Origin of the sequence: Kitasatospora sp. NPDC098652 (assembly GCF_044760155.1) — a bacterium.
Lineage (GTDB): Bacteria > Actinomycetota > Actinomycetes > Streptomycetales > Streptomycetaceae > Kitasatospora.
In genome coordinates, this window is sequence record NZ_JBIWAQ010000016.1 from 113,189 (window position 1) to 170,859 (window position 57,671).

The following is a 57,671-nucleotide window of genomic DNA, read 5'->3' on the forward strand; positions in this document are numbered from 1 at the left end:
GATCGGCTCCGCGATCCAGTTCGCGCTGATCCCGCTGTTCGGGGCGCTGTCCGACCGGGTCGGGCGCAAGCCGGTGTACCTGGTGGGCGCGGCCGGGGTCGGGGCCTGGGCGTTCGTGTTCTTCGGGCTGGTGGACACCCGCTCGTTCGGGCAGCTGGTCGTCGCGGTGACGGTCGGCCTGGTGTTCCACAGCGCGATGTACGCCCCGCAGGCGGCCTTCTTCTCCGAGCTGTTCGCGACCCGGCTGCGCTACTCCGGGGCCTCGATCGGCGCCCAGTTCGCCTCGGTGGCGGCCGGTGCACCGGCACCGCTGATCGCGACCGCGCTGCTCAAGGACTACGGCAGCGCCACCCCCGTCTCGGTGTACGTGGCGATCGCGGCGGCGGTCACCGTGCTGGCGGTGCTGTGCGGGCGGGAGACCAGGGGGCAGGACCTGGCGGAGGTCGCGCAGGAGCCGTCGACGGACGGTACGGCGGTCGGAAAGCCCGCCGTGGCCTGAACGTCGAGCCGATAGCATCGCGATTCCTCGGCACCGACGGACCCGACGCCGATTGGCGGCCCGCACCATGAACCACCCCGGATGAACCGCCCCGACGAGAGCGCCGCGCCCGCGCTGCGACGGCTGCTCGACCTGCTAGCCTCCGGCTCCGCCACCGAGGACTTCGCCGAGGTGCTGGCCGACGCCCGCCGCCGCGGGGCGCCGGCCGGCGTCCTCGCCGAGATCGACGAAGCCACCTGGCAGGCCCTGCGGGTGCACCGCACCCTGCGCCAACACCGGCGCCGGGAAGCCGAGTTGACGGCGCTGTTCGACACCGCCGGGGACCTCGCCGCCTCCCGGGACCTGGACACCGTGCTGCAGGCCATCGTCCGCCGGGCCCGGATGCTGCTCGGCACCGACACCGCGTACCTGACCCTGCCGGACGAGGCCGCCGGCGACACCTACATGCGGGTCACCGACGGCTCGGTCTCCGTCCTGTTCCAGACCCTGCGGCTCAGCCTCGGCGACGGCCTGGGCGGGCTGGTCGCCCAGACCGCCCGCCCCTACGCCACCCCCGACTACCGCACCGACGGGCGCTTCCGCCACACCGGCACGATCGACGCGGGGGTGCTGGACGAGGGCCTGGTGGCGATCATCGGCGTACCGCTGCTGCTCGGCGGCGAGGTCATCGGCGTCCTGTTCGCCGCCGACCGCTCGCCGCGCGCCTTCTCCCCCGACGAGGTCGCGCTGCTCTGCACCCTGGCCGCGCACGCCGCGATCGCCCTGGACACCGCCGGAGCGCTGGCCGACACCCGGGCCGCGCTGGCCGAACTCAACGCCGCCAACGAACTGGTCCGGGCCCACTCCGCCGCCGTCCAGCGCGCCGAGCAGGCCCACGACCGGCTGACCGACCTGGTGCTGCGCGGCGCCGAGGTGTCGGACGTGGCCGCCGCCGTCGCCCACCTGCTGGGCGGCGAGACGACCGTCCTGGACGCCGAGGGCGAGCCGCTGGCCGGACCGCCCGCCGCCGCGGCCGAACTCGCCGACGCGGTGGCCGCCTCCCGGGCCGAGGGCCGGTCCGTACGGCACGACGGGCTCTGGGTGTGCGCGGTGCTGGCCGGGCACGACGTGCTCGGCACCCTGGTGCTGCGCGGCCGGCCCGACCTGGACGACCCCGACCGGCGGCTGTTCGAACGGGCCGGCGTGGTGACCGCGCTGGCCCTGCTGCTGCGCCGCTCGGTCGCGGAGACCGAGAACCGGATCCGCGGCGAACTGCTCACCGACCTGCTCACCGCCCCCGACCGCGACCCGGCCGGGCTCACCGCCCGCGGCCGCCGGCTCGGGGTCGACCTCGCCCGGCCGCACCTGGCACTGGCCGCCGAACCCGCCGACCGCGACGGCGGCGACCGGGGGCGGCTGGCCGGCGCGGCCCGGCGGTACCTGTTCGGCTCCCGGGGCCTCAGCGCCGAGCACGGCGAGGCGGTCGCGCTGCTGGTGCCCATCGCCCCGGGCCGCGCCGAGGACCCGGAGCAGACCGCCCGGCGGGCCGCCGAACGGCTGGCCCGGCTGGCGGGCTTCGCCGTCACCGTCGGCGCCGGGCGCCCCGCCGCCGGGCCGGTCGCCCTGGCCGCCTCGTACGCCGAGGGCCTGCGCTGCGTACGGGCCCTGCGGGTGCTCGGCCGCGCCGGGGAGGGCGCCTCGGCCGGCGCGCTCGGCTTCCTCGGGGTGCTGCTCGGCGACGGCCACGACGTGGACGGCTTCGTCGGCGCCACGCTCGGCCCGCTGCTCGCCTACGATGCCCGGCGCGGCACCGAGCTGGTCCGCACCCTGCGCGCCTACTTCGACTGCGGCGGCAGCCTGACCAGGGCCAAGGACGAGCTGCACGTCCACGTGAACACGGTGGTCCAGCGGCTGGACCGGGTCGAGGCACTGCTGGGCGGGGACTGGAACCGGCCGGAGCGGTCGCTGGAGCTGCAACTGGCGCTGCGCCTGCAACTGCTGGCCGGGGGCGGGGCGGGGTCCGGATCGGGAGCGGGGGCGGGAGCGGCATCGGGATCGGGATCGGGGATGGCTGACGGAGAGGCGGGACGGGACGGCTGAACGGGTGACGCGCGCGTGGGCGTACAGTGGCGAGGTTGGTCTCGAACGCCTGGCAAGGAGCGGCAGCGGTGAGCGAGAACGTACGTTTCGTCCGAATGGGCATAGGCGAGCACGTCGTCCCGTACGAGGAGGCGTGGGCGGAACAGCAGCGACTGCACGCGCTGCGGGTCGCGGACGAGATCCCCGACACCGTGCTGCTGCTGGAGCACCCGCCCGTCTACACCATGGGCAAGCGCACCAACCCCGCCGACCTGCCGCTGGACGGCACCCCGGTGGTCGAGGTCAACCGGGGCGGCGAGATCACCTGGCACGGCCCCGGCCAGCTGGTCGGCTACCCGATCATCAAGCTGCCCGACCCGATCGACGTGATCGCCTACGTCCGCCGGCTGGAGGAGGCGCTGATCCGCGCCGCCGCCGACTTCGGCGTCGGGACCACCCGGGTCGAGGGCCGCAGCGGGGTCTGGGTGCTCGGCGAGAACCTCCCGGACGCCGTGGTGGACCCGGCCGAGGTGGTCGACATCGGCAAGCTGACCCTGCGGATGGGCCTGCCGCTGGGCATCGACCCGCGGCTGGCCGGGCCCGAGTACGCGCCGTCCAACGCCGGGCAGCGCGGCGGCGACCGCAAGCTCGCCGCGATCGGCGTGCGGGTCGCCCGCGGGGTGACCATGCACGGCTTCGCGCTCAACTGCGATCCGGAGATGACGTACTTCGACAAGATCGTGCCGTGCGGCATCCGGGACGCGGGCGTCGCCTCGCTGGCCGGCGAGCTGGGCCGGGACTTCCCGGTGAGCGAGGCGCTGCCGTCGGTCGAACGGCACCTCAAGGACGTCTTCGCCGAGCTGCCGGAGCCCGCGCTCAGTCGCTCGCTCAGCAGCTGAAGTCTTCCCGGAGCACGCTGGAATCCCGCCAGCCACTGGGAATCTACTGGCCGGTAGCCGTGTTGCCCTGCGATTGCAGGGTGGCAGGCCCGACGAAGGCCGCACAACCACAGGCGTACCCTGGGGGTACCCCGTCTAGTTCTAGGAGTCGCACGTGTCCGCTGTCGCGCCCGACGGCAGGAAGCTGCTCCGCCTGGAGGTCCGCAACAGCGAGACCCCCATCGAGCGGAAGCCCGAGTGGATCAAGACCCGCGCGAAGATGGGCCCGGAGTACAACGCCCTCCAGTCGCTGGTGAAGAAGGAGGGACTGCACACGGTCTGCCAGGAGGCCGGCTGTCCCAACATCTTCGAGTGCTGGGAGGACCGCGAGGCGACCTTCCTCATCGGCGGTGACCAGTGCACCCGCCGCTGCGACTTCTGCCAGATCGACACCGGCAAGCCCGCCGAGTTCGACCGCGACGAGCCCCGCCGGGTCGCCGAGTCCATCGTCACCATGGACCTCAACTACGCCACCATCACCGGCGTCGCCCGCGACGACCTGGAGGACGGCGGCGCCTGGCTGTACGCCGAGACCGTCCGCCAGGTGCACGCGATGACCGCCGAGCGCGCGGCCGGCCGCACCGGCGTCGAGCTGCTCATCCCCGACTTCAACGCGGTGCCCGAGCAGCTGGCCGAGGTCTTCTCCTCGCGCCCCGAGGTGCTCGCCCACAACGTCGAGACCGTGCCGCGCATCTTCAAGCGGATCCGCCCGGCCTTCCGCTACGAGCGCTCCCTGGACGTCATCACCCAGGCCCGCGCCGCCGGACTGGTCACCAAGTCCAACCTGATCCTGGGCATGGGCGAGACCCGCGAGGAGGTCAGCCAGGCGCTGGCCGACCTGGTCGGGGCCGGCTGCGAGCTGATCACCATCACCCAGTACCTGCGGCCCTCGCTGCGCCACCACCCGGTGGAGCGCTGGGTCAAGCCCCAGGAGTTCGTCGAGCTCCAGGAGGAGGCCGAGGAGCTGGGCTTCGCCGGTGTCATGTCGGGCCCGCTGGTGCGCTCCTCGTACCGGGCCGGGCGGCTGTACCGGCAGGCGCTGGAGAAGCGCGAGCAGGCTGCGGTCTGACCTGGCCGTCGGACCCGGGGGCCGTTCGAGCCGTTCGGGCTGTTCGGGCTGTTCGGGCTGTTCGGGTCCATTGAGCTGTTGAACTGTTGAGCTGTTTGAGCCATTGGAAGGGCGGAGCCGCGGCTCCGCCCTTCCGGGTTTCATCACGCTTTGACCGCCTGGTCACGGGCTGGTAACACGGGGTGGGGACGATGGACGCCTGGTGGGCGTTCGATTCTTCTCAGCCACGAGAGGAGCTGTTCGGCATGCGGATGCGGATCCGGTCGGTGGGGGCGGCGCTGCGGTTCGCCGAGAGCGTCCTGCTGGCCCCCGGCCAGCAGCACGCCCGGCGCAACGCCTGGGCGGCGGTGTGCGAGGACCGACGGCACGCGGCGGACCGCCGGCACGACGGCCCGGTCGGGGCGGTCGGGGCGGTCGGCCCGACGGGGGCGCGCGGCGCGGGACGGTGAGGTCCGCCGTCGCCGTGCGCGACGAGACCCGCCGTCGCTGTGCGCGACGGTGTGCGGGCGGACGGGTCACGGTTCGGGCGAACGGGTACCCGGGCTTGGATATCCCGTACCCGTGCCACGTACCATGAGCGTTATGGCGAGGGAAACATCCGAGAACCCCGGACGGCTGAAGCAGATCCGTCTGGCGTACACCATGACCAAGAAGGTCGACACCAAGATCGGCCTGATCATCGCCGGCGTCGGCCTGCTGACCTTCGGCGTGTTCCTCGCCATCGGCTTCGCGATCGACCACCCCATCTATCTGGGCATCCTGGGCTTCATCGTGGCCGTCCTGGCCATGGCGATCGTCTTCGGGCGCCGGGCCGAACGCGCCGCGTTCGGGCAGATGGAGGGGCAGCCGGGCGCCGTAGCTGCGGTGCTGAACAACATCCGGCGCGGCTGGAGTTCCAACTCCACCCCGGTCGCGGTCACCCGCAACCAGGACGCGGTCTACCGCGCCGTCGGCCGGGCCGGTATCGCGCTGATCGGCGAGGGCAACCCCAACCGGGTGCGCCAGCTGCTGGCCTCCGAGAAGAAGAAGATGGCCCGGGTGGTCGGTGACATCCCGGTGCACGACATCGTGGTGGGCACCGGCGAGGGCGAGGTCCCGCTCAAGAAGCTGCAGATCCACCTGATGCGCCTGCCCCGCGCGATCACCGCCGCCCAGGTCACCGAGACCAACGACCGGCTGCGCGCGCTGGGCGACCTGCTGTCCAAGGCGCCGATCCCCAAGGGCCCGATGCCCAAGGGTGCCCGGATGCCCAAGGGCGGCCAGGTCCGCTGACCCTCCCCCTCCGCTGACAACACTGAACGGCCCCGCCCCGGAAGCTCCGGGGCGGGGCCGTTCGACGTTTTCGGGTTCCTGGGCTCCGGGGCCGGGCTCCGCTAGATCCGGACCTCGACGGTGCCGACGGCCTTGTCGTGCAGGCCCCTGGTGTCGCGGTCCCAGACCAGCGGCGGCACCACCAGGCACAGCAGCACGGTGCGCAGCAGGACCTGCGGGATGGTGGCGCGGCGCCCGTCCAGGCGGATCACCCGGAGGCCGAACAGCCGCTTGCCGAGGGTCGTGCCGGTGGTGGAGAGCAGCAGGACCGCGACCAGGAAGAAGAGCGGGAGGGTCCACAGGTTGGCCTCGGCCGTGTCGCCCTTGGCCAGCAGACCGAAGGCGATCAGCGAGACCAGCCAGCCGTCCACGAACAGGGCACCGATCCGTCGGCCGGGGCCGGCGATCGAGCCGGGGCCCTCCTTGGGCAGTCCGAGGCGCTCGCCGCGGTAGCCGAAGTCGGCACCCATCTTCTCGGCGGCCGCCTTGGGGCCGTCGATCCACGATCCCAACGCTTCTCTGGTGTCCACGAATCCACACTAACCGGGCTCACGCCGCGGACCGGCACCGGCTCCCCTCCCGGCGGGGCGCGGCTCCGGGCCCGGGACGCCCTCGGACCGGGCCGGAGCCGGGCCGGGACCGGGCCGGGACCGGGTTAGGACCGGGCCGGGGCCGGGTCGGCTCCACGACCGGGTGAATCCCGCTCACCAGGCTTACCTGTGGTCCAGACCATTTCTCGGAGGACCCCCAGGTCCGCGGGGCGATTTGCCCCGTCCCGTAGGCCTTTGCCGCCCATTCGGCGGTCGCGGTTAACATCTAGGAAACGAGCGGGTCACCGGCCGGAAACGACCCATTCCTAGGGTGAGCCCAATTCGCGAGCCGAGGAGGATGGATGTTCAACAACGCCGCCGAAGTGAAGCAGTTCATCCAGGACAACGACGTGAAATTCGTCGATGTCCGCTTCTGTGATCTGCCGGGCGTCATGCAGCACTTCTCCGTACCCGCGGCGACCTTCGATCCGTCCGAGACCCTGATGTTCGACGGTTCGTCGATCCGCGGCTTCCAGGCCATCCACGAGTCCGACATGGCCCTGGTCCCGGACCTCGCCACCGCACGCCTCGACCCCTTCCGGGCCGAGAAGCACCTCAACATCAACTTCTTCATCCAGGACCCGGTCACCGGCGAGGCCTACAGCCGCGACCCGCGCAACGTCGCCAAGAAGGCCGAGGCCTACCTCGCCTCCTCCGGCATCGCCGACACCGCGTACTTCGGGCCCGAGGCCGAGTTCTACGTCTTCGACTCGGTGCGCTTCGACACCAGCGCCAACGCGTCCTTCTACCACATCGACTCGGAGGCCGGCGCCTGGAACACCGGCGCCGCCGAGGGCGACGTGCGCGGCTACAAGGTCAAGTACAAGGGCGGCTACTTCCCCACCCCGCCGGTCGACCACTTCGCCGACCTGCGCGCCGAGATGTCCCTGGAGCTGGCCAAGTCCGGCCTGCAGGTCGAGCGCCAGCACCACGAGGTCGGCACCGCCGGCCAGGCGGAGATCAACTACAAGTTCAACACCCTGCTGCACGCGGCCGACGACCTGATGCTGTTCAAGTACATCATCAAGAACGTCGCCTGGCGGAACGGCAAGACGGCCACCTTCATGCCGAAGCCGATCTTCGGCGACAACGGCTCGGGCATGCACGTCCACCAGTCGCTGTGGACCGAGGGCTCCCCGCTCTTCTACGACGAGCAGGGCTACGCCGGGCTCTCCGACACCGCCCGCTACTACATCGGCGGCCTGCTCCGGCACGCCCCCTCGCTGCTGGCCTTCACCAACCCGTCGGTGAACTCCTACCACCGCCTGGTCCCCGGCTTCGAGGCGCCCGTCAACCTGGTCTACTCCCAGCGCAACCGCTCGGCCGCGATCCGCATCCCGATCACCGGCTCCAACGCCAAGGCCAAGCGCATCGAGTTCCGCGCCCCGGACCCGTCCTCCAACCCGTACCTGGCCTTCTCCGCCATGCTGATGGCCGGCCTCGACGGCATCCGCAACAAGATCGAGCCGCTGGAGCCGGTCGACAAGGACCTCTACGAGCTCGCCCCCGAGGAGCACGCCAACGTCCCCCAGGTGCCCTCCTCCCTCCCCGCCGTCCTGGAGGCCCTCGAGGCCGACCACGAGTACCTCCTGGCCGGCAACGTCTTCACCCCGGACCTGATCGAGACCTGGATCGACTTCAAGCGCACCAACGAGATCGCCCCGATCGCCCTCCGGCCCCACCCGCACGAGTTCGAGCTGTACTACGACCTGTAGGAGTGCCTCTGACCTGCGGAAATGCAGTTTGATCTCTCATCGTTTCCGCAGGTCGACAACGCTCTGACCTGCGGAAACGCGAGGTCTCCGGCTCGCCTGGATTGCTCTCCGGCTCGCGATGTGAAATGAGAGTGCACTGGGTTCGATCTCGCCGTGAGTTCTGTGTAGTGCCTGGCTGCGGGCTCTCGAAGGCCCACCTCGTCCCGAGAGCCTCCTCGGCTCGTGCGGTCAGCCGCCTCGCGTCTCGCCCTCTCGCGGCGCGCCGGATCGAGCTGGTTCACGGCCCTCAGCGATGCGACTTGTGCGCCATCACGTGGCACCAGTGACAGGCCGCGTAGCCGCCTGGGTGACGCGAGCCTTCGACGCTCAGACTCGGCGAAGCCCTGGAACGTCGCGGCCACGGATCGGCTTGGTTCTCGGTAGGCTGCGGGCGGCGGCGTGCGCCTGTCGGGCCCTTCTGGTCCGGAGGCTGGATCCCCAGTAGGGCCCAGATGGTCTCCAAGCGCTCCGCAGACCATGGGGGCGACAAAGCGAGCTGCTCCTCCACCCAGGCATCGATCAGCTCCTCCAAGTCACCGCCAAGTGTGCTCATGCGGCGACTCTACGAGATCATGCGAGCCTTCCGCGTGATTGGGCCCACGGATGCCTTGAAGCACTGGCACGATGTCGTCCTGGCTGAGGATCACGGTCCAACACTGTTCTGACCAAGAGGGTTCGGCTGGGAGACGCCAGGGGCACTCAGACGTCTCCGAGCCTGCCGCGAGCGAGGGCTCCCGAGATGCGCTGCGGCTGGCCGCCGGACAGCTCGGTCGGGCGGTGCTTGAGGCGGTCGGTCAGGCCGACGGTGCAAGCGCCCTCTCCACCCATGCCTGGTCGGGCTTGCGGTCGGCGCTGTCCATCGGCGGCGTGATGTTCTCCAGCACCGTCAGGGTGGGCAGCAGGTTGAACACCTGCACCTCTTCGCCGCCCGACTGTTGCCTCAAAAGTCGTTGATCGGCAGACGAGTTGGCGGATGTAAGTCCATTCTGAGCGCATGACCTTGCCCATTGCCTCTCCGGCTGCACCCGCGTCGGCAAAGATCACCGCAGTGACGCGGCGTGACATCTTTGACTACCTGCGCGGAACCGGCGCCCCGTGGTGGGGGCGACTCGACGACGAGATGGCGTTCCTGGAGCGGCTCTACAAGCTCGACGAGTTGCCGTCGACCGACAGCCGATTCGCCACTGCGCGCGGCGACATCGTCCAGCACCGGTTCAACAACGAGGACTGGGATGATGACTGGATCTTCATGGATGCGCGCTTGGGGCTCCGCTCCGGGCCGGACGAGGTGCTTCTCGCCTTCCTCGTGGAGGCCCTGCACCCGGAGGTGCTCTCCGACGTCGACCAAGCCTCACGGCACGTCGATCAACTGAACCGCCTCTTGGAACCCGATGGCTGGGCTCTTCGCCCTTGCCAGTTCCTGTCAGGCCGGCCGATCTACTCACCGGTCCGGGTACATGCTGCCGGCCCGCTGGTGTCGTTGCCCTTGAACGACGATGACGCGGGCAAGCTCGACCTCGTTCTCGGCCAGGTCTACAGCCTCCTCGACTGCGACGGGCAGGAGGCCGCCCGCGACCTCCTGCGCAAGGCCACACTCACGTTGCGCCGCGACGGCGGCTTCTTCCACCCCATGCCGGGCGACGATTGGACTGCCAGCACGTACGAAGCCGTCCTCACCGTCGACCGCCCGCTCCTCCCGGCGTTCACGCCAGCGGTGGCCGGTGCGACCTGGCACCATTTGGAAGCAGTACTCGCACGGCTCGGACGCGAAGACGTGCAGTCGCTCGTGGTCGAAGGCGATATGGGGCCGATGCCCTACATCCCGCACGACTGGAGAGGCCGAGCGGTCACACCGGCCTCCCCCGTGATCCGCGGCGCCCGCATCAACTTCGCTTCCACCGACTTCGACGTTGTGCGCCAGGACTTCTCCGACCTTGAGATCCGCTCCGCTGCGGACAGCGGCTTCCATTACCTCTACGACATTCGGGCGAACCGGCCGGTCACCGACTTCGTGCTCGACGACCGACCCCAAGTAGCGACGCTGTGCAACGTCACCATCATCAGGAAGGGCGATACCTACTCCCCCCGAATCAAGCTGTGGAAGAAGGACAAGACCAAAGCCGAGAAGACAGCGGCCATGGAGGTCATTCCGGGCACCGAGAGCACACAGCTCATCAAGGCGGTCGTCGACACCAGCGACGCCCACGAGAACTTCTGGAAGGTCATCAACTTCCTCCAAGGTTGCGCCGGGCTCCACACCCCGGGCAGTCGTGCCGGTCTCGCTGTCAGCGATGCCGATCAGCTCGCCGAAGTTCTGACCGGCCAGGACCGGACGATGCTCCTGCAAGCACTCAAGACCGCAATCGGCGGTTCGCTCACCGAAGAAGACATCCGGCTCATCAGCAACCGCAAGACCCAGCTCCAGCGCTTCGGCCGGCTGCTGAACGACCCCGAATATTTTCAGGAGGAGAAGGACCGAACCGCTAAGTCCAGCGAAGCGCTCTGGCAGGACTACTTCGAAGGAAACTCCTGGATCTTCGGTTACGGCCTCAACCTCGTCGCCTGCGAGGCCCTCGATGACGGCAAGCTGGAACGCATCACCACCGGGGCCAACATCTTCACCGGAGCTGGCAAGCGGATCGACGCGATCATGCGCTCCAAAGGCTTCATCAGCAGCATGCTGTTCTGCGAGATCAAGACCCACGAGACCCCACTACTCGCCAAGACTCTCTACCGCACCCCGGACGTCTACCAGGTCTCGACGGAACTCGGAGGCGGAGTCGCCCAAGTCCAGAAGACCGTCCATAAAGCCCAACGGCTGATCTCCAAGGAACTGACCCGGCTCTACCAGGCCGACGGAACCCCGACCGGAACCGAACTCTCCACCACCAAACCCCGCCAGGTCCTCGTGATCGGCAGCCTGGCCGAATTCAAACACAACGGCGAGGTCAACCCAGAAAAGCTCAGCTCCTTCGAACTCTACCGATCCTCCGTCCAGGGCATCGAGGTCATTACGTTCGACGAACTCTACGACCGAGCATGCTTCATCGTGGCGGACCAGTAGGACTCTGTCGCCTCCCTCGTGGCCAGGGACAGGATCGTACTTCGGTGGCTCTCCGTAGACCGCGCACCCAGCAGGCGGCGCGACCTCTCGGCATCGCCCGGCACTTTCCGGCGCCTCTCATCCGTTGAGGCCGCCGCATGTGCACTGGTTGTGAAATGATCTTCCTTGAAGGCCATGTTTCCGCAGGTCAGAGGTATGTTCGATCAGAACTACGACCTGTAGGAGTGCCTCTGACCTGCGGAAACGCAGGTTGATCTCTCATCGTTTCCGCAGGTCAGACACCCTTCTGACCTGCGGAAACGCTGTCTTCGGACCCGCCGTCGATGGCCTGACGGCTCGCGATGTGAAATGAGAGTGAAACGGAGAACGGGCCCACAGAGCCTCACAGCTTCGCCTGGACGTGGACGACAGGCGGCCCCATAGGACCGGAAGCTACTCCGAGGATCTTGTGGCACAGGCCAAGTTCGAGCTCTACCCTCAAGCGGTAGTGCTGGCAGCAGCGATCTTCTACTGCTGAGCGGGCGAGCGACTCAGGAATCGGCGTTGGGGGCTTGGCGCGGCGCACGGATGAGGCAGCCGACGGCGGCGGCGAGCACAATGACGGCGACGACGACGAGGGAAGCCGACAGTCCGCTGATGAACGCGTCCTGGACGGCCTGCGCCACGGCGGTGCCCTGTGCGCCGGCGTGTTGGGCCACCTGCAGGCCCGCGGCCGCGGAGTCGCGGACGGAATCGGCTGCCTGGGGCGGGAGCTGATCGATGCTCACAGGGAGGGCGTCGCGGTAGTGGCTCCCGTAGACCGATCCCATGAGGGCGATGCCGATGGCGGAGCCGACTTCGCGGGTGGTGTCGTTCATCGCGGAGGCCACGCCCTGCTGGCCGCGGCCGAGGGAGCCGGTGATAGCGGCGGTTCCCGCGGCTCCGGTCAGTCCGATCCCGAGGCCGCACAGGACCAGCCCGCCGAGGAAGGGCAGGTAGCCGGAGTCGGCGTGGACCCAGGAGATCGCGAACAGACCGCCGCCGAGCAGGGTCAGGCCCGCGACCATCACGGCTTTCATGCCCAGCCGGGTGACGAGGTGGGGGGTGACGTGGGAGGTGGGCAGGACGACGACGGCGACGGGGACGAGGGCGACGGCGGCCTTCAGAGGGCTGTAGCCGAGGATGAGCTGGAGGTACTGCAGGCCGACGAAGAAGAACCCGAAGACGGCCATGAACTGCACCAGCACGGTGACGGCGCCGGCGCGGAAACCGGGGATGCCGAACAGGTGCGGGTCGAGGAGTGGTTGGTCGTTGCGCAGCCCGAAGAAGGCGTAGGCGGCGAAGCCGACGACGGTGACGGCGAGGGCGGCGATGACGGGGGGTTCGGTCCAGCCCTGTTCGTTGCCCTCGACGATGGCGAACACCAGGCAGCCGATGGCGACGGCTGTGCAGGTGGCGCCGATGACGTCGGGCCGGTGGGGATGGGGGTCCTTGGTGTTGGGGGCCAGTGTGGCTGCGGCAGCGCCTGCGACCAGGGCGGTGATGGCGCTGGCGACGAAGATGGAGCGCCAGGAGAACTGCTCCAGCAGGGCGCCCGCGGCGAGCATGCCGATGATCGCACCGGCTGCGGCGAAGCCGGACCACACCGCGACGCCCTTGGCGCGCTGCTCGGCCGGGAAGGCGGCGGTGATCGTGGACAGGGTGCCGGGCATGATCATGGCCGCGCCGATGCCCATGACGATCCGCCACACGATCAGGTGGGTGGTGGTGTCGGAGAAGGATGCCGCGAGGGAGGCGGCGCCGAAGACGACGGTGCCTGCGACCAGGACGTGGCGTCGGCCGATGCGGTCGCCGATCGCGCCGAGGGGCAGGACCAGGGCGGCCAGGGCGACGGTGTAGGCGTCGGCGATCCAGGTGAGCGAGGCGTTGGTGGCGGACAGGTCCACGGCGAGGTCGGGCAGGGCCAGGTTGAGGGCCGAGACCGAGGCGACCACCAGGACGAGGGCCAGGCACATGGAGAACAGGACGCCGCGGTGGCCGGCCCGGCCTCCGGCGGCCTCCTCGGAGACCAGGCGGGGAGTGCTGGGAGAGGTCGTCATGGTGGGTCACGTCCCTGGAAGGGTGGCCGGTCGGTGGTGAGGCGGCGAGCCTCGATTTCCGATGACAGCATCAACTTCGATGGAGTCGGGCAAGATGGGACGTGTCCTGGTCGACTGTCACCGTTTCGGGGGTCCGCGGAACCCGTGGGGTTCGGGCCTGGGGCCGTGATGGCTTCGCGACGTCATGCTCCGGCGGCGGGTGCGCCGGTACGGAAGGTGACGTTGTCGCCTGTGAGCTGGGCTTGCGGGCCGTCCGCGTTCGTCCGGAGGGCGTCGAGGTGGAGGCCCTGGGGGATGTTGTGCAGGGGGATCGGCTGGCCGAAGATCTTCGCGATCAACTGTGTGCCGGCGTCGGGCAGGGCGCCGGACACCGGGTGGAAGCGTCCGGCGACGACCTGGCTCAGGATGGGGAAACCATCGATGGTGACCTGGGGCGTCTGGGGGGTGCCGGCGGCCTGCTGGAAGGCATCGGCAGTGCGGTGCTGGGCGTACTGGGCGGCCGCGCGGTCGGCCCCCGTCGCACCGAGCGTGAGGGCCGCGAGGGTCGCGGTGGCGGCGAGGACGGGGTGGCGGCGCAGCGCCGCGAGGGGCATGACGGGCACGGGGGGCTCCTTGTTTCCGGACGCTACGGCCGGTCGGCGGTGGACGCGTTGAGCACGTCCGTGTCCCTGCGCAGGGCTGCGACCTGCTGCCCCGTGGCGGCCTCAGGCTCGGGCTCGGCGGGCCGGTGAGGCTGCGGGGCTGCGGCCTGGGCCTTCCGGCCGAGGCGCGGTGCGATCGCGGCGCAGGCGACGGCGGCGACCGCCAGAATCGCTGCGATGACTTCCATTGCGGAGGTGAAGCCGGACATGAAGGCGTCGCGGACGGCGGCGGCCAGCGCGGGCCCCTGGGCGCCGAGGTGGGCCGCGACTTCGAGCCCGCCGGCGGCGGAGTGGTGCACGGCCTCTGCGGCTTGGGCGGGCAGGCGGGACAGGTCGTCGGGCAGCGCGGAGCGGTAGTGGCTGGAGAAGACCGAGCCCATCAGCGCGATGCCGATCGCGGAGCCGACTTCGCGGGCGGTGTCGTTCATGGCCGAGGCCACTCCCTGGCTGTCGGGGCCGAGGGAGTCGACGATGGAGCTGGTGCCGGTGGCACTGGTCAGGCCGATGCCGGCCCCGGCGAGGACCAGGGCGCCGAGGAAGGGCAGGTAGCCGCTGTCGGCGTGCAGGCGGGTAAGCCAGAACATGCCGCCAGCCAGGCACAGCAGGCCCGCGGGCATGACCGCCTTGACGCCAAGGCGCTTGGCCAGGCGCGGTGTGATCACTGAGGTGGGCAGGACGACGGCCGCGACCGGTATCAGTGCGACCGCGCTGTGCAGCGGGCTGTAGCCGAGGATCAGCTGGAGGAACTGCAGACCGACGAAGAAGAACCCGAAGACGGCCATGAACTGCACCAGGATCGCCAGCGTGCCCGCGCCGAAGCCGCGCAGTCTGAACAGGCGCGGGTCCAGCAGCGGGTGGCGGCTGCGCAGGCCCAGGACCACGTAGGCGGCCAGCGCCACCACGGCGACCGCGAACGCGGCGAGGACCTCCGGGCGGGTCCAGCCTTGGTCGTTGCCCTCGATGATCCCGTAGACCAGTGCCCCCACCGCCAGTGCCGTGGTGACCGCCCCGGGGAAGTCGAAGCGCTCCCGCACCGAGCTGCGCGTCTCCGGGGCCAGCAGCAGTGCGGCGAGCGCACACACCGTGGCGGTGGCCCCGCTGGCCCAGAAGATCGACTTCCAGGAGAACTGCTCCAGCAGGCCGCCGGCGACGAGCATGCCGATGATGGCCCCGGCCGCGGCGAAACCGGACCAGATCGCGACTCCGCGGTCCTTCCTGTCCTTGGGGAGGACCGCGGTGATCGTCGACAGCGTCCCCGGCATGATCATGGCCGCGCCGATGCCCATCACCACACGGCACACGATCAGGTGCGAGGTGGAGGAGGAGCAGGCCGCGAGGACCGCGGCTGCGCCGAAGACGACGTTCCCGGCGATCAGGACCTTGCGGCGTCCGACCCGGTCGCCGAGCGCGCCCAGCGGCAGGACCAGCGCGGCCAGGGCCACGGTGTAGCCGTCGGCGATCCAGGTCAGCGCCGAGTTGGTGGCGCCCAGTTCCACGGCGAGATTCGGCAGCGCCAGGTTCAGTGCGGAGACCGAGGCCACGACCAGGACGAGGGAGAGGCACATGGCGAAGAGCACGCCGCTCTGGCCGCCACGACCTGTTCGGACAGAGGAGTTGCTGAACTCGGGCATCTTCATGACTTCATCGTAACTGATGCTCTCATCAGTTACGACAAAATCATCAGCTGCGATGTACGTGGCGAGCCCGCAGAACCGGGGAATGCGGCAGGCCCCCGCACCGTGGAACGGTGCGGGGGCCTGGGCGGGCGTGCGGCCGGCAGGCCGGGGTCAGGGCAGCTCGGGCAGGGGACGGGTGGCGATCTCGCGGGCCTCGTCGGCGGGGAGCCCAAGCATGCGCAGGATCATCTCGGCCATGTGCTCGCCGGCCTCTGCGCCGAGATCTCGCGCCGAGTTGAGCTGGAGCAGGCCGATCAGCGCGCCGCCAACCGCGGACAGGGCCACGAGTGGGTCGGCGAAAGTGAAGCGGCCCGACGCCTTGCCGATCTCCAGGTCACGCAGGGCGCGCGGCCCGAGCCCGGTGCCGGCGTTGATGTGTGGCAGGCCGCGCAGGCGCAGGATCTGGGTGATCTCGGGGTGCGAGGCGGCCAGCCGAAGGGTGAGACGGACACTGGCGGCGAAGACCGCGGCCGGGTCGTCGATGCCTTCGGTGACGCCGTCGAGCAGCTGGCCGTACTCCTCCAGGGCATCCCCGACCGCGGCGTCGAAGAGGTCGTTCTTGGTCTCGAAGTGGTTGTAGAACGTGCCGAAACCCACGTCGGCGCGTGCGGCGATCTCCTGGATGCTGGCCGAGGTCTCGCCGGTCTCGGCCAGGATCTGCCGCGCGGCGGCGATCAGCGCCTGGCGGGTGCGCGCCCGGCGGCGCTCGAAACGGTTCGCACTCGCGGGGCCGTCGGTGATGTCGAGCTGCTTCGGCATACCGCCAGTCTAGGCACATTCAGATCTGATGACTCCATCACTTGAACCCTTGACGATTGCTTCGCCAAGACTGATGCTTCTATCAGTTCAGAGATTCTCATCAGAAGCGTGTCCGTTTGAGCCACCCCTGACGGAGCCCCGCATGACGAACGACCGAGCCCGCCCGCCCGGGCCCACCACCGCCCACCAGGACCTGCACAGCGAGCACGGGGCACTGCGCGGGGAGCATCCCGGCCGCGCCCGGCAGCCCGTGATCAAGGTGGCGGACCTGGCCTGGCTGGAGTTCGAGAAGCCCGACCTGGCCCGCGCCGAGGTGTTCGCCCGCGACTTCGGCTTCGCCGTCGCCGCGCGCACCGCCCAGGCGCTGTACCTGCGCGGCACGCTGCCGGGTTCGGCCTGCGTCGTGCTGCGCCACGGCCGTACCTCACGGTTCCTCGGACCGGCGTTCCGGGCTGCCGAGCGCGCGGACCTGGACCGGCTGGCCCGGGCCACCGGCCGTCCGGTCTGCGACCTCGGGGAGTTCGGCGGCGGGCAGGTCGTGGACCTGACCGACCCGTCCGGCTTCCCGGTCCGCGTCGTCCACGGCACCGAGCAGCTCCCGGCCCTGCCCGAACAGCCCCCGCTCCCGCTCAACTTCGGCGCTGGCCGGGCCCGGACCAACGCCACCCAGCGCCCGCCCCGCGAACCCGCCCGCATCCAGCGGCTCGGCCACGTGGTCCTGGAGACGCCGAGCTTCACCCAGGCCCTGGACTGGTACCTGGAGACCCTCGGTCTGATCGTCAGCGACTTCCTGTTCCTGGACGGCCGGCGCGACCGCGGGCCCACGATGGCGTTCATCCGCTGCGACCAGGGCGCCACCCCGGTCGACCACCACACCCTCGCGATGCACCTGGGCCCGCGCACCGGCTACGTCCACTCCGCCTACCAGGTCACCGACCTCGACGCGATCGCCGCCGGCGGGCAGTACCTCGCCGAGCGCGGCTACAAGCGCAGTTGGGGCATCGGCCGGCACATCCAGGGCAGCCAGCTCTTCGACTACTGGCGCGACCCGGACAGGCTGATGGTCGAGCACTTCGCCGACGGCGACCTGTTCTCCTGCGACCTGGAACCCGGCTGGGCCCCGATGTCCGCCGGCGGCCTGGCCCAGTGGGGCCCGCCCGCCACCCGCGACTTCCTCGGCGCCAACCCCACCCCCGCCCTGATCCGTGAGGTCGTGCGCGCCCTGCGCGCCGACAACGAGATCGACCCCGGCCGCCTGCTGGGCCTGATGAAAGCGATGAACCGATGAGCGTCAACGTCCTGCGCACCGCCGACGGCTGGTACGCCGTCCGCGAGCAGCGCGCCGTCCGGGTGCAGACCTCGGCCGCCACCACCGCCGACCTGCTGGCCGACCGGGACGCCGTCACCGCCGCCGCGCACAGCACCGACCCCGGCGTGCCGGTCGCCGACCTCGCGGTGCTCTCGCCGGTCACCCCGGGCCGCCGGGTCGTGGCCCAGATGGCGAACTTCGTCTCGCACGCGGCCGATGCGGGCCTGGACCCGAAGCGCGTCCCACTCGCGTTCTTCCGCAAGGCCTCCGGGTCGATCAGCGGCCCGTACGAGGACATCGTCAAGCCGGCCCACGTGCGGCTGCTCGACTACGAGGTGGAGATCGGCCTCGTCATCGGCGCACCGCTCCCGGTCGGCACCGAGGTCTCCGCCGCGAACCTCGCCGACCACGTCGCAGCCCTCGTGGTCACCAACGACGTCTCCGCCCGGGACCTGCAACTGCCCAAGACCCAGTTCTACGAGGCCAAGTCCTACCCCACGTTCACCCCCACCGGACCGGCGCTGGTGCTACTGGAGGAGGGCGACCTCGACCGGTTCGCCGAGCTGCGGCTGTGTCTGTGGGTCAACGGCGAGCTGCGGCAGGACATGCCCGCCTCCGACATGATCTACCGACCGCTCGAAGCCCTTCGGGCGCTCGGCGGCTTCCAGCGGCTGGACCCCGGCGACCTGCTGCTCACCGGCACCCCGGTCGGCACCGCGCTCAGCGCGCCGCCCAAGCCGGTCGAGATCCTCGGCTCGCTGCTGCCGGCCGCGACCAAGTGGCGCCTGTTCTTCAAGGCCCAGGCCAAGAACCCCAAGTACCTGCGGGACGGCGACCTGGTGGAGGCCGCCGTCGCCACCGACGACGGGGCGCTCGACCTCGGCCGCCAGCGCACGACGGTGAGGTACGCCCGGTGAGCGAACTGCTGTGGCCCCACTTCGCCGCCCCTTCCGACCTGGCCTCGATCGAGGCGGTGCCGCTCGAGGCCCGTGGCCTTCCTGCCTCCACCTACGACCTGCTGGCCCGGGCCGCGCGGCTCTGGCCCGACCGCACCGCCCTGACGGTGCTCCCTGACGCCGAGCGGTGGCGCGGGCCGCTGCGGTGCACCTTCACCGACCTGCTGGCCGGAGTACACCGCTATGCCAACGTCCTGCACCGGTTCGGGGTCCGCCGCGGCGCCCCGGTCGCGCTGATGGCGCCCAACTGCGCCGAACTCATCCCCGTGACACTCGCCGCGCAGCTCGCCGGCATCGCCGCGCCGCTCAACGGCGCGCTCGCCCCCGCGCACCTGGCCGAGCTGCTGCGGCGCTCCGGTGCCCGGGTCCTTGTCGCCGCGGGCCCGGAGCTGGCGCCGGACGTCTGGGCGAAGCTGCCCGAGCTGGCCGAAGCGCTCGACGCGGTCCTGGTGCTTCGGCCCACGGCGGCAGTTGGCGATCCCGCGCCGCTGCCGCGGATCGACGGGGTGCTGATCGCCTACCTCGCCGACCTGGCCCGGGTCGAGGACGCGTCCGCATTCACGGGAGAACCGCCCCGGCCGGGCGACCTGGCCGCGTTCTTCCACACCGGCGGCACCACCGGCACCCCGAAGCTCGCCGCCCACACCCACGAGAACGAGGTCGCCAACGCCTGGATGATCGCCGCCAACTCGATGCTGGACGGCGACGCGGTGGTCTTCGCCGCCCTGCCCCTGTTCCACGTCAACGCCCTCGTGGTGACCCTGCTCGCGCCGCTGTTCAAGGGCCAGCAGGTGGTGTGGGCGGGGCCGCTCGGCTACCGCGAACCCGCCCTGTACGGGGAGTTCTGGTCGATCGTCGAGCACTACGGCATCGCGGCCATGAGCGCCGTGCCGACCGTCTACCAGGTGCTCGCCCAGTGCCCGGTCGGCACGGCGGACATCAGCAGCCTGCGGTACGCCATGGTCGGCGCGTCGCCGCTGCCCGACGCCGTCCGCGCCGCATTCGAGGCCCACACCGGGGTGACGCTGGTCGAGGGCTACGGCCTGACCGAGGGCACCTGTGCCAGCGCCCGCAGCTTCCCTGACGCGCCGCGCCCCGGCACGGTTGGGCAGCGCTTGCCCTACCAGCGGGTGAAGGTCGTCCACCCGGATTCGGGGACGGAGCTGCCCGCCGGGCAGACCGGCCTGCTGGCGATCGCCGGCCCGACCGTGTTCGCCGGCTACGTCACCGGCCGCGACACCCAGGGCCGTCCGGTCCTCGACGGCCTCGGCAAGCTCGTGGACGGCTGGCTCGACACCGGCGACCTTGCCCGCCTCGACGCCGACGGGTTCGTCCGCCTGGCCGGCCGCGCCAAGGACCTGATCATCCGCGGCGGCCACAACATCGACCCGGCCGTCATCGAGGACGCACTGCTCGCCCACCCGCACGTCACCAACGCCGGCGCGGTCGGACGCCCGGACCCGCACGCGGGCGAGGTCCCGGTGGCGTACGTGACCCTCGCCCCGGGCGCGGACGTGACCGAGGACGAGCTCCGCCAGTGGGCCGCCGAACGCGTCCCTGAACGCGCGGCCGCACCGAAGTCCGTCACCGTCCTCGCCGCGCTGCCGGTGACCGATGTCGGCAAGCCCTACAAGATCGCCCTGCGGGCGGACGCCACCCGGCTCGTTGTTGCAGAGGCCCTGGCCGGTCAGGGCCCCGGCATCGAAGTCGACGCGGCGGTCGAGGAAGGGGCCGTCCTCGTGTCCGTCACCCCCGGTGCCGGTGACCGCGAGGCCATCAGTGCGGTCCTCGACCAGTACGCCCTGCGTTGGACATGGTCCCCGGCGACGCCCGGACCGGTGACGTCATGACCGCCCGCACCGTCCCGGTGGTCGTGATCGGCGCCGGCCCCACCGGCCTGACCGCGGCGACACTGCTGGGCCAATACGGCATCGAGACCCTCGTGCTGGACCGCTGGGAGTCGGTCTATCCACTGCCGCGGGCGGTCCACCTCGACGACGAGATCTACCGGCTGCTCGCCCGACTCGGCATCGCCGGGCAGTTCGCCTTGATCTCCCGCCCCGCCCACGGCCTGCGACTCCTGGACCGCGAGCTGCGGGTACTGGCCGAGTTCCGGCGCGGCGCCGACCTCGGGCGACACGGCCACCCCGAGGCCAACATGTTCGACCAGCCCCAACTGGAGGCACTGCTGCGCGCCAACCTCGAACGGCACCCGACCGTCACCCTGCGCGGCAACGTGGACGTCACCGCGGTCGAGCAGTCCGGCGACGGCCCGGTGCGGGTACGGCTCACCGACCGGGGCACCGGCGAGACCAGCACCGTGACGGCCGGGTACGTGCTCGGCTGCGACGGTGCGAACAGCCTGACCCGCGCGACGATCGGCTCCACCATGCACGACCTCGGGTTCGCACAGCGCTGGCTGGTCGTCGACGTCGCCACCGACGCCGACCTGCACCAGTGGGAAGGCGTGCACCAGGTCTGCGACCCGGTACGTGCGGCCACCTACATGCGCATCGGCGCACGCCGCTACCGCTGGGAGTTCCAGCTCCTACCCGGTGAAAGCACCGACAACTACCGCGACATGACCCGCCTGCACCCCCTCATCCAACCCTGGACCGGCAAGGTCCCCGCAGACGAACTGGAGATCGTCCGCACGGCCGAGTACACCTTCCGCGCCCAGATCGCCGACCACTGGCGCAAGCAGCATGTCTTCCTGCTCGGCGACGCCGCCCACCTCACCCCGCCCTTCATCGGCCAGGGCATGGGCGCCGGCCTGCGCGACGCCGCCAACCTCACCTGGAAACTCGCCGCGGTCCTCGACGGCCGCCTCCCCGAACAGGTGCTGGACAGCTACGAGGCCGAACGCAAACCCCACGCCCGCTCGATGATCACCCTCGCGAAGCTGATCGGCACCGCCATGACCGCCGGCGGGGACACCGGCAACATGCTGCGCCGCATCCTCGCACCCCACCTGCACCGCGTTCCCGGCCTGAGCAACCGCATCCTCGACAGCCAGACCCCGGCCCTGCACCGCTCAACCCTGGTCGACAGACCACGGCTCGGGTTCGGCCTCGCGGGACATCTGTGCCCCAACGCCCCGCTGCCGACCGGCCAACGCCTCGACGACCTGGCCGCCGGCCGCTACGCGCTGGTCACCTCCGCAGCCGTAATCCCCTCCCTGCACGCCGAGTTGCAAGACCGCGGCGCTGTCTTGGTCACGGCCACCCCCGGCAGCGCCCTGCACCGCTGGCTCCGTCGGGGCCAATCCACAGCCGCGCTCGTCCGCCCCGACGGCACCGTCCAGCGCACCGCACGCGACCCCAAGACCCTGTGCGAGCTCCTGCCTTCACCGACCCTCCGCAGGCTAGTCTCGTGATCAATCTTGTGACTGGTCGAGACGAATTGACGGACGCAGCATGGGAGCGGGCTGAGCCCCTACTGCCGCAGCGGACACCGTGGGGGCGTCACGTTCCTCACGGAGCGTGGCGGCCCCTTTCCCTTGCACCGGGCAGGGCGGGAATGAGGATGCTTCGATCGATACGATCGGGACATGCCACACGAGGCCCACCGAGTCGAGCCCGCCACTCCTCCCCACTCTTGTGTCGGATCCTTTCAAACTGACACAATGGAAGGTTTTCAGGCAGCAGGCAGCGGGCAGCGGGCAGCGGGCAGCGGGCAGCGGGCAGCGGGCAGCGGGCAGCGGGCAGCGGGCAGCGGGCAGCGGGCAGCGGGCAGCGGGCAGCGGGCGGTCCTGGTCCCGGTGCGGTCCGCGGGGGCGCTCCACCGGCTCCTGGACGTGCTGCCGGTGTTCCTCGGGGATCCGCGCATCAGCATCCGCTTCACGCTCGCCCCGGGTTCCGACTTCGGGGTCGAGGCCCTCGCCGCACTCGACCGGTCCGGTGCTCGGACCGTGCCGTGGGAGGAAGCCCTTCGCACCGACCACGACCTGGTGCTGGCCGCGAGCCCCAAGGGTGAGCTGCGCGAACTCGCCGGCCCCCGGGTGCTGCTCCCGCACGGGGCCGGTTTCAACAAGGCCGTCCGCGACGACGGTTCGCCGGGCGTGCCGTCGGGCATGGATCCCGCCTACCTGCTGCCGGGCGGCACCCCCTGGGCCGACCTGCACGCCCTCGCCCATGACGACCAGGTCGCCCTGCTGACCCAGCACTGCCCCTCCCTGGCGGCCCGGGCCGGCGTGGTCGGGGATCCCACCCTCGACCGGCTCCTGGCCTCCACCGGCCACCGCGCGCACTACCGCGATGCCCTGGGGACGGGACCGCGACAGCTGGTCGTGCTCACCTCCACCTGGGGGCCGGAATCCCTCCTGTCCCGACGCCCCGGCCTGCCCGGCGAACTCGTCGCCCTGCTGCCCCAGGACGCCTTCCAGGTCGCCCTGGTCCTGCATCCGAACGAGTACAGCCGGACCGGCGCGTTCGACCTGTCCCGCCGACTGGCCCCGGCCCTGGCCGCGGGGCTGGTGCTGTCCCGGCCGTACGAGGAGTGGGCCGCGCTCCTGGTCGCGGCGGACACCGTCGTCACTGATCACGGATCGACCGCCCTGTACGCGGCCGCACTCGGACGTCCGGTCGTGAACGCGTACGACGGCGGCGAGGAGTTGCTCCCCGGGAGCCCCATGGCGCGACTGCTCGCCCTGGCTCCCCGGCTCGCCGAGGCCCGGCAACTGGAGGAGATCCTTCCGGATGCCGCCGGGACGGACCCGCGTCCCGTCGCCGAGGCCGCCTTCGCGCGGCAGGGCGAGGCCCTGCCGCGACTGCAGCGAAGCCTCTACCGGATGCTCGGCCTGGACCCGGTCGCCGCGGCTCCGGAAGCCCGGGCCTTCCCCGCCCCGGACGGCGTGAACCACCGTCCGGCGGCCCACGCCGTCCGAACGGAGCTGGACGGCCTCCGGATCAGCGTGGAGCGCTTCCCCCCGCAGACCCCGCGCACGGTGCACCACCTCGCGGCCGAGCATCCGAAGGCCGGGCCGCGAGCGGTGCAGAGCGCGGCCGTGCTGTGGCGGTGTGCCCGGACGGCCACCGCGGCGGGCCCGGCCGAGCCGCGACGGGCCTCCACCACCTGGACGGCGGCCGGCTGGACGGCCGACGTCCTGGAGGAGGCGCCGCTCTGCCGTACGGTCGCCGCGGTCCTGTCCGCCGAGCGGTGCCTCCTCAGACACCGCGCGCACGGGCTCTTCAGCATCCGGGTGGAGCCCCACCGGGCCGGGGGCCGGGTGTCACGCATCGATCCGGTGGCGGCGGTCTCGGCGGTTCACGCCTGGCTCAGTGCCGCAACGCCCGCCGCCGTCGCGTCCGCCGTCCCGGTCGTCCTCACCTGCGGAGCGGGGCCGCTCACCGTACGCGTCCAGGTGTGCCCTCCCGCCCCCGAGGACCTCGACCACGAACTCTGACCACCCGCCCCGCCCTCAGCCGCCGTCCCGGAGCTGCCGGGCGGCAGCCCGGTGCTGCTCGGCCTCGGCGAGGTCGCCCCGAGCCTCCGCCAGGGCCGCCAGTTCCTCCAGCACCCGGACCTCGTCGGTACCCGAGCGCCGCTCGCGGGCCCCGTCCAAGGCGGCCCGGACCAAGGCCTCCGCCTCCTGAGTGCGCCCCGACAGCCGCAACGCCCGCCCGAGTTCGAAGCCCGACCGCGAAGTCATCCGGCCGCGTTCCTGGTCCCGCGCCATGCGATGGCTCTGCTCCAGCAACCGAACCGCGCCGTCGAGGTCCCCAGCCGCCAGGGCGGTCCGGCCGAGCAGGTAGGTCTGCAGGAGCACCCCGTACGCGTTCTCGATCTCCGCGTGCACCGCCCGGGACGCCTCGAAGTCGGCGGCGGCCCCGCTCAGGTCACCGTTCGAGGACTTCAGCAGACCGCTGAACTCCACGACCGACGCCTGCAGTCTGCGCTCCTGCGCCCGGTCGGGAAGCACTCCGTCCAACAGCAGCGAGGCCTGCCGCGCGTGATCGACGTGCCGGGCTGCCTCCTCGTGGAGCCCCTGCTCCCACAGCGGTCGGGCCAGCTGGCACCGCATCCGGACCATGGCCGGAAGGTACTCGGCCTGATCCGCGGCGGCGACCCCGAGCCGGAAGGCGTCGATCACGTCCGCGTAGTGCGGATGATCGAGGAAGTGGGTCCACAGCGGTTCGCAGAGTGCCCAGGCGTCCTCGTGGTGTCCGTCCTCGACCGCGGTCCGCACGCACCCGAACAGGGCGAGCCGCGCCGACTCCAGCCACCGGTAGGCCGCCGCCGCGTCCGGGAAGTCCACATCGGCCACCTCCGGGCCGACCGGGTCCACCAGCGGCGCGAAGGTCATCCGCCGGCCGGCCGCCGTGAGGTCCGCGCGGGCCGCCTGCCTCCGGTACCACCGCACGACGGACGACCGGGCGGCCGCCCCGGCCGTACCGTCCGGATCGCTCTGCCGGGCCCGGCGTTCGGCGTGGCCGCGCAGGAGGTCGTGCATGCGGTACCCGTCCAGCCGGTACTCCAGCAGGCCGGCGGCCTCCAGTTCCTCCAGCGCGTCCGCAGCCCGGCCGGGGGCCACGCCGAGCAGGGCGGCCGCCGGCAACTCCCCGAGGGCGGGCCCGGGATGCTGCGGCAGCAGCCGGTAGAGCCGCGCGGCGGCCGGCGCCAGCCCTTCGTACGCGGCGTCCCAGACGGCCTCGACCATGGGAATCCCCTTCCCGTGCAGCTCGGCGGTCAGCTCCTCGACCAGCCGGGACAGGCTCCGGCGGCGGTACTTGCGCACCCACTGCCCGGCCACCTGCAACGCGGCGGGAAGGCCTCCGCAGCCCCGGGCCAGTTCCGCGGCGGCCTCCGGCTCGGCCTGCAGCCGCGGGTCCTCCACGATGTTCCCGAGCAGCCGGACCGCGTCGTCCAGGGACAACGGGCCGACGGCCACCTCCACCGCGGCCGTCCCGTCGAGGTCGTACAGCGGCGAATGGCTCGCGAGGATCACCAGGCTCCGGCCCGAGGCCGGCAGGAACGCCCGGACCTCGCTGCCGAACCGCGCGTTGTCGACGAGGACGACGAGCCGTTTGTCCCGGGTCCGCGACCAGTACTGCTTCGAACGTCCGGCGGCGCTGCGCTCCAGCCGCTCGGGCGGAACCCCCAGCGCCGTCAGCATGCCGCCGACGGCGTCCGCGACGTCCACCACGCCCTCCCGGCGCAGGTCGTCGAGATCGACGTGCAGCACCCCGTCCGGGAAGCGGTCGGCGAACCGGCGCGCCAACTGGTATCCGAGGGCCGTCTTGCCGATCCCACCGATCCCGGTCAGCGCCACGAGCAGCGGACCGGCGTCCTCGGTGTGCTCCGCCACGGCCCGGACGACGCGGTCCTGCTCGGCCAGCCGGTTCTCGAACGGCCCGGTCACCGGCGGCAGTTGGAACGGCACCGAGCTCTCGGGGCCGCCACCCTGCTGATGGAAGTGCAACTCCCCGATGCTCCTGGCCTGGACGACCGTCTCCGCCCGCCCGTCCACGCTGTTGCGCGTCTCCTCAGACATGGGACCAACACTAGGGCCCGCAGGGAAGGATGACGCCGCGGTGGAGCGCGGCGGCGCAGGCCTGTCTCAGCGGCGCGCCACGTAGTAGACGTTGAGGATGTCGCCCTCGACCCGCTGGGTGTCGACCTGGCCGAAGCCGGCCTCGGCGAGCATCCGCAGAGCGGTCTGCTCGCCCCAGACGGTGCCCAGGGCCTCGCCGCCCTCGCTGAGCGAGACGCTCATGCAGTAGAAGGTCGAGAAGGTGTAGAGCGCGGGTCCGAGCGGGTGGTCGAGGTTCTCCTCCAGCCGGCTGGAGGCGGAGATGTCGCCCATCAGGAAGACGCCGTCGTCCTTCAGGGCGCCGGCGACGGCCGCGAGGGTGCGGGTGGGCCGGGCCAGGTCGTGGATGACGTCGAAGGCGGTGATCAGGTCGTAGGAGCCGGTCAGCTCGGCGCAGTCGCCGACCTGGAAGTCGGTGTTGGTCAGGCCGAGTTCGGCGGCTTCGGCGCGGGCGGCCGCGATGCCCTCCTCGGACAGGTCGAGCCCGTGGAAGCGGCTGGCGGGGAAGGCTCGGGCCAGGACGTTGACGGCGTGGCCCTGGCCGGTGCCGATGTCCAGCGCGTCGATGCCGGACCGCAGCCGCTCGGTGAGGCCGGGGACCAGCGCGACGATGCCGTCCACCAGGGCCAGGTCGTACACCTCCCTGGACTCCTCCGCCTGCAGGGCCTGGAAGCGCGGGTACGCCGAGTACGGCACCCCGGCCCCGGTGCGGAAGGCTTCCAGCACCCGCTGCTCGACCTCCCCGCACATGCCGACGTCCTGGGCGATCCGCGCCAGGTTGTCCGGCCCGGCCGCTCTGGTGAGTGCCGCGGCGTGCTCGGGCGGCAGGTGGTAGGTGGCCTGCTCGGGCTGGTAGTCGACGAAGCCGCCGACCACCATCGCGCCCAGCCACTCGCGGACGTAGCGCTCGTCCAGCCCGGCGGCCCGGGCGATCTCGGCGCTGGTGGCCGGCGCCATGGTGGACATCGTGTCGAACAGCCCGCTCTCGTGGCCCAGGCCGGTCATCAGGCACAGGCAGGCGTCGTTCAGCACCTGGACCATGCGGCCGCCGAACTCCTCCTGCTTCACCGCGTCCAGTTCTGCGACGGACATCGCTCCTCCTCTCGCCATCGGGCCGCGGCGAAGGGGACGAGACGTGCGGCCGACCACACTCGTGGCGGCGGCTCGATGAGACGGCGACGGACTCTCTTCTCCTCTGCCCACGCTACGCCGCCCAGCGCGACTCGTCGCCGCGGGCTCGGGGCTGCCGGGCGGGCGCGCGACTGCCGGGCGGGCGCGCGGCTGCCGGACGGGCGCGCGGCTGCCGAACGATTCCCGCAGGTAGCCACGTGGCAGCGGTGTGTCAACGGGCGCCGCGGGCTCGTCGGCCTCGGCGCGGGCGGGTCCGGCGGTCAGGCCGCGGCGCGGAAGACGTACGAAGTCATCGGGGCGGTGACCGGCCCCGGGCCCAGGCGGGCCGTCATCTCCTCGATGACGGTGGCCCGGACGGCCGTTCCGTCGCCGCGCTCCTCGACGGCCGCGCGCACCGGCGTCCCGGTGAGGTACCCGGTGGCGAGGTCCGCGGTCGACTCGGCCCGGCCCTGGAGCGTCAGCTCCTGCTCGTCCTCGACGGTGAACCCGGCCGCCGCCAGATCGGCGGCCACGACGGCGGGGTCGGCATAGCCGTGCGGAACCGTCGGGAAGAACCGCGGCGGGTCGAGGGGAAAGGCCCGCTCCAGCCCGGCCTGCAGCGCTGCTTGGAAGGCGTGCGTCCCGAGCGGGCCCCAGGTGTTGAACAGGAACCTGCCGCCCGGGGCCAGCACCCTGCGGGCCTCGGCGTAGGCCTCGACGCGGTCGGGGAAGAACATCACGCCGAACTGGCAGACCACCAGGTCGAAGCCGCCGTCCGGGAACGGCAGCCGCTGGGCGTCGGCCTGCCGCCACACCGCGCCCGGGGCCCGGGTCGACCCGAGCGCGACCATGGCCTCGTTCAGGTCGGTGGCCGTCACCTCGGCCGAGGGCGCCGCTGCGAGCAGGCCCGATGTCAACACGCCTGTGCCCGCCGCCAGTTCGAGGACTCTTCCCGGATGGAGTGCCGCAGCCCGCGCGGCGAGGTCCTCGGCGAAGGGCCGGAAGACCACGGGCACCAGATACTTTTCGTAGGCCGCCGGCATGGACTCTGACCACCGCCGGTCGGCATCGATTTCTGCCACCCCGTGACGGTAGCGCCACGCGGGGTGACCACCTCGGCGCCCCGCCCAGGCATCCCCGAACGACACCAGGACGCCGGGCGCCTGAGTTGGGCGGCGAGCGGAGGGCAGGCATCGCAAGGCGGAGGAGGGCGCCACTGCGGTGGGGGCACCTCCCGGCCGAAGGCTGGGGGCCATTGGCCGACGACAACGCGGCGAGGTGCGTGCCCCAACGCCGCCCCGCAGGCGGGAGTTTGAGGACGGGCCCCAGCACTGTCCACAGTCTGCGGCACCACCCGCCCTGCGGTAACCAAGCGGGCACTGGCTGCTGACCTACAGGGACTCGCCTTCTAGAGCAGGGCTCGCCCCAGCAGGCCACGAAGAACCACCGCCTGATCAGCGGTTCAGACTGGGCGAGCGCCGCCACCCGCGTGGAGGGCGCCGTTCTCCATGTCGTCGATGTGAACAATGACGTCGGGAATTTCCTTGAAGTGCATTAGCGCCTTGACGGAGACCTTGTAGCTCCGGCCAGCCCGCGCCACAGGGAACGGGAATTCTCCGGCTCGAACGAGCCGGTGCGCAGCGGATTCCGCGATCCCCATCACGGCCGCAGCCTCTCGGAGCCCGATGAAAGACGGGTACAGGTCCGATGCATAGTAATAGAGGCTCGGATCGGAGATCCGGGATCGAGATAGCCTCGAATCGCTGACCGCCCGGCCCACGCAGCCGGACCGGCGACCGGATCGAAGGTCCTCATGAAATCCGCGCACGGAATCGAAGCAGCCCATCCCTTGAAGCAGCGCCCCCAGTCGCTCGCCCCGGATCTGTTCCGCCACATCCGCATCCCGGATACACGCGAGATCAATGACCGATGACGCCTTGAGCGCTGACTCCTGAGCGGACACCTTGGACTCAAAGAACATGTCCACGTCATCCGTCAGATATTCGGGCGAGCCAATCCTTCCTCGCTGAAACGCCACCTCGAAGGCCGCCTTGACCATGCGATCCCGGACATGGCGAGGCGGAACACCCGTCGCGGTGTCGCACCAGACCTCCAGGGCCGTCGTCACCATAGCCGACCGGATCTCCTCCCGCTCGACCTGAAAATCGCGGGAGACCCGTGTGGACAATGCCCGAAAGCACGGAACGATGCAGTCGAGGATGACCATCCGCCATTTGTCGGAACCATCCAGGTCGGACAGCCTCCCCATCGTGATCATGGACTCCCACAGGCGAGAGCTCGAAGCGGACCTGACTCCGGCCGCGATCGCTTCGGATCGAAGCTTCGGATACGTCGGATGGCGCTTGATATCGCATTCCTCAACGCTTCCGACATGCACGCACACGGGCTCCCCGCCGAAGATCTTCCGCACATTCCACTCGATCCGATCGAAGACATCCGGCATTTCCCGCGACCCCCAGTTCGTTACTTGCCACCGACTGCCGATTGTGGCGGACCGGGAGATGGCTTCTGGTGCCATCAGAAAGCAACTACCCGATCGAGTGGCAAATGTTTATTTTTTGGATTCTTGAGACTCACGGGAACGCTCGAGCCGGACGTAGCACCGCCAGTGATGAAGCGGACCACCCGATCAGCTGGCCACGCCGCGGCTCCCGGGGCAGCACCGCATGGCGGACCTGCGCAGCCGGGCGGTGCCTTCCTGGAGGGGCGGTGGGCGGGAATGGGGTTGCGGGGGGCGGTTGGATGGGGGGATGGGGAAGAAGGAGCGGGTGGCGCCGACGGTGTACGTGTCGGTGGACGTGGAGGCGGACGGGCCGATTCCGGGGCCGTACTCGATGGTGAGCTTCGGGGCGGTGGTGGCCGGGTGGGACGACGGGGCGGGGTTTCGGCGGGCGGACGTCGTGGGGGCGGGGGCGGCGGGGTTCTACCGGGAGTTGCGGCCGATCAGTGCGGAGTGGGTACCGGAGGCGCTGGCGGTGTCGGGGCTGGAGCGGGCCGCGCTGGAGGCGGGCGGGGCGGAGCCCGGGGTGGCGCTGCGGGAGTTCGGGCGCTGGGTGGAGCGGGTGCGGACCGGGCCGGACGGGCTGCGGTACCGGCCGGTGATGGTGGCGTACCCGGCCGTGTACGACTGGCAGTTCCTGTACTGGTACCTGATGCGGTTCACCGGCTCCAGCCCGTTCGGGCACTCCGGCTGCCTGGACCTCAAGACGCTGTACGCGGCGCGGGCGGGAGTGCCGTTCGCCGGGATCGGGAAGCGGTCGATGCCGGCGGAGCTGCTGCCGGACCTGCCGCACACCCACCACGCGCTGGACGACGCGCGGGAGCAGGCGGTGCTGTTCGCGAACCTGTGGGAGTGGGCCGGGGCTACTCGGGGGTGAGGGCGAGCACGGCCAGGTCGTCGGCGAGCAGGCCCGCGTACTGGTGGACGTCCCGGGCGAGGAAGGACACCACCCGCTCCGGCGTCGTACTGTCCAGGGCGGCCAGGCGCGGGGCGAGCGGGTAGAAGGCCCCGGTGGCGTCGCGGGCCTCGCTGACGCCGTCGGTGTAGAGCAGGACGGTGTACCCCGGGGGCAGGGCGACGGTCGTCGGCTTGGCGGGTTCGTCCTCGGGGCGGAGGTGGCCCAGGCCGAGCGGGAGGTCGTCGGCGCAGGCCACCGGGGCGATGGTGCCCCGGCCCAGCAGCAGCGGGGTGGTGTGGCCGCGGTTGACGAACTCCACGCAGTCGGTGCCCGGGCGGTACTGGAGCAGGACGGCGGTGACGAACAGCTCGTCGTCGCCGCAGTCGGCCGCGTCGCGCAGCACCGCGCGGTCCAGCTGGTCGGCGAGCTCGACCAGGCCCGGGGTGTCGTGGGCGGCCGCCCGGAACGCGCCGAGCACGTCGGCGACGGTGCGGACCGCACCGAGGCCCTTGCCGCGGACGTCCCCGAGCAGCACCCGGACGCCGAAGCGGGTGTCGCACACCTCGTAGAGGTCCCCGCCGACCAGCACCTCGGCCTGGGCCGGGCGGTACAGCCCGGCGACCCGCAGGCCGCCGACGCGCTCCGGCACCGGTCGCAGCACCGTGCGCTGCAGGGTCTCGGCGACGGTGCGGGCCTGCAGCAGGGTGCGGTTCTGCCGGGTGCGCTGCCAGGACAGGGCGGTGCCCATCACCCCGGACAGCGCGGTGGCGATGTACACCCAGACGTGGTGCTGCTCGTTGACGTGGCCCGCGCGCAGGGCCAGCAGCAGTTGGAGGGCCAGCGCGCCGCCCGTGGTGGTGGCGGTCAGCACCGGGCCGTAGCTGAACGCGGCCACCACGGGCAGGGCGGTGAGCAGGAAACCGGCCGCCACCGCGTCCGGGACGACGGCCTCGGTGACCAGGTCCAGGAGCAGCAGGACCACCGGCAGCCAGGGCACCCAGCGCGGCACCCGGGACTGCGCGACCGCGAGCTGCGGCGGGCGGGGGGCGGACACGGCGGGGACCTCCTGCTGACCGGGCCTGGGTGATTTCGCCAGGGATGACCGGATTCGTCCCTCCATGCTCCCCCACGGACGGCCCGGTCTCGAATGGCCGAACGTCCCGGGTTCCGGCGGGTGGGCCGGGGCGGCCCGGGCCGGGAGCGAACGGTCTGCGGACGGTCAGCGGTCGGTCGGCTGTCGGTCAGCGGTCGGTCAGCCGAGGGTCACCGGACGGTCACCGGCAGCGTCTCGTAACCGCGCAGGACCAGGCGGTCACGCCGGGTCGGGACGCCGCCCTGGGCGAGCCTGGGGAAACGATCCAGCAGGGCGGGCACCGCGAGCTCGCCCTCCAGCCGGGCCAGCTGGTAGCCCAGGCAGAAGTGAGTGCCGCCGCCGAAGCTGAGCGGCTGGCTGTCCGTACGGGACGGGTCGAAGACCGTCGGCCGCTCGTACCGGGCCGGGTCGTGGTTGGCCGCGCCGATCAGCAGGGTCAGCCCGCTGCCGGCCGGGACGGGGAGGCCCTCGACCGACAGGCCCTCCTCCAGGGCGACCCGCGCGGTGGCCTGGACCGGGGAGTCGAAGCGCAGCACCTCGTCGGTGAACCCGGCCGGGGTGACCGCGCCGCTGCGCAGTCCGGCGGCCACGTCGGGGTGGTGGAACAGCAGGGCAAGGCCGTTGCCGAGCAGGTTGGTGGTGGTCTCGAAGCCGGCCACCAGCAGCAGCACCAGGTTGGCCAGCAGTTCGGCGCCGGACAGCCGCCCGCCGTCCTCCGCGGCGATCCGGGCCAGGTCGCTGACCAGGTCGTCCTGCGGGCGGGCCAGCCGTTCGGCGATCAGCGCGGTGAAGTAGTCGGACAGCTCGTCGGCGGCCCGGTCGGCGGCGTCCAGCTCGTCGAAGTCCTGGGTGACCTCCAGGGCGACGGTCAGGTCGGAGGCGAGGTCGCGGAAGCGGTAGCGGTCCTGCTCGGGCACGCCGAGCAGCTCGCAGATCACGCCGACGGGCAGCCGGAAGGCGAAGGCGTCCATGAAGTCCACCGGGGAGCCGTCGGCCCCCTGCTCGGCCATCCCGTCCAGCAGCCGGCCGATCGCCGCCTCCACCGCGGGGCGCAGGGCGGCGACCCGGCGGGCGGTGAACACCGAGGCGATCAGCGAGCGGACCCGGGGCTGGTCGGGGGCGTTGCGCTGGAGGATCGAGCGGCCGAACAGGGCGAGCGAGGAGTGCTCGGCGAACTCCGGGGCGAGGCCGGCCGTCATGTCGGCGGTCGCGACGCCGAAGGCGGGCGTGCGGAGCACCCTGCTGACCGCCGCGTAGCCGCTCACCACGAACATGCCGTCCCCGGCCGGGGCCACCGGGCCGAGCTGGTGCGCCCTGGCGTAGAGCGGGTACGGGTCGGTCCTGACCTCCGTGGTCATCAGCTGCTCGATGATCGCGGCGCCGTCCATCTGGTGCTCCCCTCCGACGTGCTGGTTCCTGGTTCGTGAACAGCGGGCGGGCACGGCGGAGTTCCCGGCGCAGGCGGGATCCGGCGGCGTCGGCGGTCCGGGGCCGGGCTGCGGCGCGGATAGGCTGGACGGTATGGAGATCTGGATCAACCCGCGTTGTGGCAAGTGCCGGACGGCGCTCAATGAGCTGACCGCCGCCGGGGCGGAGTTCACCGTGCGGCGCTACCTGGAGGACCCGCCGACCGTGGCCGAGCTGGAGCAGGTGCTGGAGCGCCTGGGCCTGGAGCCGTGGGACATCACCCGCACCGACGAGCCGGTCGCCAAGGAGCTGGGGATGAAGGGGTGGCCCCGGGAGGCCGACGAGCGGGCGCGCTGGATCGCGGCGATGGCCGAGCACCCCGTGCTGATCCAGCGGCCGATCATCACCGCGGACGACGGGCACGCCGTCGTGGCCCGGACTCCCGAGGCGCTCAAGTCGGTTCTGCCGTAGGCGTTCCGTTCTGCCGTAGGCGCTCCGGGCTGCGGTAGGCGTTCCGGGCCGATCGGTCAGTGGAGCTGGGTCCGCTCCACCGGCCGGCCCGGGTGCCAGTTGAGGACCCACAGGGCGTCGCCGTCCAGGCTGGTGTGCACCACCTGCTGGATGTCCAGCCGGAAGAGGTGGAACGGGGTGGGCGGCGGCTCCGGAAGGTCGGCCGCGAAGGCGGCGAGCTCGTTCTCGTCGGTGACCTCCACCGCGCGGCCGGAGAGCTTGGAGTCCCCGCCGGCCATGGTCTCGTCGCCCGGGTGGGCGTGCAGCGCGAACCGCGCGTCCCGCTGGAGGTCGCGCGCCTTGACCGCGCCGTACATCGACCCGAGCCAGGCGTCGGCGCCGACGAAGTCGACCTCCGACCCGCTCACCCGGGGTGAGCCGTCCTTGCGCAGCGTCGCCAGGACGTGGTGTTTGTTGGCGTCGAAACGGGCCCGTACCAGGGCCGCGAGTTCGGGTTCCTCGTGCTCGAAATCCTGCCAGGTAGCCATGGCGCCAGTCTGGCACCCGGCACTGACGACCGCCGGGTACGAACGGCGCCGCACGGCGGGGTGCGGTGGGCGGGGTGCGGTGGGCGGGGTGCGATGGGTGGGCGTTGTCGGCGGGCGGTGCCAGACTGGCGGGGTGACCAGCACAAGATCATCCGCGTCCACGAACGCGTCGGACACCTCCACCCAGTACATCGCGTTCCTGCGCGCCATCAACGTCGGCGGCCGCACGGTGAAGATGGAGCGGCTGCGGGCGCTCTTCACCGAGCTGGGGCTGGGCGACGTCCGCTCGTACATCCAGACCGGGAACGTCTTCTTCCGCACCGACGAACCCGACCGGGCCGCGCTGACCGCGCGGATCGAGGCGCACCTGGAGCAGGCGCTCGGCTACCCGGTGCCGGTGCTGCTGCGGACGGTCGACGAGGTGGCCGCGCTGCTCGCCGCCGAGCCGTTCCGGGGCGTCGAGGTCACCCCGGACGTCCGGCTGGTGATCGCCTTCCTCTCCGAGCCGCTGCCGGCCGAGCTCGCCGGGCCGCACCGCTCGCCGAAGGGCGACTTCGAGGTGCTGGGCACCGATCCGGGCGCGGCGTACGTGGTGGTCCACCTCCAGGACGGCAAGTGGGTCACCAGGGAGATGTTCGGCAAGTCGTACCGGGGCGCGGTGACCTCCCGGTTCCTGCACACCACGGAGAAGATCCTGGCCGCCGCCCGGAAGGGCTGACCGCCCGAACCGGGCGGCGGACGGACGGGCGGCGGACGGACGGGCGGCGGACGGACGGGCGGGCGGGCGGCGGACGCGACGGCCGGACGGGAAGCACCCCGGCGAAGCGGGAACCGCGCAGGTGGAGCGGGCGTCTGTCGCTCAGTGAGGTACGAACCCCGCGCCGGTACCCCGCGCGATCTGGACAGTCGAAGCCGGTCGAACCGACAATCGGGCCATGACGCAGCCTGAGCTCCCCACCGGCGCCGTCCGGCCCTCCGACGCCGAACGGGACCAGGCGCTCGGGCTGCTCCGGGACGGCGCGGGCAGCGGCCGGCTGTCGCACGACACCTTCCTCGGCCGGATGGACATCGTCCTCCAGGCCACCAGCCGCGGCGAGTTGGACGCGGCGGTGGCCGGGCTGCCCACCGGCGGGCCGGTCGAGCGCTTCGTCCTGCGGACGGTCGGCCGGGCCTCCGCCTTCGGCACCCGGCTGAACCGGGCCTGGCGCACCGAGCGGCTGCCCGGGCTGAGCCTGCCGCAGGCCGGGGCCGGACTGCTGACGATCGGCCGGATCCCCGGCTCTGGGCTGCGGCTGCACGACGCCTCGGTCTCCCGGCACCACGCCGAGTTGCGGCACGAGAACGGCGGTTGGGTGCTGTACGACCTCGGGTCGACCAACGGCACCCATGTGAACGGGCGGCGGATCGCGGGCGGGATCCCGGTACGGCCGGGCGACCAGGTGCGGTTCGGGAACCTGGAGTTCCGGCTCGCACCGCACTGAGCCGCGGCGGTACCGGGCAGCCGGCGGCCCCGGGTCAGTGCGGGAACTGCCGGGGCGGCCGCTGGCTGGGCAGCTCGTCCCGGAACTCCTCGATCAGGGTGGAGATCTGGCGGGTCACCACGGTGTGCTCCAGCCGGTCCAGGTAGCGGTTCTCGGCGGCCAGCGCCTCGACCGTGACGCCGAAGTAGAGCGTCATCAGCGGATTGACGAAGAGCTGCTCGCCCTTGGTCCGCTCGGTGAACTGCACGTCGCCGAATTCGCCGCGCAGCGCCGCCGCCACCGAGCCGTTGACGATGCTGGGGTGCTTCGGGAAGGCGGCCCGGGCGTGCTCGACGGCGTCCAGGTAGAGCGCGCCCTCCCGGCTGCCGCGCGGGATGGAGAAGGCACCGAGGTAGCCGCCGGCCCGGTCGATCGCGGCGAGGTTCTCCAGCACCAGGGCGTGGTTGACGCCGTGGTGGGCGTCGATGCCGAAGCCCAGGCAGGCGACCAGCCGTTCCGGCACCTCCGTCAGGCCCGCCACGGCGGCCAGGCTCGCCATGTCCTCCTCGGGCGTGCCGAGTCCCATCTCGTCGCCGCGCATCAGGATGTCGGTGCCGCCGTCCACCAGCAGGACCGCGTCCACGCCCAGATGGGCGACCAGTCTGCGGTAGGCGTCGCGGAGCAGTCTGACGCCCACCGTCGGGAAGGCCCACACCGTGTCGGGCATCCCGTGCAGCCGCAGCCAGCGGGCCAGCGTGCGTTCCGGGAAGTAGCCCTCGGGGGCGGGGGTGTCCGGTCCGATCCTGGCCACGTCGGGCTCGTGCCAGACCTCGCCGGGCAGCCCGTAGAGGTGGGTGAAGGAGAGGTTGGCCAGGTGCACCTCCTTGCCGGCGGCCCGCAGGGCCAGGGCGATCGGGAGTCCGGCGTAGACGTCGAAACCGCCGCCGGCGCCGGCGACCAGGATGCGCTCGGCGGCCAGCAGCCGGGTGATCAGCGGGGGTTGCAGCAGAGAGGTCACCGCCGGACGGTAGCGCACGGGTGGTGGCCTCGGTCCGGAATTGTCAGTGCCGGGTGCCAGGATGCGGACATGACCCAGGATGCGGGCATGGCCCAGGACACGGCACTCACCCCCGACGTGCTGCTCGAAGCCCGGGAGCGGGCTCGCGAGTTGATCCGGTGCGGCTTCCAGGAGCCGGACGAGATAGCCGAGTCCCTGGTCGAGGTCCTCGACGACCAGGGGCTGACGCAGGAGGAGGCGGAGCGGATCGTCGCTCCGCTGTGGGAGGAACGGCTGGCCGAGCAGGCGCACTGGCCGGAGCTCACGGACGTGGACCGACTGGCACAGGCCTTCGACCTCCTGGAGGACCAGGGCATCGTCGCGGCGATGGACTTCACCTGCTGCGCCGCCTGCGGCTACGCGGAGATCGGCGGCGAGGCGGAGGAGGACTCGCGGGGCTTCGTCTTCTTCCACCAGCAGGACACCGAAGCGGCCGCGGCCGGGCGCGGGCTGATGCTGCGCTATGGCGGCTTCCACACCGGGGAGGAGCCGGACGGGGCCGCGGAGCAGCGGACGGTGGAGACCGGCCGGGCCGTGGTGGCCGCGGTGGAGGCGGTCGGCCTTCCGGTGGAGTGGGACGGCTCGCCGCACACGGCGATCCGGGTCGCTCCGCTGGAGTGGCTCAACCGCCTGCCGGAGTAGGCGCGGCCGCGCGCCGGGGAGCGCTGCGGCGGAACGGTCAGCGGTTGACGTGGAGTTCGGCGTAGTGGTCGCCCTTGTCCGCCTTGCGCAGGGTCACCTTGACCCCGCCCACGGTCGACTCGCTGTCCTTGTCGACGGTCTTCCTGTCGCCGCCGACCGTCACGTCGGCGTTCTTGTCGGTGATGCGGCCGACGGTCATATCCAGCGGGTGGTCGCCGCCGAAGACCTTGACGGTCTTGGAGGCGTCGGCGCCGTCGGTCCGGACGGACAGGGTGCAGCTGTTGTCGTCCAGGCAGAGGGCGGCGCCGCCCTCGCAGGCGGTCAGTCCGGCGCCCAGGGTCAGGACGGCGGCCGCGGCGAGCAGGGCCGGGCGTCGGCCGCCGGGCAGCAGGCGGCCACGGGTACGGCTGCGGGTACGGGTACGGGTACGGCCACCGGTATGGGATACGGATGCGGTGGGTGCGCTGCGGGCTGAGGTCATGGCTCCGACGGTAGGGGGTGCCGGGCCGGGTGCCATCGACCGCCGGCGGTACGCCTCCCCCGGTCGGAACCCCGGGGCGGGGACCGCCTCGACCCCGAGGCTGATGGGTCGAATCCCCTAGGGGCAAAAGGAGTTGAGGAAGCTCGCCGACAACGCGCCGACCGCCGGGCAGCGGCTCGACGACAGCTCCGACGCGGCTCGGCCGGCGCGGGCATATGTCGTCGGCACGTGCCACGCGCGTAGATCGACGGCCCGCGAAAGGACCGGCGCTCAGTCGACCAGGCTCCCCAGGCCACCGCCGGCCGCGCCCTCGCCCGCCGCCCCCCACAGCGGCGCGGTGCAGCGCTGGTAGGTCGCCTGCCAGTGCGGCCAGTTGCGGGCCACGTCGTCGTCGCACTCGGCCAGCAGCCGCTCCACCAGCACCGGGTCGACCCCGTCCAGCAGCCAGGCCAGCGCGTCCGCCGTACCCGGACCGTCCGCCCCGCGCAGCAGGTCGAGCAGTTCGGCGAGGCCGCCGAGCCGGGAGCTGTCGGGCACCACCAGCTCCATCCTGGGCAGCAACTGCCGCTCCTCGATCCGCAGGTGGGTCTCCAGCCGGGCGGCCAGGTCCTCCATCGCGTAGGCGACCGGCCAGGCGCTGCCGGTGTCCCGGCTGGCGATCCGGACCAGCGTGGTGACCCTGGTGAAGGAGTGGTCCAGGTTGTGGTGGTCGGCCTCCAGCCAGTTGAGCAGCAGCCGCAGCTCGGGCGCGAAGCGCCGCACGATCGGCCAGATCCGGGTGTCCTGCTGCTCGTGGTGGCAGGTCAGCATGGCGGTCATGAAGGTCCAGTGCCGCAGCACGGCCTCGCCCTTGTCCTCCTCGTCGGGCTGGAGCAGCCGAAGCGCGTTGGGCAGTCGTGCGAGGTCCCGGCGCAGGGCGGCGTGCACCAGCCGCAGGCCGGCGAACCGGACGGTGACCGGCTCCTCGTCCGTGGCCGGCCCGTACGCGTCCCGGGGGTCGACTCCGGTCTCCCCCTGGGCGGGGACGGAGACGGCGGGCGGGGGCAGCAGGTGGATCGGCATGGCACTCTCTTCACGGCTGGTGAGGACGGAGGGGCGGCCGGTGAGGACCGCCCCATCCAAGGTGCTCGCAGTCGATCAGAAGCGAATCAATGTCCGATTGACGCGCAGGTCACGGGCCTGCGCGGGGGCCTGCGCGGGGGCCTGCGCGGGGGCGGGGGCGGCTGCTGCGACCGCCCCTCCCCAGGGCCCGGGTCACTCCGAGGCCGGGCCCTCCAGGTTGGCGCTGAGCCACTGCAGGGTGTCCGGGATCATCTTCTTGAAGTCCGAGGTCAGGTGCTTGCCGCCGGGCTGCTCGTAGTACTGGATGGTCACCGGGGCGACGGCCTTGGCCACCCAGCTCTTGACCAGGTCCTTCTCGTAGCCGTTGGCCCCGCCGGCGGTGACGTACATCTTCACGTCGGCCTTGCCCTGGGTGATGAGCAGGTTGGGGTTGTTGGCCGCCTTCTCGGCGTCGTGGCCCTTCCACAGCCCGGAGTCCGGGATGAAGTAGCCGTCGATCGGCACGGCGGCCTTGTAGACGTCCGGGTACTGGAGGGCCATCTTGGCGCTGCAGAAGCCGCCGGTGGAGGCGCCCATCACGCCCCAGCTGTCGCGGCCCTTCAAGGTGCGGAAGTTGGCGCGGACCCAGGCCGGGATGTCCTCGGCCATCCAGGTGCCCATCTTCGGCTGGCCCGGGATGTCGGAGCAGTCCAGCGCGTTCTTCTCGTCGCTGTTGAAGTTCTGCACCGGCATGATCATGATGAACGGGTGGGCCTTGCCCTGCTTGGCCAGCTGCTCGTCCACCTCCTGGATCGGCAGCTGGTTGTCGGTCCAGGTGTTGTAGCCGTTGCTCTGGCCGCCCGCGTAGAGGGTCAGCACCGGGAAGCCGGTCTTGGCGAACTTGGGGTCGTTGTACTCGGGCGGCAGCCAGACCCAGACCTGGCCGGTGACGCCGGACTTCGCGCCGGTCACCTTGGTCATCATGATCGGGCCGGCGGCGGTGTCGCGGACCTTGTTGAGGCTGGCGGCCGGGCCGGTCGGCATCAGCACCTTCCCGCCGCCCGGGGTGGGCTGGTCGGCGGCGGGCGTCCCGGGGGCGGCGCTGCCCGTGGCGCTCGGGCTGCCCGCGCCGGTGGTCGCCGCCGGGGTGCCGTCGGCCGAGGAACCGTTCCCCTTCCCGCCGTCGGACCCTCCGCAGGCCGCGAGCGAGGCGGCCAGGGTGAGCACGGCGGCGCCGGTCAGGACGGCACGGGAACGGGACGACTGCCTAAGCACGGTGAGGACTCTCCGACCGATGTCGCGCCCGGTCCGTCTGACCGGGCGGCGGCCCCCCGGTGGGGCCGGACAGGCCCGGGGGCGCGGGCGCTGTGCGGTCCCCGGAGCGGTGGTGCGCCGTCCGTCGCGGAAGGGCACCTTCCTGCGATCTTATGACGTGGCCCGGGGCGGGCCGGTTGCGAGGTGGCCACCGGAAATCCAATGTTTGTTCGCGATCAGGTAAAGGCCTTCACCGTGCCCGCCGGACGGCGGGGGCCGCACGGCGGGGAGCACGGGCACCGGCCCGTCCGGCCGTCCGGGTTTTGGATGCTTTGCCCAGTGACGACGGCCTCCACATCCGGAACGATCGCTTCGGCACGGTCTTCGACCGGCTCCGGGAAGAGTGTGACCGTACCGGTACCGAGCCACCGAGCCGCCGAACCACTGAACCGCCGAACCGCCGAGCCACCGAGGAGAGCGCCATGCTGGAGCAGATCGCCGTCGTCACCGGAGCCGGGAGCGGCGTCGGCCGGGCCGTCGCGGTGGAGCTGGCCGCGGCCGGCTGGCGGCTGGTGCTGGCCGGGCGCCGGGCCGAGCAGCTGCACGGAACGGCCGCGGCCTTCCCCGCGGGCGTACTACCCGCCGACGTGGTGCCGACCGACGTCACCGACCCGGCCGCGGTGGACGCGCTGTTCGCGACGGCCGTCGAGCACCACGGCCGGGTGGACCTGCTGTTCAACAACGCGGGGACCTTCGGCCCGGCCGTCCCGGTGGACGAGCTGGCGGTCGAGGACTGGCGGGCGGTGGTCGACCTCAACCTGACCGGCGCCTTCCTCTGCGCCCGGGCCGCCTTCCGGCAGATGCGGGCCCAGTCCCCGCAGGGCGGCCGGATCATCAACAACGGCTCGATCTCCGCGCACGTCCCGCGTCCGCAGTCGATCGCCTACACCGCGACCAAGCACGCGGTCACCGGCCTGACCAAGTCGCTCTCACTGGACGGCCGCCCGTACCGGATCGCCTGCGGCCAGATCGACATCGGCAACGCGGCGACCGACATGACCGCCGCGATGAGCGCCGGGGTACGGCAGGCGGACGGCCGGATCGTGCCCGAGCCGACCATGGACGTGGCGGACGTGGCCCGCACCGTGCGGCACATGGCGGCGCTGCCGCTGGAGGCCAATGTGCAGTTCGCCACCGTGATGGCGACGACGATGCCGTACATCGGGCGGGGCTGAGGCCCGCCCCCAGTCGCACCCTCAGGAGCGCCCGGCAGCGGTGCGCTCACTCGTCGTACGAGTAGTGGTACCGCAGCCCGCCGCCCCGCCGCTCCAACTGGTAGACGCTGGTGGTCGGCCCCGGAGGTTTGAAACGGCGCGGCCACTCACACGGGTGACCCCCGTCAGCCGTGGGCTGACGGGGGTCCCGGGCGCGGGCGAGCAGAGCGCTACGGCCGCCAGGTGTCGTTCAGGGTGACGTTCCCCGAGCCCGGCACTGTCGCCGTCCGGTTGGCGCCGGACTCCCAGGTCACCGCCCCGCTCGCGTCCTTGCGCAGGTACTTGTACTGGAAGGACGTGCCGGCCGGCAGCGAGAGCGCCAGCGACCAGACCGGGTACCCGGCCGAGGACAGCGGCAGCGCCTTGGCCGGGTCCCAGCCGCCGAGCGCCGCGGCGTCGCCGACCACGTACAGGTTCTGCCCGTACGAGGTGGTCGCGTTGACGTTGAAGGAGGCGCCGGACACCGCCGTGCCGGGCTGGACGTACAGCGCCACCGCGTCGCCCGCGCCGACCGTCGCGGTGAACTGCCCGTTGGCGCCAACCTGGTAGGTCGGACCGGTGCAGCCCCCGCCGGGCTGCGGGTCGCCGTGCTGGACGTCGCAGTACGTCCCGGCCGGCAGCCCGGTCTGGAAGGTCTGGGTGATCGCGCCGCTCTCGTGGTTGATCGCGACGTAGCCCCGGTTGCCGCGGCCGAAGCCGATCGCGTTGTTGCCGTTGGACCACCAGTCGGTCACCCCGGTGCCCGCGACGGCGTTGCGGAAGCCGACCATGTTGGCGATCTGCCGCCAGGCGTGGGTGCAGTTCCAGCCGTCCTGGTAGCAGGCGTTGACGGTGCCGCCGTTGGGCGGGCCGTCGTCGTTGCTGGTGAAGCCGTAGCCCGAGTAGACGTTGGGCGAGCCGTAGGTCGAGGCCAGCAGGAAGACGTTGGCCAGGGTGTAGGTGCTGCCGTAGGTGTAGTTGAGGGTGGAGCCGTTGCGCTCGGTGTCCCAGTTGTCGACGAAGCTGCGCGCCTGGCCGCTCGGCAGGTAGCCCCAGGAGGCGCCCCAGGTGCTGAGGTTGGCGAGCTTGTCGCCGGTGAAGACGCGCTTGAGGTCGGTGCCGACCCGGAACTCGTCGACGTCGCCGTTGCCGGTGTACTCGGTGGGCTGGACGGGCTCGCCCGCGCCGTAAATGACCTCCTGCACCCAGTAGGCGCCGGGGTTGGCCATCTTGGCCTTGATCGCGGCGAGGTCGGTGGCGGCGATGTGCTTGGCGGCGTCGATCCGGTAGCCGTCGACGCCGAGCGAGCCGAGGTCGTCCAGGTAGTGGGCGATGGTGGTCCGGACGTGGTCGCTGCCGGTGTCCAGGTCGGCGAGGTTGACCAGCTCGCAGTTCTGGACGTTACTGCGGTCCTGGTAGTTGCTGATCGGCTGGCGGCAGCTGTGGAAGTCCTGGTCCTGGTACGTGCCGGGGTAGTTGTACTTGGTGTACGCGGTGCCGCCGGTGCCGGTGCCGGAGCCGGCCGTCATGTGGTTGACGACGGCGTCGGCGATCACCTTCACCCCGGCCGCGTGGCAGGTGTCCACCATGTTCTTGAAGGACGTGCGGTCGCCGAGCCGCCCGGCGATCCGGTAGCTGACCGGCTGGTACGAGGTCCACCACTGCGGGCCCTGGATGTGCTCCTGGGGCGGCGACACCTCGACGAAGCCGTAGCCCTTCGGGCCGAGGGTGGTGGTGCAGGCCTGGGCGACCGAGTCGAAGCGCCACTCGAAGAGGGTCGCGGTGACGTCCTTGCCGTTGTTCGCGGGCGGGGCGGCCTGCGCGGCGGAGGCGCCGAGGGCGGTGCCGAGCGAGAGGGCGAGCGCCGCCGAGGCGGCGAGCGCGCCGGCCGTGCGGGCGGGCCTACGGGTGGGCCTACGGGTGGGCCTGCGGGTGGGGGTGGCGACCACGTTGTCTCCTGGGGGTGGCTGGGGTGGGGGCAGCCGGGGGCGAAACTGCAAGAAGCTTCTGTAACTTGCCGGAAACTTGCAGCGCTGAACCTAGGGCGACCGGAACAGACCGTCAAGGTCCCAGGAGATACGTTTCTGCATCAACGCGGAGCAGAGCCCGAGCAGAGCCCGAGCAAAGCCCCACCAGAGCCCCGCCAGAGCCCCGCCCCGGAGCACGACAAGGGCCCGGCAGCCGTAGCCGCCGGGCCCCTCACCTGTCCTGGTTCACCGGCCCCTCAGGAGCCGGTGCGACCTCAGCCGGTCTGGACGGAGGTGTCGTCGATCACGAAGCTCGTCTGCAGCGAGGAGTCCTCGGTGCCGGTGAACTTCACGGTGACCGTCTGGCCCGCGTAGGCCGAGAGGTCGAAGGTGCGCTGCTGGTAGCCCGCCGCGGCGTCCACGTTCGAGTAGGTCTTGAGCGTGGTGCCGTTGACCGACACGGTCAGCTTGTCGTACGCGGTGCTGCCGCTCTCGGCGGTGTCGATGTGCAGCCAGAAGCTCAGCGTCGCCTTGCAGCCGGCCGGGATGCTCACCGTCTGGGACAGCGTGTCGGTGTGGGTGCTGCCGTAGCCGTCCAGGTACGCCTTCCAGCTGCCGCCGTGGGACGGCTCCGAGGAGCCGTTGTCGATCACACCGCTGGACGCCGTCCACGGCGAGGCCGTGCCGGTCTCGAAGCCCGGGTTGCCGAGCAGCTGGGCCGGGGTGCAGGAGCCGCCGCCACCACCGGTGACCGTCCAGGTGAAGCTGGTCGTGCCGGACTTGCCGGCCGAGTCCTTCACCGTCACCGTCACGTTGGAGCTGCCCGCGGCGGTCGGCGAGCCGGTGATCACGCCGGTCGAGGCGTTGATGGCCAGGCCGGCCGGCAGCCCGCTCGCCGAGTAGGACAACGGCGCCGTCCCGCCCGAGGCCTTGATCTGCAGGTTGACCGAGCCGCCCACCGCGGTGGACTGGTTGCCCGGGTTGGTGACGCTGACGCCGCCCGGGTTGGGCAGCGAGCCGACGTTGACGGCGGCCCAGGCGGTGGCGACCGCGTTGTACTCGGCGCTGTTGGCGCCGTACAGGTCGGTGGCCGCGTTCAGGGTCGCGGTGCGGGCGGCGGCGTAGTCGGTGGTGGAGGTCATGTAGGCGGTCAGCGCCTTGTACCAGACCTGCGCCGCCTTGTCCCGGCCGATGCCGGTGACGGTGATGTTGTTGACCGTCGGGCTGTTGTAGTTGACGCCGTTGATCACCTTGGCGCCGCTGCCCTCGGCCAGCAGGTAGAAGAAGTGGTTGGCCACGCCGGACGAGTAGTGGACGTCCAGGTTGCCGACGCCAGAGTACCAGGAGTCGGCCGAGGTGCCGTCCTTGGAGGGCTTGTCCATGTAGCGCAGCGGCGTGCCGTTGCCGTTGATGTCGATCAGCTCGCCGATGAGGTAGTCCGGCACGTCCTTCTGCAGGTTCGCGTAGAACTCGACCATCGTGCCCATGATGTCGGAGGTGGCCTCGTTGAGGCCGCCGGACTCACCCGAGTAGTTCAGGTTGGCGGTGGCCGAGGTGACGCCGTGGGTCATCTCGTGGCCGGAGACGTCGAGTTCGGTCAGCGGGTGGGTGTCGCCGGAGCCGTCGCCGTAGGTCATGCAGAAGCAGCCGTCGTCCCAGAACGCGTTGACGTAGCCGGTGTCGTAGTGCACCCGGCTCATCGCGCCGACGCCGTCGTTCTTGATGCCGCTGCGGCCGAACGTGTTCTTGTAGAAGTCCCAGGTGGCGGCGGCGCCGTACTGGGCGTCGACGGCGGCCGACTCACGGTTGCTGGCCTGGCCGTTGCCCCAGGTGTCGGAGGACTTGGAGAACAGCGTGCCGTTGCCGGAGGTGCCGTTGTTCATGTCCGTGGTGTACTGGCCGCCGCGGGTGGCGTCCTTGAGCGAGTAGGTGGAGCCGCTCTGGGTGGTGGTCAGCGGGACGGTGCCGACGAAGACGCCGTTGCCGCTGCCGCGCTTGATGCCGTCCGCCTTGCTGAGCACGGCACCGGTCTTGGCGTCGGTGACGACGTGCAGCTTGCTCGGGGTGCCGTCCGACTCGCGGCCGTTGACCACGGTCTCGTAGGCGAGCTTCGGGGTGCCGTCCGCGGCCCAGACGACCAGCCGGGGCGCGCCCTCGACGGTGCCCTGCTCGGCGGCGAGCGCGGCCTCCTGGGCCTTCGGCGCGGCCAGCGCGGGGGTGGTGTCGACGCCCGCGAGGTTGGCCTCGCTGGCCTTGGTCACGCTCTTGGTGGCGCCGGCGGCGTCCTGGTGGACGATCAGGTCGCCGCCGAGGACGGGGAGCCCGGCGTAGGTGCGCTCGTAGCGCAGGTGGCGAGCGCCGTTGGCGTCCTGGACGACGTCCTTGGTGACCAGCTGCTCCTTGCCGTCCAGACCGAGCGCCTGGGCCAGGGAGGCGGTCTGCTGGTTCGCCGAGGCGATCAGCGCGGCCCGGCTGGCCTGCTGGGTGGCGACGGCGGTCGGCGCGTCCGGAGCCGCCTGCGCGATCACCGGTATGCCGGTGACCAGCAGCGCGGTGGTGGCGGCCATGACAACCGCTGCCTTCCGGACGTGGGCGTGACGTGACATGCGGACTCCTTTTCCGACCGGCAGACCGGGTGGATCGACTCGGCGTGCGCGGTGGAGAGAACCTGGGCCGCGGTTGCGGCGCAGTGGGGGCCCCCGCCGGGTGCAACGGGGGTGCGGTTGCGGTGCTTTGCATTGCATTGCGTTGCGTTTTGCGTCGGCGTTGCAGTGCCTTGCCGTGCGGTGCAGTGCCTTGCCGTGCAGTGCGGAGCGGTGCAATGCGGTACGGGAGGCGCTGCACCTGAGCTCGGGCAGCTGCACCGGGGGGTGGGGCCCCCTCGTCTGCAGCCGGAGGAATCGTGGCAGCAAACGCGCCTTTAATGACAGATGCATGCCACTGATTGGCCGATTAATTACCGAAACCGTATGCACGACGCTTAGTCAGTTGTGTTACGGCATGACCAAATCTTGAACACGGTTTTCATACCCCCGGCAAAGTTCGATCACCACCGGAGGTGACTGACCAGCGGTCAGGGCCGGCGCCCGCCCCGACCGGGGCCCGGCAGCGCCGCACCGGGGCGGCACGTCACACTTCCGGCCGTGCCACCGCCGGTTTCCGGCCATTTCCCGGCCGGAACGGAACCGGGCCCCCCATGACCCCGCCGGAACGGAACCGGGCCCCGCTCCGCCCGGACGGCGGTGCGGGGCCCGGGAGCCGGGGCCGACGGGATCAGCCCTGCACGAACACCGCCACGGTGCGACCCGGCACGGTGAACGTGCCGGTGGCCGCGTCGAAGCCGGACTGCTGCACCACCCGGTCCACCCCGCCCGCCTGGACGGGGTGCAGCGCCTGGTTCGTCCCCTTCAGGGCGGCCACGGTCTGCGCCTGCGCGGTGGGCGTGGCGTTGAAGACGACGGTGATGCCCTTCGCCGCCCCCGCCAGCCCGGTGCCGTCCAGGTGCAGGGTGATCACCCCGGGCGTCTCACCGGGCGTGCCGGAGAGCGGGTACGACAGCCGCTGCTGGACGTCGGCCAGGGTCGGCAGCGAGAACAGCGGCGAGGACTGCTTGATCCGCAGGAACTCCTGGAACTGCGCCGTGGTCGCCCGGATGTCGGCCGCCCCCACCGTCAGCCGCGGGTTGGCCAGCAGCGGCCCGGCGGTCGGCCAGAGCTCCTGGTTGTCCTTGGCCGGCGGCAGGCCGCGGCCCCAGCCGTTGCCCTGCGCGGCGTCCCAGTGGATCGCGTTGAACCAGTCCCCCGAGTCGTAGGAGTTGGAGTCCAGCGACTTGGAGCGCAGCAGGTCGGTGCCCGCCTGGGCGAAGCCCGCGCCCTGGGTGAGCGCGGTCAGCGACAGCCCGAGCGCCTGCATCCGGGCCCGGTCGGCGGGCGCGGTGGCGGTCGGCAGCTTGTACGCGAGCGCGTCGAACAGGTCGGTGTTGTCGTGGGCGTCCACGTACTCCACCGCCTCGCCCGGCTTCGCCGCGTACCCGGTCGGGGAGCCGTTGTAGTCGACCTGGGCGCCGGTGACGGCCTTCCCCGAACTGTCGGTGAAGGAGTAGCCGGCCAGGTTGCCGGTGAGCCCGACCTTCAACTGGTCCATCTGGTGCAGCAGTCGGGCCTTCTGCTCCTGCGGGCTGCCGTTCGCGGCCGAGCCGTTGGGGTCGGTGTACAGGCCCGAGGCGAAGCCCTGCTGCGGCGCGGAGCCGAGCATGAAGTTGCCGCCGCGGGCGGCGTCGCGCAGCCGGTCGTCGAAGGTGGCGATGCCGGTGCCGGCCATGTTGGCCTGGGTGGCCTGCGGGAACCGGGCGTTGTTCGCGACGGTGCCGAAGTTCCAGCCCTCGCCGTAGAGGAAGACGTTCCTGCCGTCCACGCCGTCCGACTCGGGCGTCATCTTCCGCAGCGCCGCCTGTACGTCCAGCATGGTGGACTTCGGGTCCAGGCCCATCAGGTCGAAGCGGAAGCCGTCGACCTGGTACTCCCGGGCCCACAGCGTCACCGAGTCGACCACCAGCCGGTTCATCATGGCGTGTTCGGGCGCGGTGTCGGCGCAGCAGCTGTCCGTCGTCACCTTGCCGTCGGCGTCCAGCCGCTGGTAGTAGCCGGGCACCACCTTGTCGAGCACCGAGTGGTCGGCCTGGCCGGCGGCGGCGGTGTGGTTGTAGACCACGTCCAGCACCACCCGCAGCCCGGCCGCGTGCAGCGCCTGCACCATCTGCCGGAACTGCACCGTCCGCGCCGTACCGGTCGGGTCGGTGGCGTAGGAGCCCTCCGGCACGTTGTAGTGCAGCGGGTCGTAGCCCCAGTTGTAGGCGTCGTCGGCGGCCACGGCCGCCACGCACTCCTGCTGCTTCGGGCCGTCCGGGGGAAGGGACTTGAGGTCGCAGGCGGGCAGCTTCTGGTCCGCCCGGTTCTCCCGGATGGTCGCGATGTCGAAGGTCGGCAGCAGGTGCACCGTCGTCACCCCGGCCTTGGCGAGGTCCCGCAGGTGCTGCACCCCGGCCGAGTTCGACTCGGTGAAGGCCAGGTAGGTGCCGCGCTCGGCGGCCGGGACGCTGGTGTCCTCCACCGAGAAGTCCCGGACGTGGAGTTCCTGGATCTGCTGCTGCGCGGGCGGGACGGCCTTCGGGCGGGCCTGGTCGTCCCAGCCGGCCGGCTTGAGCTCCTTGGCGTCCAGGTCGGCGACCAGGCTGCGCCGGGAGTCGGTGGAGAGCGCCACCGAGTACGGGTCGGTGACGGTGTTGACCACCAGCTGCTGCACCGAGGGCGCCCAGACCTTCACCTGGTACAGGTAGTACTTGCCGTCCAACTCCTTGCGGTCCCGGACGACTTCCCACACCCCGGTCTCGTCGTCCAGCTTCATCGGCAGCGTCCTCGGGGTGCCCCCGGTGGCGCTGTCGAAGACCTGGACGGACACCTGCTGGGCGGTCGGCGCCCAGAGCGAGAGGGCGACCTTGCCGTCGTAGTACGCCGGGCCGAAGTCCACCTTGCCGGTCCGGCGGGCGTACAGGTCGTCCAGCACGCCCGGGGTCTGCACCCCGGTGCCGGCCAGCACGGCGCCGCTGGGCAGGTGTTCGGTGAACAGCAGCTGGCTGCGCAGCGCCGCCGGGACGCGCGCGGTGTCCCGGGCGTCCACGGTGAAGGCCCGGTAGCCCGCCAGGTGTGGGTACGCGGCCTTCTGGGCGTCGGTCAGCCCGCCCGCGACGGGGGTGAGCCGGATCCACTTGCCGGGCTTGGTCAGCACGCCCTTGTCGGCACGGATGCCGCCCTCGGGGTCGTAGACCAGCTGGGCGCTGGTGCCGCCGGCCAGCGCCTGGTCGGTGGCGCCGTAGCCGGCGGGTACCACGACGGTCCGCGCGTCGATCCACTGGGCCTTGGCGCTGCCGAGGTCCAACTGCGAGGCGGCGGCCGGGTTCTGCGGCAGCAGGTAGCCCTCGCGGCCGCCGAGGATCCACACCTCCCTGCCGTTGACGGCGAAGTCCAGCGACTGGTCGGCGGGCAGGTCCTTGTCGTTGCCGTGGTGCAGGATGTAGCTGAGGCTGGTCGCCCCGGGGGCGAGCGGCACCTCGAAGACGGCGCCGAAGGCGTCGCGGCGCACCGGCAGCAGCGGCTTGCCCCAGTCGGTGGGGGCGGCGGCGCCGGTCCAGTCGTGCAGGCCCCAGCCGTCGTAGTCGCCGTCGGCCCGGTTGTAGTGGATGACGGCGGTGTCGGCGGGTGGGGTGCCGGTGGGGCCGGGGTTGGTGGTGCGGACGGTCGGGTCGCCCTGCTTCAACCACACCTCGCCGCTGCTGCCCAGGTCGAGGTGGCGGTCGGCGTCGACGTCCTTGACGCCGTTCCTCTCCACGATGAAGCCGAGGTCGGAGGCGCCGGGCTTGAGCCGCACGTAGGCGAAGGCGCCGTACGCGTCCCGCCCGGTGAAGGGGTGCCCGGCCGGCCAGCTGGTGCCCTCGCCGTCGGCGAGGTCGCCCCAGGCGTACAGGTTCCAGCCGTCGTAGTCGCCGTCCGGCCTGTTGTAGTGGACGACGGCGTACGGGCGGGCGCCGGCGGTGGGCACCGGCTTGGGCGCGGGGGTGCCGGTGGTGAAGCTCGCGGTGACGGAGCGCAGGTGGCCGCTGGAGTCCTGGAGGACGGCCTTGTAGCGCACCACCGTGCCGGGGGCGGCGGCGGCCAGGTCCTGGGTCACCGCGTACGTCCCGGTGTCGGCGGTGCCGAGGGTCTGCCAGGGCCCGTTGCCGGTCTGCGCGGCGAAGGTCACGCGGTTGAAGCCGCCGTCCGTCTTCGCCCCGATCGTCACCAGCCCGGTCGAACCGTCCGCCGGCGGCTGCACCGACAGCTGCGGCGCGGCGGCGACCGGCGCGAGCCTGGCGGCGGCCTTGAGGACGACGGAGGACAGCGCCGGAACGGTGACGGTCGCCTTGCGGTCGGCGCCGCTGGTGATCCGCGGTCCGGCGGCGGGGTAGATCGGGTCGAAGCCCATCCCCGCCGAGAAGGTGTCCAGGGCGACGGTCTTCGCCTCGGTGGCGTTGTTGACCGCCACCAGGTACTCGACCTGCTGCCCGGCGTCGATCCGGGAGAAGGCGTACACGCCCGGGCCGTCGGCGGCGTAGCGCTGGATCTGCGCGCCGTCGGCGAGCGCCGGGTTGTCGTGGCGCAGCTTCGCCAGGCCGGCGATGCCCTGGTAGAGCTCGCCGCCCTGCCCGTACCGGTCCGCCGCCCCCGAGGGGCCGCCGAGCACCCGGTCGGCGTTGTAGGAGGGCGTCTTGGAGGCGAACAGGTCCTGCCGGGCGTCCTTGTCGCCGCCCGCGCCGGTGAAGCCCTGCTCGTCGCCGTAGTAGACGACGGGCTGGCCGCGGGTGAGGAACTGCAGCTCGTTGCCGAGCCGGTCCTTCCTGAGCAGGGTGGCGTCGTCGGCGCCCGGGTTGTCGGCGAGCAGGAAGGAGCCGAAGCGGCCCATGTCGTGGTTGCCGAGGAAGGTCGGCAGCTCGTAGGCGTCGGTGTCGGCGCTGGTGTAGCGGTAGTCCTGGCCGTAGACGTCGGCGAGGTTGCGGGCCGAGCCGCCCTGGGAGACGTACGAGCGGGCCGCGCCCTGGAACGGGAAGTCCAGGGTGGCCTGGAGCCTGCCCTTGGTGACGTAGGGCGAGGTGACGGCCGGGTCGCCGGAGTAGACCTCGCCGAACATGAAGAACTTCCTGTTGCCCTGCTTGGCGGCGAAGTCCTTGAGTGCGGGCGCCCACTGCTGCCAGAAGGCCATGTCGACGTGCTTGACGGTGTCGATCCGGAAGCCGTCGACCCCGGCGTCCTTGACCCACTGCTGGTAGACCTGCTCGAAGCCCTTGACCACCTTGGGGTTCTGGGTGTCGAGGTCGTCCAGGCCGTTGAAGTCGCCCTCGGTGGCGGACTCGCCGACGAAGGTCGAGTCGCCCCGGTTGTGGTAGAGCGCCGGGTCGTTGAGCCAGGACGGGGTCTTGGCGGTGGCGTCGGCGGGCTTGCGCAGGACCGGGGTGTAGGGGAAGGAGTCCTTGGTGATCTTCGGCCAGGGGGCGCTCGCGTCGGCGGTCGCGGTCTCGTCGACCGGGTTGCCGTCCGCGTCGAGGGTCGGGTAGGCGCCGGTGGAGCGGTAGGAGTGCTGCTGTTCCGCGTAGTCGATGACGTCGGCGGTGTGGTTGGTGATGACGTCGAAGAAGACCTTGATGCCGCGCGCATGCGCCTTGGCTATCAGCTCCTTGAGCTGGTCGTTGGTGCCGAAGTGCGGGTCGACCTGGGTGAAGTCGGTGATCCAGTAGCCGTGGTAGCCGGCCGAGGCCTCGGCCCCGCTGCCCTGCACGGGCTTGTTCTTGAAGATCGGGGCCAGCCAGATCGCGGTGGTGCCGAGGTTCTGGACGTAGTCGAGCTTCTGGATCAGGCCGGCCAGGTCGCCGCCGTGGTAGAAGCCCTTGTCGGTCGGGTCGAGGCCGTTGTCCAGCCGCCCGCCCGTGATGCCGCCGGTGTCGTTGGCGGTGTCGCCGTTGGCGAAGCGGTCGGGTAGGACGAAGTAGAACTGCTCGCGGGCGAGGTCGTGCCGTCCTGCGGTGGCCGCCAGGGCGGCGTCCGAGGGCGGGGGCGGCGGGGCGGCGGCGAGGGCCGCGGGGGCGCCGCCGAGGGTGGCGGCGGTGAGCACGGCGGCCAGCAGGACAGCCGTGCGGCCGGGTCTGCGGGCGGGTCCGCGGCGGGGACTGCTCCGCCGTGGGCGGAGCGGCGTATCGGCCACTGAGGGCTCCCTGAGGGGAAGGGGCGATCGATTTCCCAGGAAGCTAGCGGCCTGCAATCTGTTTCAGCAAGATGCAGAAAGCGTTTCGTCCCGGGAAATTCCAGGCCACCGGCCCGCCCGGCCACCCCGGTTACGTTCGAACGGCCGAGCGCGTGACAATGGGACGTATGTCCGTCCCACCGGTAAGCACCAGACCCGACCGCACCCCCTACCCCGGTGGGATCCGCCCCCTACCCCTGGAGGGGGACATCCGGTGAAGAATCCACTTCCAGAGGATGAGCAGACGGCTACGAGCGGTCTGGCAGACTTCTCGTCCATGGGGGAACCGACCGAGATCCAGCGAGGCGACACCCGGCGCGCCGACACGGCCCACGGTGGTGGTTCCGAGGCGACCGAGGCCACCCCGGCCCGACTGCCCGAGGGAGCCACCCGTGCCGCCCAGTCCCGCACCGCCGCCCTGCGCGGCCGCATCCGGGACCAGCGGCGCTCGCCGGCCCGACCGCGGATCTGGTTCGAGCTCGCCCTGATCGGGATCAGCTACTGGCTCTACTCGCTGGTGCGCAACGCCGTCCCGGAGCAGGAAGCGATAGCCCAGAAGCACGCGCGCTGGATCTGGGACCTCGAGAAGGACCTCGGCATCGCGGTCGAGCGCTCGATCAACCACGCCGTGGACGGCGTCGGGTGGCTCATCACCGGGATGAACTACTACTACGCGACCCTGCACTTCATCATCACCATCGGTGTGCTGGTCTGGCTCTACCGCAGCCACCCGGGCCGCTACGTCGCCGCCCGCACGGTGCTGTTCGTCACCACCGGGATCGCCCTGGTCGGCTTCTACTTCTTCCCGCTGGCCCCGCCGCGGCTGATGACCGACGGCGGCTTCATCGACACCGTGCAGTCCCACCACACCTGGGGCTCGTTCGCCTCCGGGCCCGCCGCGCACGTCTCCAACCTGTACGCGGCGATGCCCTCGATGCACATCGGCTGGTCGATGTGGTGCGGTCTGACGATCTTCTTCCTGGCCCGCCGGACCTGGGTCCGGGTGCTCGGACTGATGTACCCGGCGGCCACCCTGGTGGTCATCATCTCGACCGCCAACCACTTCTGGATGGACGCCGTCGGCGGCGAGATCTGCCTGGCGGTCGGCTTCCTGGCCGCCCGCTGGCTCTACCACGAGTGGGTCTACCGGCTGCCGCAGGTGCCCGCCCGGGAGCAGGCGGAGGAGCCGGTCACCGTGCCGGAGCAGTGGAGCGAGCCGGCGGTCAGCAGCGCACGGCGCTAGCCGACGGCCGCGGAACGACTGACGAGGAACGACCGACGAGGAGGGGGCTCCTGCTGCGGCAGGGGCCCCCTTCGCGTACCCGGCCGGGCCCTTCCGCGCGTACCGGTCAGGCCGACCCGTAGAACAACCGGTCCACCACCGCGCGGGCCCGCCGGGTGGTGCGCCGGTAGTCGTCCACCAGCTCCCCGCTGTGCCCGGCGCCGTACCCGAGGTAGCGGGCCACCCCGGCCAGCTCCCGGGCCTCCCCGGGGAAGCTGTCCCCCGGCCGCCCGCGCACGAGCATCACCGCGGAGCGCACCCGGGAGGCCAGCACCCACGCCGCCTCCAGCACCTCCGCGTCGGCCGGCTCCACCAGAGCGGCCCCGACCGCCGCCGCCAGGGCGGCCCTGGTCCGGGTGGTGCGCAGGCCCGGCACCTCGTGCCCGTGCTGGAGCTGGAGCAGCTGCACCGTCCACTCCACGTCCGCCAGCCCACCCCGGCCGATCTTGGTGTGGGTGGTCGGGTCGGCACCGCGCGGCAGCCGCTCGGCCTCGATCCGCGCCTTGATCCGCCGGATCTCCATCAGGTCCCGCTCCGGCACCCCGGTGCCCGGGTAGCGCAGCGGGTCGATCAGCTGCCGGAACCGCGCGCCCAGCTCCTCGTCCCCGGCCACCGGCTCGGCCCGCAGCAGCGCCTGACTCTCCCAGGCGTGCGACCAGCGCCGGTAGTACGCCGCGTACGAGGCCAGGGTGCGCACCAGCGGGCCGCTGCGCCCCTCCGGCCGCAGGTCGGCGTCGACCAGCAGCGGCGGCTCGGTGGACGGTGCGGCCAGCAGGGTGCGCAGCTCGTTGCAGACCGCCTGGGCGGCCCTGGCCGCGTCCTGCTCCAGCGAGCCGAGCAGCGGCTCGTGGACGAAGAGCACGTCCGCGTCCGAGCCGTAGCCCAGCTCGTGCCCGCCGAAGCGGCCCATCGCGATCACCGCGATCCGGGTCGGCAGGTCCCCGTTTTCGGCCTCCCAGCCGGCCACGCAGGCGCTCAGCGCGCCCTGGAGGGTGGCGGCGTTGAGCGCGGTCAGCGCCTCCCCCGCGACGTCCAGCGCCTCGGCCGGGTCGTCGCCGAGCCGGCCGAGCACGTCCGCGGCGGCCGTCCGGAACAGCTCCCGGCGGCGCACCGAGCGGGCGGCGGCCACGGCGGCGGCGGCGGACCCGGCCCGGCCGCCGGCGGCCAGGATCTCGGACTGGAGCGCCGCCCGGCCGCGCGGCACCAGGCCCTGCGGGTCGCCCAGCATGGCCACCGCCTCGGGGGCGCGCAGCAGCAGGTCGGGGGCGAGCCGGCCGGCCGACAGCACCCGGGCGAGCTGCTCGGCGGCGGCGCTCTCGTCCCGCAGCAGCCGCAGGTACCAGGGGGTGCGGCCGAGCGCGTCGGAGACCTGGCGGAAGTTGAGCAGTCCGGCGTCCGGGTCGGCCGACTCGGCGAACCAGCCGAGCAGCACCGGCAGCAGGGTGCGCTGGATCGCGGCCTTGCGGCTGACCCCGGAGGCGAGCGCGCTGAGGTGCCGCAACGCGGCGGCCGGGTCGGCGTAGCCGAGCGCCTCCAGCCGGGCCCGGGCCGCGTCCGGGGTCAACCCGGCCGCGCCGGGCGGCAGTTCGGCGACGGCGTCGAGCAACGGCCGGTAGAACAGCTTCTCGTGCAGCCGCCGTACCTCCACCGCGTGCCGCTTCCACTCGCGTTGCAGCGCGGCCACCGGGTCGGAGCGGGTGTCGTCGTTGATCAGCGCGGCGAGCGAGCGGGCGAGCCGGCGCTGGTCCTCCTCGGCGGTGGGCATCAGGTGGGTGCGGCGCAGCCGGTGCAGCTGGATGCGGTGCTCCAGCGAGCGCAGGAAGCGGTAGGCGGTGTCCAGCGAGGCGGCGTCCGCCCGGCCGACGTACCCGCCGCGGGAGAGCGCGGCCAGCGCCTCCAGGGTGTTGCCGCTGCGCAGCGCCGGGTCGGTGCGGCCGTGCACCAGCTGGAGCAGCTGGACGGAGAACTCGACGTCGCGCAGTCCGCCCGGGCCGAGCTTGAGCTGGCGGTCCAGTTCGGTGGCCGGGATGGAGTCGATCACCCGGCGGCGCATCTGCTGCACGTCGGTGACGAAGTTCTCCCGGGCGGCGGCCTGCCAGACCATCGGGGCGAGCGCCTCGACGTACGCGGCGCCGAGTTCGGCGTCCCCGGCGACCGGGCGGGCCTTGAGCAGGGCCTGGAACTCCCAGGTCTTGGCCCACCGCTGGTAGTAGGCGAGGTGGCTGGCCAGGGTGCGCACCAGCGGGCCGTTGCGGCCCTCCGGGCGCAGGTTGGCGTCCACCGGCCAGATGGTGCCCTCGCCGGTGGTGTCCGAGCAGAGCCGGGTGAGTGCGGCGGCCAGCCGGGTGGCGGCCTTGACGGCCGTGTGCTCGTCCACGCCCTCGCGCGGCTCGGCGACGAAGATGACGTCCACGTCGGAGACGTAGTTGAGTTCGCGGCCGCCGCACTTGCCCATCCCGATCACCGCGAGCCGGCAGGCCGCGGCGGCCTCCGGGTCCTGCTCGGCGGCGAGGTCCAGGGCGGTCTGGAGGGTGGCGCCGGCCAGGTCGGCGAGTTCGGCGGCGGTCTGGGCGAGGTCGGTGGTGCCGGTGAGGTCGCGGGCGGCGATGGCCAGCAGGCAGCGCCGGTAGGCGATCCGCAGGGCGTTCTCCGGGCTGCCGCCGGCGCCCCGGACGCCCTCGGCGAGGGCGCGGCGGAAGTCCGCCGGGCCGGGGTGCATGTCGCGCAGTTCGAAGGTGACCAGCGCGTGCCAGTCGTGCGGGTGCCGGGCCAGGTGGTCGGCGAGCGCGGTGGAGACGCCGAGCACCCCGAGCAGCCGGTCGCGCAGCGGCTTGGAGGTGGTGAGGGTGTCCCGCAGGGTGTGCCGTTCGGCCTCGTCGGCGGCCTCCAGCAGCCGGGCCAGGCCGAGCAGCGCGAGGTCGGGGTCGGCGGTGGCGCCGAGCGCGTCCAGCAGCACCGGGTCGTCGGCCAGGCCCTCCAGCCCGGGGCCCTCCAGCAGCCGCACCGCCCTCGCGGGATCGGTGAACCCGCGCCGGACCAGCCTGATCTCGGGCCGGCTGACCCGGCTCCCGGCCCGCTGTTCCTCCACCGCCATCGGCCCCTCCATCCCGTCCGCCCCCGCAGGCAGGTTACGCGCCCCGGCGGCCCCGCGCCGGGCGTGGCCGTCGGGTGGACCGCCCCCGTGACGACGGCCCCGCCGCCGCCCGGGCGGGCGACGGCGGGGCCGGAGGGGCCGGAGGGGTTCGAACCCGCCGCTCAGAGCACCTGCTCAGAGCACCTGCTCACAGCATCTGCTCACAGCACCTGGAGGTTCTTCCGCAACTCGAACGGGGTCACCTCGGAGCGGTACTCCTCCCATTCCTGGCGCTTGTTGCGCAGGAAGAAGTCGAAGACGTGCTCGCCCAGGGTCTCGGCGACCAGCTCGCTGCGCTGCATCAGGTCGATGGCCTCGCCGAGGTTCTGCGGCATCGGCTGGATGCCGAGGGCGCGGCGCTCGGAGTCGGTCAGCGCCCACACGTCGTCGTCGGCGCCGGGCGGGAGCTCGTAGCCCTCCTCGATGCCCTTGAGGCCGGCCGCGAGGGTGACGGCGTAGGCGAGGTACGGGTTGCAGCCGGTGTCCAGGGAGCGGACCTCGATCCGGGTGGAGCCCTGCTTGCCCGGCTTGTACATCGGCACCCGGATCAGCGCCGAGCGGTTGTTGTGGCCCCAGCAGATGTACGAGGGGGCCTCGCCGCCGGCGCCGGCGGTGCGCTGGGAGCCGCCCCAGATCCGCTTGTAGGAGTTCACCCACTGGTTGGTGACGGCGGCCGTCTCGGCGGCGTGCCGCAGCAGGCCGGCGATGAACGACCGGCCGACCTTGGAGAGCTGGTACTCGGCGCCGGACTCGTGGAAGGCGTTGCGGTCGCCCTCGAACAGCGAGACGTGGGTGTGCATGCCGCTGCCGGGGTGCTCGGAGAACGGCTTGGGCATGAAGCTCGCGTGCACGCCCTGTTCCAGCGCGACCTCCTTCATGACCAGGCGGAAGGTCATGATGTTGTCGGCGGTGGACAGCGCGTCGGCGTAGCGCAGGTCGATCTCCTGCTGGCCGGGGGCGCCCTCGTGGTGCGAGAACTCGACCGAGATGCCCATCGACTCCAGCATGGTGATGG

41 protein-coding genes (2 of these 41 running past the window's edge) are annotated in these 57,671 nt (G+C 71.9%); 20 read left to right on the forward strand and 21 right to left on the reverse strand.

All coding sequences use genetic code 11. The features are described 5' to 3' along the window. The 6 genes from ACIQWA_RS29090 to ACIQWA_RS29115 form a co-directional block, all read left to right on the forward strand. Positions 1–499, forward strand: the 3' portion of a protein-coding gene (locus ACIQWA_RS29090) for an MFS transporter (RefSeq protein ID WP_402487518.1). The gene continues 857 nt to the left of window position 1, outside the view; only the last 499 of its 1,356 coding nucleotides appear in the window; the start codon falls outside the window, past its left edge; the stop codon is at positions 497–499. Positions 500–580: 81 nt separating this feature from the next. Beyond that, a complete protein-coding gene (locus tag ACIQWA_RS29095) occupies positions 581–2,578 on the forward strand; it encodes a helix-turn-helix domain-containing protein (protein ID WP_402487520.1) in 1,998 nt (665 codons plus the stop codon). A gap of 95 nt (positions 2,579–2,673) precedes the next feature. Continuing rightward, positions 2,674–3,456 (forward strand): lipoyl(octanoyl) transferase LipB, encoded by a 783-nt coding sequence (gene lipB, locus ACIQWA_RS29100; RefSeq protein ID WP_402487598.1) that lies wholly within the window; start codon positions 2,674–2,676, stop codon positions 3,454–3,456. A gap of 154 nt (positions 3,457–3,610) precedes the next feature. Then, complete coding sequence (gene lipA / locus ACIQWA_RS29105) at positions 3,611–4,564, forward strand: lipoyl synthase (RefSeq protein ID WP_350504590.1); 954 nt, start codon at positions 3,611–3,613, stop codon at positions 4,562–4,564. A gap of 245 nt (positions 4,565–4,809) precedes the next feature. Beyond that, positions 4,810–5,013, forward strand: coding sequence for a hypothetical protein (locus ACIQWA_RS29110; RefSeq protein WP_402487522.1), 204 nt, complete (start codon positions 4,810–4,812; stop codon positions 5,011–5,013). A 133-nt stretch (positions 5,014–5,146) separates the two neighbouring features. After that, positions 5,147–5,836 (forward strand): DUF4191 domain-containing protein, encoded by a 690-nt coding sequence (locus tag ACIQWA_RS29115; RefSeq protein WP_360228010.1) that lies wholly within the window; start codon positions 5,147–5,149, stop codon positions 5,834–5,836. Positions 5,837–5,937: 101 nt separating this feature from the next. Here ACIQWA_RS29115 and ACIQWA_RS29120 read toward each other — a convergent pair whose 3' ends face one another. Next, positions 5,938–6,405 carry an RDD family protein gene (locus tag ACIQWA_RS29120; protein ID WP_360228012.1) on the reverse strand — a complete coding sequence of 156 codons (468 nt, stop codon included), beginning with the start codon at positions 6,403–6,405 and terminating at the stop codon, positions 5,938–5,940. Between the two features lie 362 nt (positions 6,406–6,767). On the opposite strand from ACIQWA_RS29120, the gene glnA (ACIQWA_RS29125) reads away from it, so the two are divergent. Next, positions 6,768–8,180, forward strand: coding sequence for a type I glutamate--ammonia ligase (glnA, locus tag ACIQWA_RS29125; RefSeq protein WP_402487524.1), 1,413 nt, complete (start codon positions 6,768–6,770; stop codon positions 8,178–8,180). A gap of 1,033 nt (positions 8,181–9,213) precedes the next feature. Further along, the gene (locus tag ACIQWA_RS29130) at positions 9,214–11,283 is read left to right on the forward strand and encodes a Shedu anti-phage system protein SduA domain-containing protein (RefSeq protein ID WP_402487526.1); all 2,070 of its coding nucleotides are present in this window, start codon (positions 9,214–9,216) and stop codon (positions 11,281–11,283) included. A 530-nt stretch (positions 11,284–11,813) separates the two neighbouring features. Here the strand turns inward: ACIQWA_RS29130 and ACIQWA_RS29135 are convergent. From ACIQWA_RS29135 to ACIQWA_RS29150, 4 genes are all read right to left on the reverse strand, one after another. Further along, positions 11,814–13,361, reverse strand: coding sequence for an MFS transporter (locus ACIQWA_RS29135; RefSeq protein ID WP_402487528.1), 1,548 nt, complete (start codon positions 13,359–13,361; stop codon positions 11,814–11,816). 182 nt (positions 13,362–13,543) lie between these two features. Next, the gene (locus ACIQWA_RS29140) at positions 13,544–13,954 is read right to left on the reverse strand and encodes an LmeA family phospholipid-binding protein (protein WP_402487600.1); all 411 of its coding nucleotides are present in this window, start codon (positions 13,952–13,954) and stop codon (positions 13,544–13,546) included. Positions 13,955–13,986: 32 nt separating this feature from the next. Continuing rightward, on the reverse strand, positions 13,987–15,639 hold the full coding sequence (locus tag ACIQWA_RS29145; protein ID WP_402487530.1) for an MFS transporter: 1,653 nt from the start codon (positions 15,637–15,639) through the stop codon (positions 13,987–13,989). A 150-nt stretch (positions 15,640–15,789) separates the two neighbouring features. Continuing rightward, positions 15,790–16,437: a TetR/AcrR family transcriptional regulator gene (locus ACIQWA_RS29150; RefSeq protein ID WP_402487532.1), complete on the reverse strand. Its 648-nt coding sequence runs from the start codon at positions 16,435–16,437 to the stop codon at positions 15,790–15,792. A gap of 142 nt (positions 16,438–16,579) precedes the next feature. On the opposite strand from ACIQWA_RS29150, the gene ACIQWA_RS29155 reads away from it, so the two are divergent. The 5 genes from ACIQWA_RS29155 to ACIQWA_RS29175 all read left to right on the forward strand — a co-directional run bounded on the left by ACIQWA_RS29155 (position 16,580) and on the right by ACIQWA_RS29175 (position 24,106). Continuing rightward, complete coding sequence (locus ACIQWA_RS29155; protein WP_402487534.1) at positions 16,580–17,725, forward strand: VOC family protein; 1,146 nt, start codon at positions 16,580–16,582, stop codon at positions 17,723–17,725. Then, positions 17,722–18,663, forward strand: coding sequence for a fumarylacetoacetate hydrolase family protein (locus tag ACIQWA_RS29160; RefSeq protein ID WP_402487536.1), 942 nt, complete (start codon positions 17,722–17,724; stop codon positions 18,661–18,663). Before ACIQWA_RS29155 ends, ACIQWA_RS29160 begins: the two co-directional genes overlap by 4 nt. Further along, a complete protein-coding gene (locus ACIQWA_RS29165; protein ID WP_402487538.1) occupies positions 18,660–20,552 on the forward strand; it encodes an acyl-CoA synthetase in 1,893 nt (630 codons plus the stop codon). Before ACIQWA_RS29160 ends, ACIQWA_RS29165 begins: the two co-directional genes overlap by 4 nt. Then, positions 20,549–22,078 (forward strand): bifunctional 3-(3-hydroxy-phenyl)propionate/3-hydroxycinnamic acid hydroxylase, encoded by a 1,530-nt coding sequence (locus ACIQWA_RS29170; protein ID WP_402487540.1) that lies wholly within the window; start codon positions 20,549–20,551, stop codon positions 22,076–22,078. Before ACIQWA_RS29165 ends, ACIQWA_RS29170 begins: the two co-directional genes overlap by 4 nt. Before the next feature lie 249 nt (positions 22,079–22,327). Beyond that, on the forward strand, positions 22,328–24,106 hold the full coding sequence (locus tag ACIQWA_RS29175; protein WP_402487541.1) for a translation initiation factor 2: 1,779 nt from the start codon (positions 22,328–22,330) through the stop codon (positions 24,104–24,106). A 15-nt stretch (positions 24,107–24,121) separates the two neighbouring features. Here ACIQWA_RS29175 and ACIQWA_RS29180 read toward each other — a convergent pair whose 3' ends face one another. The 4 genes from ACIQWA_RS29180 to ACIQWA_RS29195 form a co-directional block, all read right to left on the reverse strand. Further along, positions 24,122–26,194 (reverse strand): NB-ARC domain-containing protein, encoded by a 2,073-nt coding sequence (locus ACIQWA_RS29180; RefSeq protein WP_402487543.1) that lies wholly within the window; start codon positions 26,192–26,194, stop codon positions 24,122–24,124. 66 nt (positions 26,195–26,260) lie between these two features. Continuing rightward, positions 26,261–27,325 carry a class I SAM-dependent methyltransferase gene (locus tag ACIQWA_RS29185; protein WP_402487545.1) on the reverse strand — a complete coding sequence of 355 codons (1,065 nt, stop codon included), beginning with the start codon at positions 27,323–27,325 and terminating at the stop codon, positions 26,261–26,263. 299 nt (positions 27,326–27,624) lie between these two features. Next, positions 27,625–28,386: a class I SAM-dependent methyltransferase gene (locus ACIQWA_RS29190; RefSeq protein ID WP_402487602.1), complete on the reverse strand. Its 762-nt coding sequence runs from the start codon at positions 28,384–28,386 to the stop codon at positions 27,625–27,627. 419 nt (positions 28,387–28,805) lie between these two features. Further along, a complete protein-coding gene (locus ACIQWA_RS29195; RefSeq protein ID WP_402487547.1) occupies positions 28,806–29,807 on the reverse strand; it encodes a helix-turn-helix transcriptional regulator in 1,002 nt (333 codons plus the stop codon). Positions 29,808–30,114: 307 nt separating this feature from the next. Here ACIQWA_RS29195 and ACIQWA_RS29200 point away from each other — a divergent pair, with 307 nt between their 5' ends. Beyond that, positions 30,115–30,741: an exonuclease gene (locus ACIQWA_RS29200; RefSeq protein WP_360228033.1), complete on the forward strand. Its 627-nt coding sequence runs from the start codon at positions 30,115–30,117 to the stop codon at positions 30,739–30,741. Here the strand turns inward: ACIQWA_RS29200 and ACIQWA_RS29205 are convergent. Next, positions 30,728–31,816 carry a PP2C family protein-serine/threonine phosphatase gene (locus ACIQWA_RS29205; RefSeq protein WP_402487549.1) on the reverse strand — a complete coding sequence of 363 codons (1,089 nt, stop codon included), beginning with the start codon at positions 31,814–31,816 and terminating at the stop codon, positions 30,728–30,730. The two genes, ACIQWA_RS29200 and ACIQWA_RS29205, sit on opposite strands and share 14 nt — an antisense overlap. A gap of 209 nt (positions 31,817–32,025) precedes the next feature. After that, positions 32,026–33,243 (reverse strand): cytochrome P450, encoded by a 1,218-nt coding sequence (locus ACIQWA_RS29210; protein ID WP_402487551.1) that lies wholly within the window; start codon positions 33,241–33,243, stop codon positions 32,026–32,028. A gap of 133 nt (positions 33,244–33,376) precedes the next feature. On the opposite strand from ACIQWA_RS29210, the gene ACIQWA_RS29215 reads away from it, so the two are divergent. Then, positions 33,377–33,733: an arsenate reductase family protein gene (locus ACIQWA_RS29215; protein ID WP_402487553.1), complete on the forward strand. Its 357-nt coding sequence runs from the start codon at positions 33,377–33,379 to the stop codon at positions 33,731–33,733. A gap of 56 nt (positions 33,734–33,789) precedes the next feature. On the opposite strand, the gene ACIQWA_RS29220 is transcribed toward ACIQWA_RS29215, so the two are convergent. Next, positions 33,790–34,260: a pyridoxamine 5'-phosphate oxidase family protein gene (locus ACIQWA_RS29220; protein ID WP_360228045.1), complete on the reverse strand. Its 471-nt coding sequence runs from the start codon at positions 34,258–34,260 to the stop codon at positions 33,790–33,792. A gap of 133 nt (positions 34,261–34,393) precedes the next feature. Between ACIQWA_RS29220 and ACIQWA_RS29225 the strand changes: the two genes are divergently transcribed. Together ACIQWA_RS29225 and ACIQWA_RS29230 are read left to right on the forward strand one after the other, a co-directional pair. Beyond that, positions 34,394–34,978, forward strand: a complete 585-nt coding sequence (locus ACIQWA_RS29225; RefSeq protein WP_402487554.1) for a DUF1697 domain-containing protein — start codon at positions 34,394–34,396, stop codon at positions 34,976–34,978. A 217-nt stretch (positions 34,979–35,195) separates the two neighbouring features. Further along, complete coding sequence (locus ACIQWA_RS29230; protein ID WP_360228051.1) at positions 35,196–35,741, forward strand: DUF1707 and FHA domain-containing protein; 546 nt, start codon at positions 35,196–35,198, stop codon at positions 35,739–35,741. A 34-nt stretch (positions 35,742–35,775) separates the two neighbouring features. Here the strand turns inward: ACIQWA_RS29230 and ACIQWA_RS29235 are convergent, their stop codons facing one another. Next, positions 35,776–36,738 carry a DUF1152 domain-containing protein gene (locus tag ACIQWA_RS29235; RefSeq protein ID WP_402487556.1) on the reverse strand — a complete coding sequence of 321 codons (963 nt, stop codon included), beginning with the start codon at positions 36,736–36,738 and terminating at the stop codon, positions 35,776–35,778. A gap of 69 nt (positions 36,739–36,807) precedes the next feature. Between ACIQWA_RS29235 and ACIQWA_RS29240 the strand changes: the two genes are divergently transcribed. Beyond that, positions 36,808–37,419, forward strand: a complete 612-nt coding sequence (locus ACIQWA_RS29240) for a DUF6891 domain-containing protein (RefSeq protein WP_402487558.1) — start codon at positions 36,808–36,810, stop codon at positions 37,417–37,419. A gap of 37 nt (positions 37,420–37,456) precedes the next feature. Here ACIQWA_RS29240 and ACIQWA_RS29245 read toward each other — a convergent pair whose 3' ends face one another. The 3 genes from ACIQWA_RS29245 to ACIQWA_RS29255 all read right to left on the reverse strand — a co-directional run bounded on the left by ACIQWA_RS29245 (position 37,457) and on the right by ACIQWA_RS29255 (position 40,216). Then, positions 37,457–37,900 carry a hypothetical protein gene (locus ACIQWA_RS29245; RefSeq protein ID WP_402487560.1) on the reverse strand — a complete coding sequence of 148 codons (444 nt, stop codon included), beginning with the start codon at positions 37,898–37,900 and terminating at the stop codon, positions 37,457–37,459. Positions 37,901–38,170: 270 nt separating this feature from the next. Continuing rightward, positions 38,171–38,962 carry a hemerythrin domain-containing protein gene (locus tag ACIQWA_RS29250; RefSeq protein ID WP_360228060.1) on the reverse strand — a complete coding sequence of 264 codons (792 nt, stop codon included), beginning with the start codon at positions 38,960–38,962 and terminating at the stop codon, positions 38,171–38,173. Between the two features lie 192 nt (positions 38,963–39,154). Continuing rightward, positions 39,155–40,216 carry an alpha/beta hydrolase-fold protein gene (locus ACIQWA_RS29255; RefSeq protein WP_360228063.1) on the reverse strand — a complete coding sequence of 354 codons (1,062 nt, stop codon included), beginning with the start codon at positions 40,214–40,216 and terminating at the stop codon, positions 39,155–39,157. Between the two features lie 461 nt (positions 40,217–40,677). Here ACIQWA_RS29255 and ACIQWA_RS29260 point away from each other — a divergent pair, with 461 nt between their 5' ends. Beyond that, positions 40,678–41,430 (forward strand): SDR family oxidoreductase, encoded by a 753-nt coding sequence (locus ACIQWA_RS29260; RefSeq protein WP_402487563.1) that lies wholly within the window; start codon positions 40,678–40,680, stop codon positions 41,428–41,430. Positions 41,431–41,639: 209 nt separating this feature from the next. On the opposite strand, the gene ACIQWA_RS29265 is transcribed toward ACIQWA_RS29260, so the two are convergent. The 3 genes from ACIQWA_RS29265 to pulA form a co-directional block, all read right to left on the reverse strand. After that, positions 41,640–43,397, reverse strand: a complete 1,758-nt coding sequence (locus tag ACIQWA_RS29265) for a carbohydrate-binding module family 20 domain-containing protein (RefSeq protein WP_402487565.1) — start codon at positions 43,395–43,397, stop codon at positions 41,640–41,642. A 293-nt stretch (positions 43,398–43,690) separates the two neighbouring features. Next, the gene (locus tag ACIQWA_RS29270; RefSeq protein WP_402487566.1) at positions 43,691–46,021 is read right to left on the reverse strand and encodes a M4 family metallopeptidase; all 2,331 of its coding nucleotides are present in this window, start codon (positions 46,019–46,021) and stop codon (positions 43,691–43,693) included. 667 nt (positions 46,022–46,688) lie between these two features. Further along, positions 46,689–52,202 carry a pullulanase-type alpha-1,6-glucosidase gene (pulA, locus tag ACIQWA_RS29275; RefSeq protein ID WP_402487568.1) on the reverse strand — a complete coding sequence of 1,838 codons (5,514 nt, stop codon included), beginning with the start codon at positions 52,200–52,202 and terminating at the stop codon, positions 46,689–46,691. 316 nt (positions 52,203–52,518) lie between these two features. On the opposite strand from pulA, the gene ACIQWA_RS29280 reads away from it, so the two are divergent. Then, a complete protein-coding gene (locus ACIQWA_RS29280) occupies positions 52,519–53,484 on the forward strand; it encodes a phosphatase PAP2 family protein (RefSeq protein ID WP_402487570.1) in 966 nt (321 codons plus the stop codon). A gap of 106 nt (positions 53,485–53,590) precedes the next feature. Here the strand turns inward: ACIQWA_RS29280 and ACIQWA_RS29285 are convergent, their stop codons facing one another. Together ACIQWA_RS29285 and glnA (ACIQWA_RS29290) are read right to left on the reverse strand one after the other, a co-directional pair. Continuing rightward, positions 53,591–56,617 (reverse strand): bifunctional [glutamine synthetase] adenylyltransferase/[glutamine synthetase]-adenylyl-L-tyrosine phosphorylase, encoded by a 3,027-nt coding sequence (locus tag ACIQWA_RS29285; protein ID WP_402487571.1) that lies wholly within the window; start codon positions 56,615–56,617, stop codon positions 53,591–53,593. Positions 56,618–56,817: 200 nt separating this feature from the next. After that, on the reverse strand, positions 56,818–57,671 hold the 3' portion of the coding sequence (gene glnA, locus ACIQWA_RS29290; RefSeq protein WP_360228084.1) for a type I glutamate--ammonia ligase. The gene runs 508 nt beyond the window's last position; only the last 854 of its 1,362 coding nucleotides appear in the window; its start codon lies off the right edge, out of view — the gene reads right to left on this strand; the stop codon is at positions 56,818–56,820.

Coding starts and splice junctions, on each gene's coding strand:
- ACIQWA_RS29135 (WP_402487528.1), bottom strand. CDS start 13,361: ATGACGACCTCTCCCAGCACTCCCCGCCTGGTCTCCGAGGAGGCCGCC.
- ACIQWA_RS29185 (WP_402487545.1), bottom strand. CDS start 27,325: ATGTCCGTCGCAGAACTGGACGCGGTGAAGCAGGAGGAGTTCGGCGGC.
- ACIQWA_RS29130 (WP_402487526.1), top strand. CDS start 9,214: ATGACCTTGCCCATTGCCTCTCCGGCTGCACCCGCGTCGGCAAAGATC.
- ACIQWA_RS29190 (WP_402487602.1), bottom strand. CDS start 28,386: ATGCCGGCGGCCTACGAAAAGTATCTGGTGCCCGTGGTCTTCCGGCCC.
- ACIQWA_RS29230 (WP_360228051.1), top strand. CDS start 35,196: ATGACGCAGCCTGAGCTCCCCACCGGCGCCGTCCGGCCCTCCGACGCC.
- ACIQWA_RS29095 (WP_402487520.1), top strand. CDS start 581: ATGAACCGCCCCGACGAGAGCGCCGCGCCCGCGCTGCGACGGCTGCTC.
- lipB (WP_402487598.1), top strand. CDS start 2,674: ATGGGCATAGGCGAGCACGTCGTCCCGTACGAGGAGGCGTGGGCGGAA.
- ACIQWA_RS29155 (WP_402487534.1), top strand. CDS start 16,580: ATGACGAACGACCGAGCCCGCCCGCCCGGGCCCACCACCGCCCACCAG.
- ACIQWA_RS29110 (WP_402487522.1), top strand. CDS start 4,810: ATGCGGATGCGGATCCGGTCGGTGGGGGCGGCGCTGCGGTTCGCCGAG.
- ACIQWA_RS29260 (WP_402487563.1), top strand. CDS start 40,678: ATGCTGGAGCAGATCGCCGTCGTCACCGGAGCCGGGAGCGGCGTCGGC.
- ACIQWA_RS29180 (WP_402487543.1), bottom strand. CDS start 26,194: ATGTCTGAGGAGACGCGCAACAGCGTGGACGGGCGGGCGGAGACGGTC.
- ACIQWA_RS29160 (WP_402487536.1), top strand. CDS start 17,722: ATGAGCGTCAACGTCCTGCGCACCGCCGACGGCTGGTACGCCGTCCGC.
- ACIQWA_RS29250 (WP_360228060.1), bottom strand. CDS start 38,962: ATGCCGATCCACCTGCTGCCCCCGCCCGCCGTCTCCGTCCCCGCCCAG.
- ACIQWA_RS29245 (WP_402487560.1), bottom strand. CDS start 37,900: ATGACCTCAGCCCGCAGCGCACCCACCGCATCCGTATCCCATACCGGT.
- ACIQWA_RS29195 (WP_402487547.1), bottom strand. CDS start 29,807: ATGCCGGATGTCTTCGATCGGATCGAGTGGAATGTGCGGAAGATCTTC.
- ACIQWA_RS29285 (WP_402487571.1), bottom strand. CDS start 56,617: ATGGCGGTGGAGGAACAGCGGGCCGGGAGCCGGGTCAGCCGGCCCGAG.
- ACIQWA_RS29115 (WP_360228010.1), top strand. CDS start 5,147: ATGGCGAGGGAAACATCCGAGAACCCCGGACGGCTGAAGCAGATCCGT.
- ACIQWA_RS29220 (WP_360228045.1), bottom strand. CDS start 34,260: ATGGCTACCTGGCAGGATTTCGAGCACGAGGAACCCGAACTCGCGGCC.
- ACIQWA_RS29150 (WP_402487532.1), bottom strand. CDS start 16,437: ATGCCGAAGCAGCTCGACATCACCGACGGCCCCGCGAGTGCGAACCGT.
- ACIQWA_RS29200 (WP_360228033.1), top strand. CDS start 30,115: ATGGGGAAGAAGGAGCGGGTGGCGCCGACGGTGTACGTGTCGGTGGAC.
- ACIQWA_RS29240 (WP_402487558.1), top strand. CDS start 36,808: ATGACCCAGGATGCGGGCATGGCCCAGGACACGGCACTCACCCCCGAC.
- ACIQWA_RS29215 (WP_402487553.1), top strand. CDS start 33,377: ATGGAGATCTGGATCAACCCGCGTTGTGGCAAGTGCCGGACGGCGCTC.
- ACIQWA_RS29145 (WP_402487530.1), bottom strand. CDS start 15,639: ATGAAGATGCCCGAGTTCAGCAACTCCTCTGTCCGAACAGGTCGTGGC.
- ACIQWA_RS29270 (WP_402487566.1), bottom strand. CDS start 46,021: ATGTCACGTCACGCCCACGTCCGGAAGGCAGCGGTTGTCATGGCCGCC.
- ACIQWA_RS29210 (WP_402487551.1), bottom strand. CDS start 33,243: ATGGACGGCGCCGCGATCATCGAGCAGCTGATGACCACGGAGGTCAGG.
- ACIQWA_RS29140 (WP_402487600.1), bottom strand. CDS start 13,954: ATGCCCCTCGCGGCGCTGCGCCGCCACCCCGTCCTCGCCGCCACCGCG.
- ACIQWA_RS29280 (WP_402487570.1), top strand. CDS start 52,519: ATGGGGGAACCGACCGAGATCCAGCGAGGCGACACCCGGCGCGCCGAC.
- glnA (WP_402487524.1), top strand. CDS start 6,768: ATGTTCAACAACGCCGCCGAAGTGAAGCAGTTCATCCAGGACAACGAC.
- ACIQWA_RS29170 (WP_402487540.1), top strand. CDS start 20,549: ATGACCGCCCGCACCGTCCCGGTGGTCGTGATCGGCGCCGGCCCCACC.
- ACIQWA_RS29175 (WP_402487541.1), top strand. CDS start 22,328: ATGGAAGGTTTTCAGGCAGCAGGCAGCGGGCAGCGGGCAGCGGGCAGC.